The 57,671-nt window shown below is 67.6% G+C and carries 49 protein-coding genes (2 of these 49 cut by a window edge); 14 read left to right on the top strand and 35 right to left on the bottom strand.

All coding sequences use genetic code 11. The annotated features are described in order from the left end of the window. Positions 1-240, top strand: the end of a protein-coding gene (locus QMA07_RS00520) for a glycosyltransferase family 1 protein (RefSeq protein WP_290159131.1). Its footprint begins 726 nt before the window's first position; the window shows 240 of its 966 coding nt (coding positions 727-966); its start codon lies beyond the left edge, outside the window; the stop codon is at positions 238-240. Here the strand turns inward: QMA07_RS00520 and QMA07_RS00515 are convergent, their stop codons facing one another. The 5 genes from QMA07_RS00515 to QMA07_RS00495 all read right to left on the bottom strand — a co-directional run bounded on the left by QMA07_RS00515 (position 241) and on the right by QMA07_RS00495 (position 6,265). Beyond that, positions 241-1,347, bottom strand: coding sequence for a glycosyltransferase (locus tag QMA07_RS00515; protein ID WP_290159129.1), 1,107 nt, complete (start codon positions 1,345-1,347; stop codon positions 241-243). Then, positions 1,344-2,474, bottom strand: a complete 1,131-nt coding sequence (locus tag QMA07_RS00510) for a hypothetical protein (protein WP_290159128.1) — start codon at positions 2,472-2,474, stop codon at positions 1,344-1,346. The genes QMA07_RS00515 and QMA07_RS00510 overlap by 4 nt, the downstream gene beginning before the upstream one ends. A gap of 7 nt (positions 2,475-2,481) precedes the next feature. Then, positions 2,482-4,149 carry an ABC transporter ATP-binding protein gene (locus tag QMA07_RS00505; RefSeq protein ID WP_290159127.1) on the bottom strand — a complete coding sequence of 556 codons (1,668 nt, stop codon included), beginning with the start codon at positions 4,147-4,149 and terminating at the stop codon, positions 2,482-2,484. Beyond that, a complete protein-coding gene (locus QMA07_RS00500) occupies positions 4,142-4,993 on the bottom strand; it encodes an ABC transporter permease (protein ID WP_290159126.1) in 852 nt (283 codons plus the stop codon). The genes QMA07_RS00505 and QMA07_RS00500 overlap by 8 nt, the downstream gene beginning before the upstream one ends. A gap of 105 nt (positions 4,994-5,098) precedes the next feature. After that, on the bottom strand, positions 5,099-6,265 hold the full coding sequence (locus QMA07_RS00495; protein WP_290159125.1) for a nucleotide sugar dehydrogenase: 1,167 nt from the start codon (positions 6,263-6,265) through the stop codon (positions 5,099-5,101). 40 nt (positions 6,266-6,305) lie between these two features. On the opposite strand from QMA07_RS00495, the gene QMA07_RS00490 reads away from it, so the two are divergent. Next, the gene (locus QMA07_RS00490; RefSeq protein WP_290159124.1) at positions 6,306-8,639 is read left to right on the top strand and encodes a glycosyltransferase; all 2,334 of its coding nucleotides are present in this window, start codon (positions 6,306-6,308) and stop codon (positions 8,637-8,639) included. A gap of 16 nt (positions 8,640-8,655) precedes the next feature. Here the strand turns inward: QMA07_RS00490 and QMA07_RS00485 are convergent, their stop codons facing one another. After that, on the bottom strand, positions 8,656-9,699 hold the full coding sequence (locus QMA07_RS00485) for a hypothetical protein (RefSeq protein ID WP_290159465.1): 1,044 nt from the start codon (positions 9,697-9,699) through the stop codon (positions 8,656-8,658). A 308-nt stretch (positions 9,700-10,007) separates the two neighbouring features. Here QMA07_RS00485 and QMA07_RS00480 point away from each other — a divergent pair, with 308 nt between their 5' ends. Genes QMA07_RS00480 through QMA07_RS00470 form a run of 3 tightly spaced genes read left to right on the top strand, consistent with a single transcriptional unit; the run spans position 10,008 to position 15,681 of the window. After that, positions 10,008-10,805, top strand: coding sequence for a hypothetical protein (locus QMA07_RS00480; RefSeq protein ID WP_290159123.1), 798 nt, complete (start codon positions 10,008-10,010; stop codon positions 10,803-10,805). A 29-nt stretch (positions 10,806-10,834) separates the two neighbouring features. Next, entirely contained in the window at positions 10,835-13,258 is a 2,424-nt protein-coding gene (locus QMA07_RS00475; protein ID WP_290159122.1) for a glycosyltransferase, read from the top strand. Positions 13,259-13,290: 32 nt separating this feature from the next. Next, positions 13,291-15,681 (top strand): glycosyltransferase, encoded by a 2,391-nt coding sequence (locus tag QMA07_RS00470; RefSeq protein ID WP_290159121.1) that lies wholly within the window; start codon positions 13,291-13,293, stop codon positions 15,679-15,681. A 61-nt stretch (positions 15,682-15,742) separates the two neighbouring features. Here the strand turns inward: QMA07_RS00470 and QMA07_RS00465 are convergent, their stop codons facing one another. Further along, a complete protein-coding gene (locus QMA07_RS00465) occupies positions 15,743-16,753 on the bottom strand; it encodes a hypothetical protein (protein ID WP_290159120.1) in 1,011 nt (336 codons plus the stop codon). 24 nt (positions 16,754-16,777) lie between these two features. Between QMA07_RS00465 and QMA07_RS00460 the strand changes: the two genes are divergently transcribed. Both QMA07_RS00460 and QMA07_RS00455 read left to right on the top strand, forming a co-directional pair. After that, positions 16,778-17,824 (top strand): polysaccharide pyruvyl transferase family protein, encoded by a 1,047-nt coding sequence (locus QMA07_RS00460; protein WP_290159119.1) that lies wholly within the window; start codon positions 16,778-16,780, stop codon positions 17,822-17,824. Positions 17,825-17,927: 103 nt separating this feature from the next. Beyond that, complete coding sequence (locus QMA07_RS00455; RefSeq protein WP_290159118.1) at positions 17,928-18,446, top strand: acyltransferase; 519 nt, start codon at positions 17,928-17,930, stop codon at positions 18,444-18,446. Positions 18,447-18,512: 66 nt separating this feature from the next. Here the strand turns inward: QMA07_RS00455 and QMA07_RS00450 are convergent, their stop codons facing one another. From QMA07_RS00450 to QMA07_RS00370, 17 genes are all read right to left on the bottom strand, one after another. Continuing rightward, entirely contained in the window at positions 18,513-21,104 is a 2,592-nt protein-coding gene (locus QMA07_RS00450) for a glycosyltransferase (protein ID WP_290159117.1), read from the bottom strand. Between the two features lie 135 nt (positions 21,105-21,239). Then, positions 21,240-22,523 carry an ATP-grasp fold amidoligase family protein gene (locus QMA07_RS00445; RefSeq protein ID WP_290159116.1) on the bottom strand — a complete coding sequence of 428 codons (1,284 nt, stop codon included), beginning with the start codon at positions 22,521-22,523 and terminating at the stop codon, positions 21,240-21,242. 102 nt (positions 22,524-22,625) lie between these two features. Continuing rightward, positions 22,626-23,288, bottom strand: a complete 663-nt coding sequence (locus QMA07_RS00440; RefSeq protein WP_290159115.1) for a VanZ family protein — start codon at positions 23,286-23,288, stop codon at positions 22,626-22,628. A gap of 212 nt (positions 23,289-23,500) precedes the next feature. Beyond that, positions 23,501-24,691, bottom strand: coding sequence for an elongation factor Tu (tuf, locus tag QMA07_RS00435; protein WP_042538710.1), 1,191 nt, complete (start codon positions 24,689-24,691; stop codon positions 23,501-23,503). 148 nt (positions 24,692-24,839) lie between these two features. Next, positions 24,840-26,957: an elongation factor G gene (gene fusA, locus QMA07_RS00430; RefSeq protein ID WP_140037915.1), complete on the bottom strand. Its 2,118-nt coding sequence runs from the start codon at positions 26,955-26,957 to the stop codon at positions 24,840-24,842. 84 nt (positions 26,958-27,041) lie between these two features. Then, positions 27,042-27,512: a 30S ribosomal protein S7 gene (gene rpsG / locus QMA07_RS00425; RefSeq protein ID WP_042538706.1), complete on the bottom strand. Its 471-nt coding sequence runs from the start codon at positions 27,510-27,512 to the stop codon at positions 27,042-27,044. A 5-nt stretch (positions 27,513-27,517) separates the two neighbouring features. Then, positions 27,518-27,886 carry a 30S ribosomal protein S12 gene (gene rpsL / locus QMA07_RS00420; protein ID WP_042538704.1) on the bottom strand — a complete coding sequence of 123 codons (369 nt, stop codon included), beginning with the start codon at positions 27,884-27,886 and terminating at the stop codon, positions 27,518-27,520. A 220-nt stretch (positions 27,887-28,106) separates the two neighbouring features. Further along, entirely contained in the window at positions 28,107-31,838 is a 3,732-nt protein-coding gene (locus tag QMA07_RS00415) for a hypothetical protein (RefSeq protein ID WP_290159114.1), read from the bottom strand. After that, on the bottom strand, positions 31,835-32,056 hold the full coding sequence (locus QMA07_RS00410) for a helix-turn-helix transcriptional regulator (protein WP_290159113.1): 222 nt from the start codon (positions 32,054-32,056) through the stop codon (positions 31,835-31,837). The genes QMA07_RS00415 and QMA07_RS00410 overlap by 4 nt, the downstream gene beginning before the upstream one ends. Next, complete coding sequence (locus tag QMA07_RS00405) at positions 32,056-32,532, bottom strand: DUF2975 domain-containing protein (protein ID WP_290159112.1); 477 nt, start codon at positions 32,530-32,532, stop codon at positions 32,056-32,058. Before QMA07_RS00405 ends, QMA07_RS00410 begins: the two co-directional genes overlap by 1 nt. Positions 32,533-32,682: 150 nt before the next feature. Then, positions 32,683-33,330 (bottom strand): spermidine/putrescine ABC transporter substrate-binding protein, encoded by a 648-nt coding sequence (locus QMA07_RS00400; RefSeq protein WP_290159110.1) that lies wholly within the window; start codon positions 33,328-33,330, stop codon positions 32,683-32,685. A 59-nt stretch (positions 33,331-33,389) separates the two neighbouring features. Next, entirely contained in the window at positions 33,390-33,881 is a 492-nt protein-coding gene (locus QMA07_RS00395; protein ID WP_290159108.1) for a hypothetical protein, read from the bottom strand. A gap of 8 nt (positions 33,882-33,889) precedes the next feature. Continuing rightward, positions 33,890-34,930 (bottom strand): ABC transporter, encoded by a 1,041-nt coding sequence (locus QMA07_RS00390; RefSeq protein WP_290159107.1) that lies wholly within the window; start codon positions 34,928-34,930, stop codon positions 33,890-33,892. A gap of 127 nt (positions 34,931-35,057) precedes the next feature. Further along, positions 35,058-35,210: a hypothetical protein gene (locus QMA07_RS00385; RefSeq protein ID WP_290159106.1), complete on the bottom strand. Its 153-nt coding sequence runs from the start codon at positions 35,208-35,210 to the stop codon at positions 35,058-35,060. 72 nt (positions 35,211-35,282) lie between these two features. Continuing rightward, positions 35,283-36,206, bottom strand: a complete 924-nt coding sequence (locus QMA07_RS00380; protein ID WP_290159105.1) for a sugar ABC transporter permease — start codon at positions 36,204-36,206, stop codon at positions 35,283-35,285. A 1-nt stretch (position 36,207) separates the two neighbouring features. Further along, the gene (locus QMA07_RS00375; RefSeq protein ID WP_290159104.1) at positions 36,208-37,812 is read right to left on the bottom strand and encodes an ABC transporter permease subunit; all 1,605 of its coding nucleotides are present in this window, start codon (positions 37,810-37,812) and stop codon (positions 36,208-36,210) included. A 66-nt stretch (positions 37,813-37,878) separates the two neighbouring features. After that, positions 37,879-39,087: an extracellular solute-binding protein gene (locus tag QMA07_RS00370; RefSeq protein WP_290159103.1), complete on the bottom strand. Its 1,209-nt coding sequence runs from the start codon at positions 39,085-39,087 to the stop codon at positions 37,879-37,881. A 188-nt stretch (positions 39,088-39,275) separates the two neighbouring features. Here QMA07_RS00370 and QMA07_RS00365 point away from each other — a divergent pair, with 188 nt between their 5' ends. Together QMA07_RS00365 and QMA07_RS00360 are read left to right on the top strand one after the other, a co-directional pair. Further along, the gene (locus QMA07_RS00365) at positions 39,276-39,764 is read left to right on the top strand and encodes a YajQ family cyclic di-GMP-binding protein (RefSeq protein ID WP_290159101.1); all 489 of its coding nucleotides are present in this window, start codon (positions 39,276-39,278) and stop codon (positions 39,762-39,764) included. A 439-nt stretch (positions 39,765-40,203) separates the two neighbouring features. Beyond that, positions 40,204-40,839, top strand: coding sequence for a GntR family transcriptional regulator (locus QMA07_RS00360; protein WP_290159100.1), 636 nt, complete (start codon positions 40,204-40,206; stop codon positions 40,837-40,839). A gap of 42 nt (positions 40,840-40,881) precedes the next feature. On the opposite strand, the gene QMA07_RS00355 is transcribed toward QMA07_RS00360, so the two are convergent. The 6 genes from QMA07_RS00355 to QMA07_RS00330 form a co-directional block, all read right to left on the bottom strand. Further along, positions 40,882-41,889, bottom strand: a complete 1,008-nt coding sequence (locus QMA07_RS00355; protein ID WP_290159099.1) for an alpha/beta hydrolase — start codon at positions 41,887-41,889, stop codon at positions 40,882-40,884. 28 nt (positions 41,890-41,917) lie between these two features. Further along, positions 41,918-42,961, bottom strand: coding sequence for a hypothetical protein (locus tag QMA07_RS00350; RefSeq protein WP_290159097.1), 1,044 nt, complete (start codon positions 42,959-42,961; stop codon positions 41,918-41,920). Between the two features lie 62 nt (positions 42,962-43,023). Beyond that, positions 43,024-44,397: an FAD-dependent oxidoreductase gene (locus QMA07_RS00345; protein ID WP_290159095.1), complete on the bottom strand. Its 1,374-nt coding sequence runs from the start codon at positions 44,395-44,397 to the stop codon at positions 43,024-43,026. 58 nt (positions 44,398-44,455) lie between these two features. Continuing rightward, positions 44,456-45,517: a polyprenyl synthetase family protein gene (locus tag QMA07_RS00340; protein ID WP_290159093.1), complete on the bottom strand. Its 1,062-nt coding sequence runs from the start codon at positions 45,515-45,517 to the stop codon at positions 44,456-44,458. A gap of 45 nt (positions 45,518-45,562) precedes the next feature. Continuing rightward, positions 45,563-46,282 (bottom strand): class I SAM-dependent methyltransferase, encoded by a 720-nt coding sequence (locus QMA07_RS00335; protein ID WP_290159092.1) that lies wholly within the window; start codon positions 46,280-46,282, stop codon positions 45,563-45,565. Beyond that, a complete protein-coding gene (locus QMA07_RS00330; RefSeq protein ID WP_290159090.1) occupies positions 46,279-46,842 on the bottom strand; it encodes a hypothetical protein in 564 nt (187 codons plus the stop codon). The genes QMA07_RS00335 and QMA07_RS00330 overlap by 4 nt, the downstream gene beginning before the upstream one ends. Before the next feature lie 436 nt (positions 46,843-47,278). Here QMA07_RS00330 and QMA07_RS00325 point away from each other — a divergent pair, with 436 nt between their 5' ends. Continuing rightward, positions 47,279-48,544, top strand: a complete 1,266-nt coding sequence (locus tag QMA07_RS00325) for an isochorismate synthase (protein ID WP_290159089.1) — start codon at positions 47,279-47,281, stop codon at positions 48,542-48,544. A 117-nt stretch (positions 48,545-48,661) separates the two neighbouring features. On the opposite strand, the gene QMA07_RS00320 is transcribed toward QMA07_RS00325, so the two are convergent. From QMA07_RS00320 to QMA07_RS00310, 3 genes are read right to left on the bottom strand one after another with little or no spacing between them, the layout of a single operon-like run. After that, the gene (locus QMA07_RS00320) at positions 48,662-49,504 is read right to left on the bottom strand and encodes a PPK2 family polyphosphate kinase (protein WP_290159087.1); all 843 of its coding nucleotides are present in this window, start codon (positions 49,502-49,504) and stop codon (positions 48,662-48,664) included. 43 nt (positions 49,505-49,547) lie between these two features. Next, positions 49,548-51,194: a 2-succinyl-5-enolpyruvyl-6-hydroxy-3-cyclohexene-1-carboxylic-acid synthase gene (gene menD / locus QMA07_RS00315; protein ID WP_290159464.1), complete on the bottom strand. Its 1,647-nt coding sequence runs from the start codon at positions 51,192-51,194 to the stop codon at positions 49,548-49,550. A gap of 14 nt (positions 51,195-51,208) precedes the next feature. Next, positions 51,209-51,577: a PLDc N-terminal domain-containing protein gene (locus QMA07_RS00310; protein WP_290159086.1), complete on the bottom strand. Its 369-nt coding sequence runs from the start codon at positions 51,575-51,577 to the stop codon at positions 51,209-51,211. Positions 51,578-51,666: 89 nt separating this feature from the next. Here QMA07_RS00310 and QMA07_RS00305 point away from each other — a divergent pair, with 89 nt between their 5' ends. Together QMA07_RS00305 and QMA07_RS00300 are read left to right on the top strand one after the other, a co-directional pair. Next, positions 51,667-52,080 (top strand): hypothetical protein, encoded by a 414-nt coding sequence (locus QMA07_RS00305; RefSeq protein ID WP_290159084.1) that lies wholly within the window; start codon positions 51,667-51,669, stop codon positions 52,078-52,080. An 86-nt stretch (positions 52,081-52,166) separates the two neighbouring features. Further along, positions 52,167-52,820, top strand: coding sequence for a thioredoxin domain-containing protein (locus tag QMA07_RS00300; RefSeq protein ID WP_290159083.1), 654 nt, complete (start codon positions 52,167-52,169; stop codon positions 52,818-52,820). 58 nt (positions 52,821-52,878) lie between these two features. On the opposite strand, the gene QMA07_RS00295 is transcribed toward QMA07_RS00300, so the two are convergent. After that, positions 52,879-53,946: a PQQ-dependent sugar dehydrogenase gene (locus QMA07_RS00295; RefSeq protein WP_290159082.1), complete on the bottom strand. Its 1,068-nt coding sequence runs from the start codon at positions 53,944-53,946 to the stop codon at positions 52,879-52,881. Positions 53,947-54,072: 126 nt separating this feature from the next. Here QMA07_RS00295 and QMA07_RS00290 point away from each other — a divergent pair, with 126 nt between their 5' ends. Next, the gene (locus QMA07_RS00290; protein WP_290159081.1) at positions 54,073-56,148 is read left to right on the top strand and encodes a DUF2156 domain-containing protein; all 2,076 of its coding nucleotides are present in this window, start codon (positions 54,073-54,075) and stop codon (positions 56,146-56,148) included. A gap of 9 nt (positions 56,149-56,157) precedes the next feature. Here QMA07_RS00290 and arfB read toward each other — a convergent pair whose 3' ends face one another. After that, positions 56,158-56,598 carry an alternative ribosome rescue aminoacyl-tRNA hydrolase ArfB gene (gene arfB / locus QMA07_RS00285; RefSeq protein ID WP_290159079.1) on the bottom strand — a complete coding sequence of 147 codons (441 nt, stop codon included), beginning with the start codon at positions 56,596-56,598 and terminating at the stop codon, positions 56,158-56,160. A gap of 244 nt (positions 56,599-56,842) precedes the next feature. Between arfB and QMA07_RS00280 the strand changes: the two genes are divergently transcribed. Then, a protein-coding gene (locus QMA07_RS00280; RefSeq protein ID WP_290159078.1) for an ABC transporter ATP-binding protein crosses the window boundary here: on the top strand, positions 56,843-57,671 show its beginning. 908 nt of this gene lie beyond the right edge of the window; the window shows 829 of its 1,737 coding nt (coding positions 1-829); it begins with the start codon at positions 56,843-56,845; its stop codon lies off the right edge, out of view.

The following is a 57,671-nucleotide window of genomic DNA, read 5'->3' as shown; positions in this document are numbered from 1 at the left end:
CCCGCCCTGGAGTCGATCCGCTGCGGCACGCCTGTCGTGCACTGGGCGGAGTGCGAATCGGTCGCGGAGATCGTCGGAGATCGCGGTCATGCGGTGCACTCCGCCGACGATGTGCAGGAGTGGGCGCACGCGCTGACCGAGGCGATGTCCGTTCAGCGACGGGTGTCGCCGCCCGAGGGCTACGACTGGAACCGCACCGCGGGGATCATCTCGGAGACGATCACCAGACTGCTCGACTGATCAGGCTCGGCGTCCCCGGATCGACCGGAGGAAGTCCTCGAGCGAATCGGTCTTGCGCTCCCACGATGCGGCAGACGCCGCGTCGGCGCCTGCGCGGTTCGGCGACGTCTGTGCGAGCGCGCGTTCGAGCGCGGCATCCGCGCCGCTGTCGTCGGTGTACACCTCGATGCCGAGATCGGATGCTGCGCGGATGCCGGGCGTCTCGCGCGCCACGACGGCGAGGCCGGCGGCGAGGTACTCGTAGAGCTTCATCGGGCTGCGGCCGGCGTTGAGGGGACTGTCGGAGAGCGGCAGAAGACCGACCCGCGCCGTGTGCAGCAAAGCCGGGACCTCTGTGTAGGCGACGGGCCCGACGATGTCGACGTTCGACGGCAGGGGACGCGGCGGGCGCGCGTCCGGCCCGGCGATGACGAACCCGACGTCCGGCCGTGCTCGTGCCCAGGCCTCGACCCGTTCCCAGTCGAACCGGCTGTCCAGCGCCCCGACATAGACACACCGCGCCGCACGGGGAGTGCCTTCGGCGGCAGACGGTGCGAAGCGCGCGACCTCAGCCCCGTTCTCCAGCACGAGGGAGGGCACGCGCAGCGCTCCGAGTCCTCGCAGGACCTCGTCGGATGTGGCGATCACGCCGTCGACCTCGTCGAGGATGCGTCGCTGCAGAGCGTGCTTCAGTCCGTCGAGATACAGGTCTGTGGGTCGATAGATCACGAGATTCGAGAGCGATCGCACGGAACCGTCCCACAGCAGCGGCTGATCGATGAGCACGGCATCGAATGCGGCGGAGATGCCCTCGCGCTGCAGCATCCGAGCAACGGTCGGCGCTCCCAGCGGCGCCGGCATCGTCGTACGAGGGACGACCTGCAGCACTCCGTCATCGTCGCGTCGAGCGCGACGAGGCACGATCGCCAGGTGCTGTCGATCCACACGTCCGGTCACCCGATGGAGGAGGGAGATCGGGGTGCTCAGATGCACGACGTCCGCTCCGCGCCCAGCGAGCACACGGGAGTAGTGGTGGCTGCCGACCCGGAAGGCGCCGAAGGGGTGGCTGTGCGAGAGGAACAGGATGCGCGCGGGCGGGGTGCTGGCTCGCCCCGCGGCGTCGGTCATGCTCGCACCCTGCGCACGGCATCGCGGATCCCGTGCTGGATTCCTTCGAGAGTCGCCGCCGCGATGCGCACGCGCTCGGAGACCTCGGCCGCGCGTTCCGGCGTCGGGAGAAGCACCGCGCGCATGCGCGTCGGATCATCCGCGGACGAATCGACGGAGACGCCGTGCAGCCCGATGGCCGCGAACGCCTTCGTGATCTTCATCGTGGGTCGGGGAACCAGTTCGACGGGAACCGCCCCGCTCAGGGCAGCGAGCACGAGCACGTGCATGCGGTCGCTGATGACGATCTGCGCCGCGTCGTAGCGATGACGCAGGCGTTCCTCCTGCTCGAGGGGATCAGTGTCGCCCCAGTCCTCGAACTCACCGCCGAGCAGCCGGGCGAGTTCGCGCGCTCGGCTCTCGTCTTCGCGCACCTGCACGACCGTGCGGATCGAGAGGCCAGCGCGCTCGGCTGTCTCACGCACCGCGCTGAGCCACTCCGCATCCGGCAGCGGGCGCGCACCGCGCAGACTCACCAGCAGCTCGGAGCGCTCGCCCCACGGGAGTCCAGGGCGCGTCCCTGCCGAGAATCCGATATCCGGCGCCAGCCGGCCGCATCGCGCAGTCGCGAGCGTCGACTCGTCGCGCCACAGAGTCACCTGCGAGAGCCGGGCCGCCAGGCGATGAATCGCGAGCGAGGGCTGCGAGGGCGCGCGGATACCTCGCGGCGGGCGGACGACGACCCCGCCCTTGAGACGGACGATGAGAGTCTCGGCCAGGAACACGAGCTCTCTGAGCCCGTTGCCGCGGTCGAGCGGAATCTCGCCCGCTTCGAACACCAGCACGGGGTGTCGAGGAGCGAGAACGAGAAGACGGAGCCACCGCGGCACCGACTTCTTGTCGCGCAGCACGATCGCGTCGGCAGGCACGCCCAGTTGCGTGAGCCAGACATCGGGCGCATCTCCGGTGTAGGCGACCAGCTCGTCGCTCGTGCCCATCGCCCACCCGAGGGTCTCACGGCGGATCAGCGCGTCACCGATGTTGCCCGCGGGCCCTGTGAGCGATACGAAGGTTCGGGTGGCGCGGGGCGCTCTGGACGATCGTGAATCCCGGCGGCGCATGAGGTGGATCTCCTCGGTCCGATGCATCGGACGATCAGGGGGTGGTGGTGCCGGTTCCCGGGTCGAAGACGGGAGGCTCCGTGATCGGTGGCGTCGTGGGCTCAGGCGCCGGATCGGTGGGCGGCGTGGTCGGTTCGGGCTCGACGGGGGGCGCCGGCTCGGACGGGGTGACCGGCTGGGGCTCAGTCGGCTGCGAGGGCTGCGGTTCGGGCCGAGAGTCCTCGTAGTCGGGCTCCTCTTCCTCGACCGGCAGCACTCGCGCGACCGAAGCGGACGCGCTGACCCGCACGCCGTCGGCGTTCTCTGCGGTGACCGTGTAGACGACGGCCTCTTCCGCACAGGAGAAGGGCACGGCTCGATCGGAGAGGTTCTCCGGCAGGGCTGCAGCGAGCGGTAGCTCGAGCGCATCGACCTGTGTCTCTGCCGCCGCGATCGCGACGCTCTCCGCGTCGTCGATCTGCCAGCTCAGCAGCACCTGTCCGTCTTCAGCGTCCTCAGAGGCGCATTCGACGGTGGCCGTGTTGACGGCGAAGCTCTGAATGACCGGATCGGCGGCGGCGGCCGCGGACGGCGCGGCTGTCGGACGCGGGGACGACTCGGGTTCGGTGGGAGCTGCGACGCTGCTCAGCGTGCCGATGATCGCCCCCGCGGCCACAGCGAGGAGCACGGCGACGCCGGAGAGCACCATCAGCAGAACGCTGCGCTGTCTCGTGCGCTTCTCATCGCGGCGGTGCCGCTCGCGACGGGCGATCGCTCGTGGCTCGTCTGCGGCGGAGGAGAGCGCGACGGGCACCGAATGCGCTCGCGACGAATCACCGTCCACGACGGTGCTCGGATCGAACCCGACCGCGACCGGTGCGTTCTTCGTCGAGGGCCTCGGTGCGGAGGCCGCGCCGACAGCGCTGGCGCCGGGGTTCCTCGTCCACGCGATGTACTCGGAGATCACATCGTCGGCGGGGCCGTCGGCGATGAGCTCGCCCTTGTGGACCCAGAGCACGCGCTCGCAGGTCTCCTTGAGCGACCCGACCGAGTGGCTGACGATCATCACCAGACCGGCGCTGTCACGCAGCTCGTTGATGCGCTTCTCGCTCTTCGCCCGGAATCGTCGATCTCCGACGGAGAGCGCCTCATCGATCAGCAGGATCGAATGCGCTCTCGCCGAAGCGATGGCGAATCGTAGGCGGGCCGCCATACCGGAGGAGTAGGTCCGCATCGGATGGTAGATGAAGTCATTGAGCTCTGCGAAGTCGGCGATCTCACCGACCTGAGCCGCCGCCTCATCGGGAGCGAACCCCATCGCCAGCAGGCCGAGTCTGATGTTGTTCTCCCCCGAGAGCTCGGGGACGAGTGCGGCATTCACACCGAGCAGAACGGGTCGCTCGCGAGCGAAGATCGCGCCCTCGGAGGGGGGGATCAAACCGCTCATCGCCCGGAACAGGGTCGATTTCCCGGATCCGTTGTGCCCGACGACACCGATCGACTCACCCTCGGTGGCAGTGAAGCTGACTCCGCGCAGCGCGGGGACCACCTGCAGATCACGCCCGCCCCGGATCGAGCTCAGACTCGTCAGGGACTCTCGTGCGGTCATCCTCTTGCCTGCGGCGAAGACGCGATAGTTGACGTGCACGTCGTCGGCGATCATCATCGCCCGCGGCGCATGAGCTGCCACGGGAGACTGTCCGGGGAGCAGGAGGTCAGTCACTGAGTCCGTACCTCGGTTCGCCCTGCCAGAAATAGAGCACGCCGCCGACGAGCATCACCAACGCCCAGACCGGAGCAGCGATCCATGCGAGCAGCGGTGCCGAGTATCCGGACAACAGCACGTCTCGCGCGAGGGAGATGAAGTCGTACGTCGGGATCAGGTGCACGATCGTGAGGATCGTCGGGAATTCGGCGAGTGCGCCGTCGACGTTGAAGAAGATCCCGCTCGCATAGAAGAGCACACGGTTGATGATCGGCACCAGCTGCTGGATGTCGCGCGTGCGCACCGCGATACGGGCGACCACCAGTGCGACACCGAAGTTGAACACGCCCATGACCGCGAGGATCGGAACGATGAGCAGCCACGACCATGAGATCGGCTCACCCAGGATCAGCAGGAGGATGCCGAGCAGGACCACGACGGGGATCATTCGCATCGCCTGTTCGGCGATCACGGACGCCGGGAGCAGAATGCGCGGGAATCCGAAGCTCTGCACGAGCTTCGCGTTGCTGGTGATCGCCTTCGACCCGCTGCCGAAGCACCCGGTGAAGAACTCGAACACGAAGACGCCGACGATGAGATACGGCACGAAGTTCGCGGGTCGTGCGGCACCGGCGAGGATGAAGTTGAAGATGGTCCCGTAGACGATCGCGAGCGCGAGAGGCTTGAGAACGATCCACAGGACGCCGAGTCGGTTCGGCAACAACCCTGCGATCAGACGGCTGCCGGCCAACCGCAACGCAAACGTGCGCAGACGCCACGTCTCGACGAGGTAGACGCCCAATCGAGGACGTGTCCCCACCTCCGTCAGACCGGCGGTCGCGGGCACAGCCATCGCTCCCATTCGGAATCCTCTACCTCTCTCTACCCCGATGCGCGGCGAGTCTGCACCAGGGCGGCATATCGGATCATGCTACCCCACACGGCGATTCCGTCGCCCTGAGGCGACTCAGTCGCGACCGTAGATGTCGCGCGTGTAGATCTTGTGGGCGACGTCGTCGAGCGCATCGGTCGAGCGGTTGGCGATGATCACATCGGCCCGGGCTTTGAACTCGTCGAGATCACGGACGACCTCCGAGTGGAAGAACTCGTCCTCGTCGAGGGACGGTTCGTAGACGACCACCTCGACGCCCTTCGCCTTGATGCGCTTCATGATGCCCTGGATGGACGACGCGCGGAAGTTGTCGGACCCGGACTTCATGACGAGGCGGTAGACACCGACGGTTCGTGGCTCTCGGGCGAGGATGTCGGTGGCGACGAAATCCTTGCGTGTGCTGTTGGCGTCGACGATCGCCGCGATGAGGTTCTGCGGCACCTTGGAGTAGTTCGCCAGCAACTGCTTGGTGTCCTTCGGCAGGCAGTATCCGCCGTAGCCGAAGGAGGGGTTGTTGTAGTGCGACCCGATGCGCGGGTCGAGTCCCACACCCTCGATGATCTGCTTGGTGTCGAGCCCGTGCACGACCGCGTAGGTGTCGAGCTCGTTGAAGTACGCCACGCGCAGCGCCAGGTAGGTGTTGGCGAAGAGCTTGATCGCCTCGGCTTCGGTCGACTCGGTGAGCAGCACGGGCACGTCGGTGGCGATCGCGCCCTCGAGCAGAAGCGCGGCGAAGGCCTCTCCGACAGGGCCGCGGTCACCGACGACGATGCGCGACGGATAGAGGTTGTCGTGCAGCGCGCGCCCTTCGCGCAGGAATTCCGGCGAGAAGACGATCGCCGCCCGCGGATGCTCTGCGTTCATGCGCGCGGTGAATCCCACCGGCACCGTCGACTTGATCACGATCGCCGCGTCAGGGTTCACCGCGAGGACCGTATCGATGACGTTCTCGACCGTCGAGGTGTCGAAGTAGTTGGTGACCTCGTCGTAGTTCGTCGGGGTGGCCACGACGACGAAATCCGCGTTCTTATAGGCCGCCTCGGCATCGACCGTCGCTGTGAGGTCGAGATCATGCGTGGCGAGGTAGTCCTCGAGTTCGACATCGGCGATGGGCGAGACTCGGCGACTGAGCATCTCGACCTTGGCGGGGTCGATGTCGACGGCGAACACCTCGTGGTGCTGGGCGAGGATGACGGCGTTGGACAGGCCGACGTATCCGGTCCCTGCGATGGCGATCTTCATGCCCTCAGGCTATCCCGGCCCGCGGATAGACTCGTCCGCGATGACACTCCGCCCTCTGCTCACCATCGTCATGCCGGTCTCGGGCGACGAAGCGACTGTCGCGACGGCTCTCGAGAGCGCCCTGGCACAGACGCTGGTCGATATCGAGATCATCTGCGTCGACGATGCGTCGACCGACGGCACCGCAGCCGTGCTCGAGCGCTTCCGGCATCGAGACCCGCGGGTGCATGTGGTGAGTCATGACCGCAATCTGTCGGCGTTCCAGGCCCGCCGCACAGGAGTCCTCGCGGCGAACGCCGACCGTGTGATGTTCCTCGACGGCGACGACGAGCTGACGCCGGATGCCGCGGCGACAGCGGTCGCGCAGGCCGAGGCGACGGATGCCGACATCGTCGGCTTCGGCGTCACCGTGGTCGAGCGCGACGGCCGCACCGGCAGTCCCTACGAGGTGCGGCTGCAGCCGCCGCAGCATCCGCTGACCGGCCACGACGTGCTGAGCGGATTGTTTCCCCTGGGAAAGCCGGCGCAGGGCCAGCTCTGGCGGTTCCTCTTCCGCACCCGCGTGTTGCGCGAGGCGTACTCGCTGGTCGCCGACGACCTCGCGCTGCCCCGAGTCAACGACCTCCCGCTGCTGTTCCTCGCGGCGGCGATCGCGACGAGCTATGCCGCTGTTCCCGACAAGCTGTACCGCTACCACTTCGGTCGCGGCGGCAGCGGTCACCGTGTCGACACCGTCGAACGCGCGCAGTTCTACACCGGAGCGATCAATTCAGTCGATGCGATCGGGCCGGCCGTCGATGCGCTCACCGTGTCTCACGCCGACCCGGGCCTCGTGCGCGACACCTATGAGTCCGTGCGCCTCTCGATCATCGGGTATGTGTGCTTTCAACTCGTCGAGCACAGCGATGACGCAGTGCTCGACAGCGCTCTCGCGCACCTGCACACGGTCGCGAGCGGGCAGGACATCGTGCATGCGGCCGCGCGGTTCTATCCGGCGACACTCAAGGCTCTGAAGTTCCATACGACGTGGCAGGGCCTGCCCGAACGGCCCGCGCGCAGCATCCTGCTCGTGACATCGACGCTGCGCACCGGAGGCGTCTCCGCCGTGCTCACGTCGCAGGCGCGATACCTGCACGAAGCCGGTTACCGCGTGACCGTCGTGGCGCGCAACGGCGGGAGCGACGCGAGCGCGCTGCCCGCCGGCATCCCGTTCGTCGAGCTCGCCTCACGTCGGCTTTCCGATCAGCTCGCGCAGTGGGCTGAGCTCTGCCGAGCACACGAGGTCGATGTGATCATCGACCATCAGGTGCTCTACATGGACACCTGGCCGGAGTTCGCCCTCGTGGCGCGAGCAGAGGGCGCGGCGACGATCGGCTGGCTGCACAACTTCGTCGCTCGGCCCGTGTACGACGGCAACGACCGGCTGACACTCATCGAGCGGTGCAGCCCGACGCTCGCCCAGCTCATCACTCTGTCGCCGCTCGACGTCGCCTACTTCCGACTGCGGGGCGTCGAACACGTCGCATACCTGCCGAATCCCCCCTCGCCGCTGATGCTCGAGTCGGCGGCTCACTCGAGTGCGAAGCGCGCCCCGTCGGGTCGGCTCGAGCTGGTGTGGTGGGGACGACTCGAGCAGCGCACCAAGCAGGTGCGTGAGCTCGTCGAGGTGGGCGTGCAGCTGCGCGCCCTCGGCGTGCCTTTCGACCTCACGATCATCGGGCCCGACTGGGATGACGTCACCGCGAAGAAGCTCAACGCGCTCGCACGGCGGCGCGGCGTCGGCGACGCCGTCGCCGCGGTCGGGCCTCTGCGAGGGGCCGCCCTGGTCGCTGCGATCGACTCGGCAGATGCCTTCATCTCGACGAGCATCATCGAGGGGTACCAGCTCACGATCGCGGAGGCGCAGGCTCGCGGGCTGCCCGTCTTCATGTACGAGCTGCCGTGGCTCACACTCGTGCAGGAGAACCAGGGCGTCGTCGCCGTGCCGCAGGGCGACGCGCGGGGTCTCGCCTCTCGGCTCGCGGAGACGCTCGAGGACCCGGAGCGCTATCTGCAGCTGTCTCGGGCGTCGCTGGACGCCGCGTCGCGGGCACGCGAGGACGACTTCGCTCAGCTGTATGTCGACCTGGTCACCGGTGGTCTTCCGCCGAAGTTCGCACCGCAGCCGACTCTCGATGATGCGCGGCAGCTGCTCGGACTTCTGGTGTTCTTCGCCGAGCGGGCGGAGGGTCGCACCGTCGCGTCCACGGATTCGCCGACCTGGGGCAAGCGCATGTGGCAGTCCGCGGCACCACTCGGGCGAGCAGCTCTTCGGCGCCTCCCCGGACTCCAGCCGCTCGCGCACCGCGCGAAGGGGTGGCTCGGCGCGCGCTGAGGCCCGACCGCGGGCGTTACGCCACTGCGTCCATCGCCGCACGGATTCGCGCGGTCAGGTCTGCGATCTCGGCGCGGGCGACGTTCACCGCCGGTGCGAGCGTCGGAAGGTGGGTCTCGAATCGAAGGGCGAAGTCGCCGAACTGGTCGTACCGACCGACGAGGTCGCCGAGACCCACCGCCGCCAGCAGGCGGGAGATCTTGTGCGGGTCGCTTCCCGAGCCGATCGGGTACGCACCCTCGCTCGCGCCCATGATGAGGCCGTGCGCTCGATCGCTGATGACAGCAAGCGACTGCCTGTACACCGCGCGCACGTACTCGTCGAGCGCGTCGTGGCGCATGCTCGGGGGCTCCAGATAGTCGCCTCCCAGCGCTTCAGCGAGACGCACCGCACGGGGAGAATCGCGCGCCACCTGCGTCACCGTCACGATGCGGGTCGACGTCGCAAGAGCGAACGCCCTCACCGCCGAGAGCCACTCATCGCCCGGCCACGGCCGGTCGAACCGGAACGTGACCGCGAGGAGCGGCCGCTCGTCGGGCTTGGCCCAGTCAGCGGTCGCCCGACCGAGCGAGTACGCCCAGTCCGGTGCGAAACCGCCGAAGCCTGCGGCATCCCGTGAGCCCTGGTCGCGCCACGACATGACCGCGGCGTCGCGGAACGCCGGGTCGAACTTCACGGAGCTCACATCCTGAGCGTTGCGGATGCCGATGCCCGTGGCGAGCACGATGCCGCCGTTCGACACCGCGCGCGTGGCTTCCTTGACCAGGCGCGGTCCAGGGAAGACCCCTGGACGCGGGTTGATCTCGCCCGCGTTGAACGCGTAGACGGGGCGCGTCGTCGCGTTCATCGCACGAGCCCATGACACCCGGTCCTCGTAGAAGGTGACATCCGATGTGGTCGAGAACCGCGCGGAGTAGTCGGTCGTGGGCGTCGCGAGGAAGACGTGCACATGCCTTCCGTGACCGCGAAGGGCATCGAGGTACGCAACGCGAAGCTCGGAATCGCCGAGGTTGTCGTCCTGGCCGCTCAACTGCGCGAAGACATTCTGAGTAGTTTCCATGTTCACCGAGGTCAAAGTCTATTGTTAGGAGTGTGTCGTTCGCGTTCAGGTCTCTCGTCGCCCGCACGCGGACCCGTTTGGGCCGTGTGAGTCCCAGCGGGGACGAGCGAGACGTGAGTCTCAAAGTACTCGTATCCGGACGTCCTCCCTCGCATCGTCTCCGTTATGTGGATCAGATTCTGGGAGACAGCTCGGTTTCCAGCCCTCCCTTCGGGATCGATTTCGAGTACCGAGACGCCCCGAGTGGCCGCGACTCAGTGGACGTCGTTCATCTCACCGACTCGGCCGCCGTCTTGGGGAACCGCCGCGTGCCCGAATCCGAGAAGGTCGCCCGAGCGACCGCATTCACACGGGCTCTCAAGCGACGGCGAGTCTCACTCGTGCGAACCGTGACCGCCGACGTCGACCGAGATTCACGAGGATCCCGAGCCGAAGCCATCCTCGACAGAGCGACGTCGACCTACATCACTCACAGCGCGCATCGCACGGTCCCGCAGGGGCGCGAGGCGACACTCATCCCGCATGGTCATCTGCGCTTCCGGTTCCTGGGCTACCCCCGCGGCGTCGCTGAGTCCGGCCGTCTGCTCTTCGTCACTCCGGACAGCTTCCACAGCGCCTACGAGGCGGCGATGAAGGTCTTCGCTTACGCAGATCTTCCTGCGCACACGCTGCGCATCGTGGGCAAGATTCCCTCGCGGCTCGCCTCGTCGTTCGCACGCACGATCAGCGTGAACAGCAAGACCATCACGCTGCTGGACGACACAGTCTCAGACGCCGCTCGGGTCGAGGAGATCAGCAGAGCTGCGCTCGTGATCGTCGAGGCGCCGGAGACGGACGAATCGATGAGCACGATGCTGCTGGCGCTGTCTCTGGACCGCCCTGTGCTGGTCGAGGACACACCGTTCACGAGGGATCTCGCTGCAGAGGTCGGAGACTCGTGGGTACGGCTGCACCCAGGGCGCCTCACAGCCGTCGAGCTGGAGAAGGCCCTCGCATCGTTCACGAAGTCGCCCCCCACCGGCACACCGGATCTGGACGCGCGCGATCCTGACACCGTCTCGCAGCAGTTCACCGCCGTGTACCGGTCTGCCGCCGCGTCGCGGTAGTCGACGCCTCTTGAGAAGTCGGAATCGCCATGTCATCGCCGTCGCCACTCGTCACCATCGTCGTCCTCATCCGCTCGGACACTCGATGGACCTCAGAGACGCTCCAGTCATGCCGCGATCAGACTCTTGCTCCCCTCGAGATCCTCTGTGTGGTCGACCGCGCGTCTGCGCAGGCGACACGGGACCTGATCCCGCGAGACGACCGTGTCCGCGTCATCGAGCATGAGGGCGACGGGACGACGAGAGAGGCGCTGCGCGCAGGGGTCGCCGCCGCGAGCGCGCCATATGTGATGCTCCTCCGACTCGGCGACGAGCTGCACCCGGACGCTGCCGGCAAGGTCCACGGACACGCCACTCGTTTCGACGCGGATATCGTGGAGTTCGGCATCGAGACCGCGGAGTCGCCAGCCGGTAGCGGTCCGTCCTCTGCAACGCTGGTCCCGGAGCATGCCCGCCTCAACGGGGTCGAGATCCTCCGTCGGCTGTTCCCCCCGTCTTCCCCCACCGACACCCGACTGTGGAGGCTCGCGTTTCGCGCCGAGAGGTTGCGAGCAGCGTGCGCCGCGTTGCCTCCCGCTGAACTCTCGGAGTCGTGGGCCGACGATGTGCTCGTCGTGCTCCTCACAGCTGCCGAGGCAGACACCTACGTCTCCTTCGACACTCGGATCTACCGGCATTTCCCCTCACGCGGGAGTGACGGACTCCCTGTCGCCGCCGACGACCGGATGCGCGCGGCGGTCGAGACGATCGCGGTCCTCGATGCGGTCGCTCCCCTCGTGCGGAGCGCGGCACGCCACCACTTCAATCCCGAACCGCTCGTGGATGCCTACGAGTCGACTCGACTTGCTGCGATCGGCCAGGCGGTGGCCCTTTCGGAGCGCTCGACGCAGGAGATGCGCGACGAGGTCCGAGGTGCCCTGCGCAGCAGCGTCAGCTCCGCCGACGTGGTCACGGCGGCCGCCGCGTTCGCCCCGGACGCGCTCGCCTCCGTCACCGAGTTCGCTGACCACCCTCCTCTTCGCGGGCGGAACGCGCGGAGCGTGCTCCTGACGACGAACGTCCTGACGATGGGCGGAGTGTCGAGCGTTCTCATCTCGCAGGCACAGGTCCTGCTCGCCGCAGGCTACCGCGTCACGATTCTCGCGCACCGTCGCGGGAGCGACATGTCACTGGTCCCCGAGGGCGCGACGCTCGTGGAGCTCCTCGGCTCCGGCAAAAGCGAGCGTCTCCGTCAGTGGACGGCGCACTGCCGCGAGTTCGAGATCGATCTCGTCATCGACCACCGCATCATGTACTCACGGGACTGGCCCGCGTACGCGCTCGTCGCCAACGCGCTGGACGCAGCCACCATCGGGTGGATCCATGCGTTCTCCGGACGCCCGACGTACAACGGCACAGATCTGCTCTCGCTGCTGCAGGACAACCTCGGTGCGCTCGCTCAACTGGTCGTGCTCTCGCCGCTCGATGTCGCCTTCTGGAAGCTGCGCGGTGTCGAGCACGTGGCGTATCTCCCGAACCCGCCCTCGTCGCTCATCGTCGACTCGCTGGGCGCTGTCGCACCTCGGTCCGCGCCGCGTTCACGGCGGATCGAGCTCGTCTGGTGGGGACGGCTGGACGAGACCACCAAGAAGGTCACGCATCTCATCGAGATGGCTGTCGCGCTCAAGCGTGCAGGTGCAGACTTCCGATTGCGGATCGTCGGTCCGGATTGGAATGACACCACTGCAGCCAGCCTGACCGCCCTCGCCCGGAAGAGGGGTGTCGAGGGCGTGGTCGAGTTGACGGGGGCGCGGCACGGACAGAGTCTCGTCGACACCATCGACTCCTCGGATGTCTTCATCAACACCAGCATCATCGAGGGATACCTGCTGACGATCCCCGAGGCGCAGTCACGCGGCCTCCCGGTCGTGATGTACGAGCTGCCCTGGCTCCTGCCAGTCCAGGAGAATCCGGGCGTCATCCCGGTGGCGCAAGGGGATGCCCGGGCGCTCGCGAATGCCGTACTCGCGTTGATCGACGATCCGGATCGCTATGAAGAGCTGTCTCGCGCGTCCATCGACGCAACCGAGCGCATCGGAGCGGTGGACTTCGACGATCTCTACCAGAAGCTCGTCCTCGGCGACCTCCCCGACGAGTTCTCGCCCGCTCCTTCGATGGAGTCAGGACAGCAGATCCTCGACCTGCTGATCTTCTTCGCCGAGAACAGGCCCGCACCCGCGCCGACCGGAGGTTCCGGGAGCAAGAGGCGAGGGCGCACGGCGAGCACCGCCGGCAGACGTCACTCTGCGGGACCGCAGACCCTGGCCGCCACGATCGAACGGCGGCTCACCGGTCCAGGACAGCGTGCCATCGATCGTGCTCCGTGGATCCGACCCGCTGCGCGACGCGTCAAATCCGCACTCCTCCGTATCGACACATGGCGGGCGTCCCAGGGCCGAGGGCGGAAGTCATGACCATGCGAGTTTCTCAACAGGGTGAAAGCAGAATGGAATCCACGCCACTCGTATCGATCGTCATTCCCGTCTACAACGACGCCGAGGTGATCGCCGGAGCTGTCGAGAGCTGTCTTCGTCAGACTCTGCAGGCGGTCGAGGTCATCGTCGTCGACGACGGATCCAGCGATGGGACCGCTGAGATCGTCGAGCAGTACGCGATGCGAGACGCGCGCGTCCGGGTCATCCGGCAGGGGCAGAACCTGTCTGCGTACCAGGCGCGGAGAATCGGCATCCTCGAGGCACGGGCCGCGCATCTGCTCTTCCTCGACGGAGACGACGAGTTGGCCGAGGTCGCTGCGGAGCGGTCCCTGGCGAGGGCCGTCGCGACCGGTGCTGACCTCGTGCAGTTCGGCATCGACGTCGTGAGGAACGACGGCGCGACCGGCGGCGGCTTTGAAGCACGCCTGCAGCCCACGCAGGACGGACTCACCGGGACGGACGTTCTTCGGGGCCTCTTCCCGGTCGACCAACCCGCTCAGGGACAGCTCTGGCGCTTCCTCTTCCGGACACAGGTCCTCGCCGACGCGTACGCGCTGATGCCGGACGACCTCGTGATCCCGCGTGTGAACGACCTGCCCATCACCTTCCTCGCCGCGGCGCTGGCCACGAAGTACGCTTCGATGCCGGACCGCCTGTATCGCTATCATTTCGGCCGAGGGGGCAGCGGGCAGAAGGTGGCGGACCTCGGCTGGGCGAAGTTCTATGCAGGAGCGATCGACGCGATCAACACCATCGCGCCCGCCGTCGATCGGATCTCCGCGCGGAGCGACGAATCCGATTTCATCGTCGACACCTACCAGGCCGCTCGGTCATCGATCATCGGCTACACGACCTACTACCTCGCCGAGCACACGGCCGAGCATCTGCTCGATGCCACGTTCCAGCATCTTCTGACCCGTGCGCCCGCGCGCGATATCGTCAAGGGAACCGCGCGGTTCTGGCCAGCAGCCCTCGACACGGCGGCCCGTCACCTCGGTGTCAGGCACCTGGGCGAACGAGCTGTCCGCAACGTGCTGCTCACCACCAACATCGTGCGAACCGGCGGCGTGTCGGGGGTTCTGCTCTCGCAGGCGAGGTTCCTCGTCCAGGCGGGCTATTCGGTGACCATCGCGGCGCGAGAGCCCGGGAGCGATGCAGCGATGGTTCCGCCCGGAGTCGAATTCGTCGAGATCGACGGCCCTGATCTCGCTTCGAAGCTCGATCAGTGGGCGGAGCTGTGCCGCACCCGCGAGGTCGATGTCGTGATCGAACACCATTGGCTCTACACGCGGACGTGGCCGGCGTTCGCCCTCGCGGCGAGTGCCGAGGGAGCGGCGACCATCGGCTGGGCCCACAACTTCGCGGGCCGGTCACTTCTCCTCGGTCTCAACAGCCTGGACTTCCAGGCTCGCCATGTGTCTGCGCTCTCACACCTGATCGTGCTGTCTCCGCTCGATGTCGCGTTCTGGAAACTGCGCGGCATGCCCAGAGTCTCTTACCTGCCGAACCCGCCTTCCCCGCTGCTGCTCGAGTCATCGGCGGTCGCGGAGCCCAAGCATGCCCCGGAGCGGCGTCCGATCGAGCTCATCTGGTGGGGCAGACTCGAGCAGCGCACGAAGCGTGTGGCAGAACTGGTCCTGGTCGCGGCAGAGCTCGACCGTCTCGGCGTCGACTTCCGGATGCGCATCGTCGGCCCGGATTGGAGCGGAATGAGCGCTGAGAAGCTGATGGCCCTCGCGTCCGAGCACGGTGTCGCCGACCGCGTGCACGCGGTCGGCCCCCTCCACGGCGACGAACTGATCGCTGCCATCGATTCCAGCGATCTCTTCGTGAACACCAGTGTCATCGAGGGATACCCGCTCACGATTCCCGAAGCCCAGTCACGGGGCCTGCCCGTCGCGATGTACGAGTTGCCGTGGCTCGCCGTCGCCGAGGACAATGCCGGTATCGTCACGTCCGGTCAGGGCGATGCCGCAGGTCTGGCGATGAGGATCGCCGAGATCGCTGCGACGCCCACGATGTACGACAGTCTCTCACGGGCCTCTATCGAGGCCGGTCGCCGCGAGCTCACGTACGACTTCGCGTCTCTCTACGAGCAGCTGGTGAATGGTGAGCTCCCAGCCTCACATTCACCCTCCCCCACCACGGACGACATCCGTCGGCTCGTCGACCTGGTGGTGCTGTTCACCGAGCAGAACGCCAAGGTCCGCAACGCGGCGGCGAAAAGATCCGCGCCGTCGAGGCGGGGCCGCCCGGCCGCGGGACGCCGGGCGACTCCTGCTCGTTCGCGCACCTGGCGTCTCGTCGCGCGCGTGACGCCGGCTGCCCATGTGGTGCTCGACATGGCCCCGTGGTTGCGTCCCACGGCAGCGCGGGTGAAGCATGCGCTCTTGAGCCGCTGACAGGGGTCGCTCAGGAGCGGAAGCGGTGCGCGGACGGCGTTCCCGTCGCCGGCGATGCGAGTCAGGCGGGAACGTCGCTCGTCGCCACAGACCGGAACACCTCGGCATACCGTGCGGCGGTCGCGCCCGCGTCGCGCCTGCTGAGATCGGGATGTTCCGAGCGCGGCGTGTTACGGACCGCATCCACGACTTCGTCCAGCCGCTCGGCGGTCACTGCCCCCTCATGGTGATGCACCCAGCCGGACCCGACTTCTTCCGCCAACAGGCGGGTGGCCGCCGACTCGGGAACGAGGACGGGCCTGTCGAGGCTCAGCGCGAGCATGAGCATGCTCTCGTCCACCAAAGTTGCGTTGTCGGGAAGAATGACCAGCTCGGAAGCGCTGATCTCGTTCACCATCATCGCGTCGGAGACGAGACCGGTCACCGCCGATACACGCTCAGGGTGACGACCCAGGACCTTCTCGAGCAACGCATCGAGGGCCGCATTGGGCTGCCCCATCACGCGGAGGGAGAGGCCCGGAGTATTGGTGAGCGGAAAGATCTTCAGCGGGCCGGCCGCCACCTTGACGAGGCGATTCGGTGAGATGGCGAGGAGTCGACCAGGGATCTGCTCCTTGCGCGGGTACCCGACGAAACGATCACGATAGTGCGCATGAGGGATGACGGTCGTGCGCCCTGGGGCAGGGGTCGAGGTCGCCTCGTCGAGGACGATGAACATCGCTGTGGCATCGTCGAACGCGCGACGCCACTCGGCGCCCGCACCCTGGTGGGGACCGTACAGCGTCTGGACGAGGGGAAGCTCGCGTCGTCGCAGCTCAGCGACGACCGCCTGAGCGATGTCGGCACGCTCGTCGTTCGTCGTGCCCGCTCCGCCGAGCAACCGGACCGCCTGGTTGACGTGGACGACATCCACGTCCAGGTCTCTGAGCTCGCGCGCGAAATGGGAGAACTTGATGCCGTCGACGCCTTCACCGATGATCTGATCGATGTAACTGACGTTGGCTTGCGGTGAGCGGTGATCCGTCAGCACCACGAGGGGATCGATTCGACTACCGGGATTCGCAAGACGCACTCGACAACTATATGCTGGACCGTGATGAGCGCCAACAGACCCCAGGATCTCTTCTTCCACCTGGCGGGGCAGGACGACAACCTCGGCGACTCGGCCCTCCGGCTCGCTTATCTCAACGCCGCTCGCGGCGAAGGACGGCGCCTGCACATCTACTTCGGTGCAGCCACCCCCGACTACACCTCCGGCTTCGCGCTCGGCAGGCGCGACCGCATCTACACGCACCGGCCGACCTGGCTGGCCGCCGGTGATGCCGCGCGTCGGGGAGTTCACTTCCTCAACGCGGGAGAGATCAATCCGCCGCCAGGACTGTTCCCGAACATCCACCGCACCCGCGAGCTGCGCCGCACCGTCGACGCCGGCGGCGTGTTCATCGCGGCCGGTTTCGGGATCAAGGACCCCTCGTCGATCGAGCAAGTGGAGTTCGACGATGTTCTTCGCAACGCGGCGATCGTCTCCTGGCGCGATACTCCTTCTCGTGACGCCGCAGGATTCGGCGACGTCGCACCCGATTGGGCGTATTCCCTCGGAACGCCGACGAGCCAATGGGCGCCGGCGGACGAGCGTCCTCTGCTCGCGGTGACGCTCCGATTCGATCGTCCGTGGCCGGGTTCGCGATGGATCGCATCCGTCCGCGATCTGGCTTCGCGCACGTCGACGCGGATCGTCACTCTCGCTCAGGTCTCGCGCGACGCACCTCGGGCGGTCCGTCTCGCCGAGGAACTCGGCGGCGAGTACCTGATGCCTCCCAGCATGGACCATGCCACTCTCGACGCGCATGCACGCGGCGCGTTCAAGATGTCCCGATTCGTGGTCAGCGATCGAGCGCACGGCCTCATCATCGCGGCATCCGAGGGAGCATATCCCATCGGCTCGGGCGCCGACCCGCAGAAGATCCATCGCCTCCTGGCCACCGCCGGTCTCGGCGAGCTCGTCGGGCGCTACGACCAGATGGATGAGTTCTCAGCACGGCTCGACGAGCACCTCCCTCTGCTCGCGCCGTCGATCGACACCGCGCGAGATGAGTTGGCAGCGCTGACCAAGCGAATCCACGACGTCATCGACGCCGACTGACACGGCCCTTCTCACCGTTCCCATCGCCGACGGGCCCCGGATGGAGAGCGGCAGGAGGACAGCGACGGGCGCCCTGCAGGTGGCGAGCCAATATACTGCACTAATGGTGTTGACCGTCGGCGACCGATCTAAGATCCATCAGCGCGTCTCTTTCTCCCACAGCGACGATCGCCCGATCACGATCGGCGACGGGGCGAACTTCTACCGAGGCACCGAGATGCTCGGCCCGGTCACGATCGGGAACAACGTCTTCATCAACAGAGACGCGTACATCCGCCCCAACACGTCCATCGGCGACGGCGTGCGGATCGGCCCCTTCGTTCGCCTCATCTCGGACACTCACGAAGTGGGCCCGCCTTCCCGCCGCGCGGGCAAGTCCCGATTCGATCCGATCGTGATCGGCGCAGGAACATGGATCGGGGCATCGGTGACGGTATTGGGCGGCGTCACCATCGGCGAGGGATGCATCATCGCCGCCGGTGCGATGGTGACCAAGGACGTTCCGGACAACACCCTCTACGGCGGGGTCCCCGCTCGGTTCATCCGCGATCTGCCGATCGACGATCGATCAGGAGGGTCCGCTCGCACTGCCTCGACGGAACCGACCGACACAGCGTCGTAGCGCCACCAGCCGACAGGTGCTCCAGTCCTGATCGGAGCATCAGTCGGTTCTCCGATCAGGCAGCGGTCAGCGTTCTCGAACCATCTTGTTGAACTTGTGCGCCGTCGGCCGCAAGCCCGGCATGACCTTCAGGACCACGCGCCCGAGCGGCCGGATCATGCCGACGAGCAGCGGATCCGGTTGTACCGGAGGGGCGGTCTTCGCTCGCGTCGACGCCTGAGCGGACGGCGACGGACTCGTCGACTGCCGTGAGATCCTCGCCGCAGTCGGTGTCGCACTCTGAGTCCGCTCCCCCGCCTGTCTCGTCGCGCTCTTCTCCGCGGCCTTGGCCGCGATCCTCGCTGCTTTCCTCGCAGCCGCCTTGGCTGCGACTGCGGCCGCCTTCTTGGTCGCCGCCGCTTCTGCGGTGGCCTTCCTCGCGGCCGCGACTGCCGCCGTCTTCTTCGCCCTGAGACCGGCGTTGCGCTCGGTGAAGAAGATGAGCAGATCGATCAGGCGTTGTGCATCGTCGAGCGTGGGCTCAGGTGAGAAGGCAGCAGGCAGCTCTCCCTCGACGAGCTGACGGTACGTCTGTCCGAAATCGAAGTCGCGCTTCCTCTTGGCCACGGCCAGGGATTCACGGGAGAGCTCGTCGTAGCGGTCGGGACTCTCGACGATCGCGACGACCTCACGTGCGAACGCCGCCGGGGTGGCCTGAGGAACGCTCACGATCCCCCCGTTGTCGGCGGCGAGAGCCAGCCAGGGCATGTCGTACATGACCACGGGAAGGCCGCGCGCCTGAGCCTCGAGAATCGTCAGGGGATATCCCTCGATGACGCTGGTGTTGACGAAGATATCCGCGGCATCGATGGCGGAGAGCAGATGCTCGCCGTACAACGGTCCCGGGACCGACACCTCCTCCAGCCCGAGCTTGCGGGCCTCTGCCTCGAGCATGTGCGGTTCCGTCTCCGCCCACCCCGGCCCGATGATCTTCATCTCGAAGGCGACGCCGAGCTTCCGGAGTTCTGCCGCCACGAGCAGAAGTTGGCGGACCTGCTTCGTGTGCTGTTCGAGACGCCCCCACCAGAGGAGTCTCACCGGGCGTCCCTGAGGCGCCGTCTTGACGATGTTCTCGATCGGCGCCTCCAGGATCATCGGAGACGGCGGATTCGGGAGATACGCCACATGTCGAATGCCACGAAGCTTCCAGAATGCGACGTCGAGCGGTGAGAGGGTGATGAGCTGAGCGAGCGCGCCGAGATGATCGGTCATCAGCGAGGTGAGGTCGTTGAGGTCGTAGACCGGCCTGGCAGCGAAGTTGTGGACCCATCCGATGGTCGCAGCCCCCAGTGAACGCGCGATGAGCGCGTACGCAGGCCAGTCCCTGCTGTAGAGGATCTGATGGTCGATCACGAGATCGATGGACTCCCGACGACAGATCTCGCCCCATTGAGTGACCTGTGCGAGGAGGCTCCCCTCGCCGATCTCGACGAACTTCGCGCCGTACGGGACTGCGTCCGCCGAGCTGCCCGGCCGTCGCGCTGCGATCGTGACGTCGTATCCTGCGTCCAGGAGAACTCTGGCCTGCGTCAGGAGAACGCCGGACACCCCGCCTGTCGTGAGCGACTTCGTCGTCAGCAGTACGCTGCGGATCGGGCGGCTGCCGAGCTCGATCCGGTCGCTGCTCTGCGCCAGGAGCGCGAGCGCCCCGGGGCAGAACCCCGTCGCCGCCAGAACCACATCCTCTTCGGAGACGCGCTCGCGCAGCAGCCCGAGGCAGTCGGCCCGAACGCCCTCCGCTGTGTTGTTGATCAGGTAGTTGAGCAGGTTGCCGATCACCGACAACCTGGCGGACGCATAGCTGTCCATGAGGGGATCCGGGTCGATCCGCTTGCGCGCCTGCTCGCGCACCGCCGGCGCGATGCTGTCGATCGAGTCGATCGCGCGCAGGTAGAACTCGAACTGCGAAGCCTCCTCGACGCGGTGTCCGCTGATTCCTCGGCCGAAGTTGTAGCGGTACAGCTTCGCCGGCAGTGAGACGTACCGCTGCGCCGCCGCGATCGCAAGATAGGCGATGGGCAGATCATTGGCTCGGTAGAGCTCGAGGTCGGGTGAGAGCTGCGCATAGGCGACACGGAGCAGCCCGACGTGAAAGAGGTAGCGCCAGATCTGCCCGCGCGCGGGCACCCCGACGGGGAAGAGACTCGGAAGGATGGCATCGTTCTCGAGGAGCTCGTGGGATGGCTGCAGCCGCTTCTCGAAGCCCCCACCGCTGCGCCCGTCTGGAGTCACGACCTCGACACCGAAGCCGACGAGATCCGCACTCGTCTTCTGCGCCTCAGCCGTGGCCTTCTCAGCGGCATCCGGAGCGAGTTCGTCGTCACCGTCGAGGAACAGCACATACGGAGCCGTCGCGGCCATGATGCCCGCTCGTCGAGCCTGGAAGGCCGAGCGATTGCGGTCGAAGGAAACGAGGCGGATGCGCGGGTCGACGGCCTGGTAACGCTCGACGATCTCTCGGCTGCGGTCCGTGGAAGCATCGTCTACACAGATGATCTCGATCGCGCTCAGCGTCTGACGCATGCAGCTTTCGACTGCCGCGGCGATCCATTCCTCGTCGTTGTACATGGGGATGATGATCGACACATGAGGAGTCGGCAGGAGAACAGGGGATTGCATACCAGTATTACTCTCGCTTCACAGCTCAGCGTCGGCACCCGATCGAGGCCGTTGGACGGTCGGATCAATCCTAACCACGTTGAGTGTCGGTCGTGTTTCGTGTCCGCCCGGCGGGGGATGCGCCCGCTCAGCGCATCACGCGTCGGTGGACCAGAGCTCCTGGTCCTCGAACACGATGTACGCCTGTTGGGTGATCACATTCGCATAGGCGGTTCGGTTCTTTCCGTTCGCCGGCAAGATGGTGATCTCGCCGAGGACCGGGCCTCTCGGAGTGTTGAAGAGATCGACGCGACAGAACGCTCCCACCTCACTGCCCAGCCGCTCCGCGACGCTGATCATTTCGCTCAGGTTGTCGGGCTCGCGCATCGCGTTGCCCAGAGTCCGGCCCAACTCCAGCGGGTGCGGCAGAGGGCGCCACGTGACCGAGTAGGGCCGTCTGGACGGTCCGGGGTAGTTGCGGTCGAACACTTCGAGGAACCCGGCGATGCCGCGGAACACGTAGAACTTGTAGTCAAGGGGTATGACGTTCGCTTCCGGAGCGAAGCGGTCCGCGACGAACTCCTCGACGATGTACATATCGACCCGGTCCGTCTCGCTCGCGAGCTTCTGCCAGTTCGCCACGATGCGATCCGGTGAGATGGGCTTGCCGGTGAACACGTTGACACCGCGGGATACGGCGAAGACTCCCTTCGCCGACGCCAGACCGTCCGGCTTGGCCACGTAGCGCTGCGGAAGGTCGAGCTGCAGCAGCTCCTCCGGGTCCGAGAAATGTGCGATCTGTCGTGGAATCTCGACGAGGTTCTCCCGTGCGAACGCGTGCATCGCGTCCTTCTTCTCCAGCCGACTCTGCCAGAAGGAATGGTTGCCGCTTTCGAACCACTCATGGCGCCGGTCGGTCATCAGCTGCTCGAATGTCTTCACGCCGGTGTGGCGCGACACGGCTTCGACCAGTCCGGTATCCACGCCGAACAGGTCACGGTTCAACCGAAACTTCGCGCGCGCCATTCCGATCGCTTCGTCGATCTCGCCGGCACTCGCACACGCGAGAATGCTCCGGAGTTCGTCGTCGACATCACCCTCCACGCTGGGAATGTCATCCGATGCCAGAACCCACGGCTTGCCCGCCGGTGTCGCGAACGCCAACCGGGTCGTCGCCAGAGTGCGAGTGGCCGTCGCCTGTCCATCGTTCGCCACCACGGCTCGCACGGTGAACTGCTCCTCATCACCGGTGAGCAGCGAGGCAGGCAGCACGAATCGAAACCCGATCGACGGGCTGCGCCCCTCCTCGGTCGCCAGATCTCTTCTCTCTCTGTCCGCTACGACTGAGCCTAGCCGCCGGGACTCCGCGAATACCTCGACGACCACCGGGACGCTCGGAGCGTCGTCATCGACGGCCCAGCCTTTGAGGAAGTCGCCCACGACTCCGTCCAGATGTACTCGTACAGTCATTCTGAAGCCCTACGTTATTGGAGAAGCGACCGGTTCGCTCAGACTATCTGACGCGCAGAGCACCACCCCGATCTACACAGGAATCCGCACCGTAGGCGCGTCACCCGTCTCCCAGAAGTCCGCGTCCAGCACACGAGTCACCGGATCGGGCTCCTCGGCCCACGCCGGCACCGGCTGCGACGTCTGCGTCGCGCGAGCCACAGCACGAGCGGCGTTCTGCCGCTGCAGTTCGGCGGCGGCTGCACGACGCTCCCACAGCTCGCGCTCGATCATGGTGCGGTCCCTGGCATGGATCATCGCCCTCAGGATCATCGCGAGCAGCAGACCCCCGTACCCGCCGATCGTGTTCGCGAGCACGTCGAACACGGTCGACACGCGCTCATCGAGGGCGATGCCCTGCGTGAACTCGATCGCCCCGGAGAAGGCGGGAAGGAGGAAGATCGCGACCCACCACGCCTTACGTGCGAGCGCCAGCCCCAGCAGGAAGCCGAGCGGCACGAACATGCCGATGTTGGCCACGAACTCCAGTTCGTTGTAGTCGAACCTCTCGGGCACGCCGAGGTTGTGCAGTGCACGGAGCACTCGCGCTGCGACGCTGTCGAACTCGAGCTGCTCAGGCTGCGGCCACATCGTCACCAGGAGCACGAACGCGGAGTACACGATCAGCAGCAGCGTCGAGATCCACAGCCGTGCATGGCTTCGCGGCGGCGGGGGCCCTACCTGGATCTGTGTCATGATCGCGTTCCTCTCTCATGCCCGAGGCCGGGCGACGGCGATACCCGCGGGCAGGCTCGGCCATGCTATCGATCTCGGATCTCATCCCGCCGCGAAGCCGCCGAGAGGCGCCCGCATGCGCGACCTGACCGCGCCGGGTACGACCTGACCGCGCCGGGTACGACACAGGGGCCGGACCCGAAGGTCCGACCCCTGTGCGAGAAAGCAGATGCTTACTTGATGATCTTCGTGACCGTACCGGCGCCGACGGTGCGTCCACCCTCACGGATGGCGAAGCCGAGGCCCTCTTCCATGGCGATCGGCTGGATCAGCTCGACCGTCACGTCAGTGGTGTCGCCGGGCATGACCATCTCGGTGCCCTCAGGCAGCGTGATGACGCCGGTGACGTCGGTGGTGCGGAAGTAGAACTGCGGGCGGTAGTTCGTGTAGAACGGGTTGTGACGCCCACCCTCATCCTTCGACAGGATGTACGCGGTACCGGCGAAGTCGGTGTGCGGCGTGACCGAACCCGGCTTGACGATGACCTGACCGCGCTCGACGTCCTCACGCTTCGTGCCACGGAGCAGGAGACCACAGTTCTCGCCGGCCCATGCCTCGTCGAGCTGCTTGTGGAACATCTCGATACCCGTGACCGTGGTCTTGACGGTCGGACGGAGTCCGACGATCTCGACCTCGGAGTTGATGGCCAGCGTGCCACGCTCGGCGCGGCCGGTGACGACGGTTCCACGACCGGTGATCGTGAAGACGTCCTCGACGGGCATCAGGAACGGCTTGTCCTTGTCGCGCACGGGGTCGGGAACGTTCTCGTCCACGGCCTCCATGAGGTCGAGGATCGACTGGACCCACTTCTCGTCGCCCTCGAGGGCCTTGAGAGCGGAGACGCGGACGACAGGAGCGTCCTCTGCGAAGCCCTGCGAGGCGAGCAGCTCGGAGACCTCGAGCTCGACGAGCTCCAGGATCTCCTCGTCGTCGACCATGTCGGACTTGTTCAGTGCGACGAGCAGGTACGGCACGCCGACCTGCTTGGCGAGCAGCACGTGCTCACGCGTCTGAGCCATCGGGCCGTCGGTGGCGGCGACCACGAGGATCGCGCCGTCCATCTGAGCAGCACCGGTGATCATGTTCTTGACGTAGTCGGCGTGGCCGGGGGCGTCAACGTGCGCGTAGTGGCGCTTCGGGGTCTCGTACTCGATGTGCGAGATGTTGATGGTGATTCCACGCTGGCGCTCTTCCGGCGCCGAGTCGATGGAAGCGAAGTCGCGCTGCACGTTGGTGTCAGACGGGAACTTGTCAGCAAGCACCTTCGAGATCGCTGCGGAGAGCGTGGTCTTGCCGTGGTCAACGTGACCGATGGTTCCGATGTTGACGTGCGGCTTGGTCCGCTCGAACTTGGCCTTAGCCACTGGGTCCTCCTCAGGACGTCATGTAGAGGGTGCCGGGCACTGGTTTGCGACCGGTTCTCTACGGGTGTGAATCTCAGTTTAGTAGAGAGGGAATGTGAAGTTGTAGGTGACCTGGGAGCCGAGCCGTAACCCGGCTCCCAGGAAAGTGTTACTCGCCGCCCTGGTGCTTCTGGACGATCTCGTCGGCCACAGCGCGGGGAACCTCAGCGTAGCTGTTGAACTCCATCGAGTAGACGGCGCGGCCCGAGGTCTTCGAGCGCAGGTCGCCGATGTAGCCGAACATCTCGGACAGCGGGACGTGTGCACGGACGACCTTGACGCCGGCGGCGTCCTCCATCGACTGGATCTGGCCGCGACGCGAGTTCAGGTCGCCGATGACGTCGCCCATGTACTCCTCAGGAGTACGCACCTCGACCGCCATGAGCGGCTCGAGGAGCGCCGGGTTGGCCCGACGCAGGGCTTCCTTCATACCCATGGATCCTGCGATCTTGAACGCCATCTCCGAAGAGTCGACGTCGTGAGCAGCACCATCGACGATCGTCGCCTTGACGCCGACGATCGGGTAGCCGGCGAGCACGCCGACGTTCATCGCGTCCTGGAAGCCGGCATCGATCGAGCCGATGTACTCACGCGGAATGCGACCACCGGTGACCGAGTTGACGAATTCGTACGTCTTCTCGTCGTCGAGGTCGAGCGGCTCGATGTTGAACTGGATCTTCGCGAACTGACCCGAACCACCGGTCTGCTTCTTGTGCGTGTAGTCGTACTTCTCGACGGCCTTGCGGATCGTCTCGCGGTACGCCACCTGCGGCTTGCCGACGTTCGCCTCGACGTTGAACTCGCGCTTCATGCGGTCGACGAGGATGTCGAGGTGCAGCTCGCCCATGCCCTTGATGGTCGTCTGACCGGTCTCGGGGTTGAGCTCCGTGCGGAAGGTCGGGTCCTCCTCAGCGAGCTTCTGGATGGCGACACCCAGCTTCTCCTGGTCGGCCTTGGTCTTCGGCTCGATCGCGACCTCGATGACGGGCTCGGGGAACGTCATCGACTCGAGGACGACCGGAGACGTCGGGTCGGTGAGGGTGTCACCGGTGGTGGTGTCCTTCAGACCGATGACGGCGTAGATGTTGCCCGCCGTGACCGAGGGAACCGGGATCTCCTTGTTGGCGTGCATCTGGAAGATCTTCCCGATGCGCTCCTTCTTGCCCTTGGTCGAGTTGACGACCGCGGCGCCGGAGTCGAGCTGGCCCGAGTAGACGCGCACGTAGGTCAGACGACCGAAGAACGGGTGCACCGCGACCTTGAACGCGAGAGCCGCGAACGGGTCCTTCGCGTCGGGGTGACGCTCGATGATCGTGTCGTAGTCCTTGGGGTCGTGCGCCTCGATCGAGCCCACGTCGAGCGGGTTCGGGAGGTAGTCGACGACGGCATCCAGCATCGGCTGCACGCCGCGGTTCTTGAACGCCGAACCGCAGAGGACCGGGTAGATCTCGGAAGCCACGGTGAGCTTGCGGATCGCGCCCTTGATCTCGGCGACGGTCAGTTCTTCGCCACCGAAGAACTTCTCGAGCAGAGCGTCGTCGGTCTCGGCGACGGTCTCGAGGAGCTGCTGACGGTACTCGTCTGCCTTCTCCTTGAGGTCGGCCGGGATCTCCTGGACCTCGTAGGAGGCGCCCATGGTGACGTCACCCTTGGAGTCACCGGCCCAGACGAGTGCGCGCATCTCGACGAGGTCGATGACGCCGACGAAGTCGTTCTCTGCACCGATGGGCAGCTGGATGACCAGCGGCTTGGCGCCGAGGCGGTTGATGATGGTGTCGACGGTGAAGTAGAAGTCCGCGCCGAGCTTGTCCATCTTGTTGACGAAGCAGATGCGGGGGACGTTGTACTTGTCGGCCTGACGCCACACGGTCTCGGACTGGGGCTCGACGCCCTCCTTGCCGTCGAACACTGCGACAGCACCGTCGAGGACGCGGAGCGAGCGCTCCACCTCGACCGTGAAGTCCACGTGACCGGGGGTGTCGATGATGTTGATCTGGTTCTTGTTCCAGTAGCAGGTCACGGCGGCAGACGTGATCGTGATGCCGCGCTCCTTCTCCTGCTCCATCCAGTCGGTGGTCGAGGCACCGTCGTGGGTCTCGCCGAGCTTGTGGTTGACGCCCGTGTAGAACAGGATGCGCTCGGTGGTGGTGGTCTTGCCGGCATCGATGTGAGCCATGATGCCGATGTTCCGAACCTTGCTCAGGTCGGTGAGCACGTCTTGTGCCACAGGAGTGTCCTTATCTTTTTGGCAGTCGTACTGCGAAGAGTGGGTGCCTGCCCCCGGCGTGTGGCCGGGGGCAGGCGAAGCTGTTTACCAGCGGTAGTGAGCGAACGCGCGGTTCGACTCGGCCATCTTGTGCGTGTCCTCGCGGCGCTTGACCGCTGCACCGAGACCGTTCGACGCGTCGAGGATCTCGTTCTGGAGACGCTCGGTCATCGTCTTCTCACGACGACCCTTGGCGTAGCTGACGAGCCAGCGCAGCGCGAGGGTGTTCGCGCGGTGCGGCTTGACCTCGACCGGAACCTGGTAGGTCGAGCCACCGACGCGGCGGCTCTTGACCTCGAGAGTCGGGCGCACGTTGTCGAGCGCCTTCTTCAGAGTGGCGACGGCATCCTGACCGTTCTTCGCCTCGACGCCCTTGAGGGCGTTGTAGACGATCGACTCGGCGAGCGACTTCTTGCCGTCGACCAGGATCTTGTTGACCAGCTGGCTGACGATCGGAGCGCCGTATACCGGGTCGTTGACGACGGGACGCTTGGGGGCGGGACCCTTACGAGGCATTGGACTCAGCCCTTCTTTGCGCCGTAGAGGCTGCGAGCCTGCTTACGGTTCTTGACGGCCTGGGTGTCCAGGGCGCCACGGACGATCTTGTAGCGAACACCGGGGAGGTCCTTGACACGACCACCACGGACGAGCACCAGGGAGTGCTCCTGGAGGTTGTGACCCTCACCCGGGATGTAGGCGGTCACCTCGGTGCCGTTGCGGAGCTTCACACGAGCGACCTTGCGCATCGCCGAGTTCGGCTTCTTCGGGGTGGTGGTGTAGACGCGGGTGCAGACCCCGGCCTGCTGCGGGTTCGACTTGAGTGCAGGCGCCTTGGTCTTGGTGACCTTGGGCGAGCGACCCTTGCGAACCAACTGCTGAATGGTTGGCACGTTCTCTCCTCATAATGCTGCACGGTGACAGCGTGATGGGTTTCACATCAGTGACCCACCGGCACGCCGGAATCGACGAGCCTTTGTGGTGGTGGGTATGCCGTGGGGGCGGACCGGCATGGTGCCGACGCCCAGCGCGCACGTCGAGACGTGCACACACCTGATCAAGTGTAATGCCGCGTAACGTGGTGGTCAAATGAGGGCCGGTGTTCACCCCCGATCAGCGCAGGTCGCGGACGCGCGCTGCCACGCCGCTCCCCTCCCCCGTCCGACGTTCGGCGGTGACCGCGATGATCAGCAGTACCGCGCCCATCACCGCGAGCGTGATCCACCACGGCATCGACTCCACACCCCGACCGATCTGCACCGAGAACACGAACACGTTCTCGATCGGCAGCACGACGAGGCCGAGCAGGAACGGGGCGGCGAGTCGCTCGCGGGAACCCACGAGGATCGCGATCAGCGCGAGCACCATCACGAGAATCGCCCGCCAGGTGAGCGGGTCGGTGAAGGTCGAGACGATCGACGCGATCATCATCGTGACGATGCCCGGCGCGAGCAGCGCCCACGACCCCGTCCAGCGACCCGGCCAGCTGTCGATCGTGGGTCGCGCGACAGCCCGCTCCGACGGCTGTCGACGCAGGGCGATCGCGCCGGCGAGCAGGAGGAACGCCCCCAGCGGCAGCGAGAACCACTCGACACGCAGATCCCGCGGGCTCCACGCCACGACAGCGGTCACGAAGGCGATCGCGAACAGGAACCACACCGGCGGCGCCGTCGTCTCTCGCCGTGTCACCCGGTGTGCGGTGACGACGGTCGCCACGAGGTAGCCGAGCATCAGCATCCACATCGGCCAGACCGAGAACCAGTCGCGCTCGATCGCGGACCAGGTGCCGACCGCGAGGGCGAGCGCGGCGGGCGCTCCGAGCCACCTCGTGGTGCGCAGCACCGAGCGATCGGCGGCTGCGCGTCTGATCCCGCGGCCGGCGAGCATCAGCGCCGCGGCGCCCACGGCGCTGACGCCGAAACAGCAGAGGAAGAGTGCGAGACCGTGCACCGAGGGCAGGTCCCCGCCCAGTCCGATGCGGATGCCCTGGAGCGGCCCGACGGTCGCCGCGAGTGCCGCTGCCACGAGGATGGGTATGCGCAGTGCACGCACGCGATTCAGGCGGGATCCCGCTCGCACCCGGACCAGCAGGATCTCGGATATCAGCAGAGCCCATGCCGCGGCGAGGAGACCCCCGACCCGCCACGCGAGAGCGGGCTGACCGTCGTCGAGCCCTGCAACGGCGACGGTCGCCAGCAGCGGGGCGACGGCAAGGAGGAGCCCGGCGGAGAACAGCGCCGTCGAGCGGTGTCCGCGGAGCGTGAGGAGCAGCCCGACGAGTGCGGCGCCGAGAGTCGGCGGCAACAGGTACGCCTCGAGCACCTCGACGCCCGCGATGCCCCAGGTGCACCACAGCGCACCCGTGAAGGCGGCACTGGCCACCACCCACGAGTGACGGCGAGCGGCGAAGAGAGCGGCGGACACCGCTCCGACGCCGATGATCAACAGCACGAGCAGTGCCGTGCCGAGCCCGGCGGCGTCGCGCGCGAGTGCGAGCGCCGTCGCGATCGCCCCGGTGAGCAGCGCCGAGGCCTCGATCGCGACGCGAGCGGCGTTCATCGTGCGGGCGGAATGCCCGCTGGCGGCGAGCACGTCCGTCACGAGCGACGAGGAGGCGAGGGCGAGTGCGACCACGACTGCCACGATCGGCAGGACGATCGGGGATCCGCTCGAGGCCAGGAACTGCGCACCGAGGCACACGATGACCACAGACAGCGTGGGCACCAGCATCCCGGCCGCCACCGTGCGGACCAGCGGCGTGAGCCCCGGCCGACGGGTGAGGAGCAACGTGATCGCCAGCACGGACATCAGCCCCGTCGACAGCGCCGTCCAGCCGCTGCGCTCGATGACCACCTGAAGCACCCCGATGCCGAACGGCACAGCCGAGACGACCAGGATCGCCTGCCAGGAGCGGGCGCCGATCGCGGTCAGATACGTGGCTGCGATCGCGACCACCAGGCCAGCGGATGCGGTGAGGCACAGCTGTGCGATGCCGTCGACCCCGCTCTCTGCGAGAGCCGTCGCGACCAGGACCAGGCCGTAGGCGAAGCCGGCACCGACGTAGAGGAATCGCCAGCGCGCAGGACGCACCGCGGCGAGGGCGGCGACAGCGAGAAGCGTCGCCGCCCCCGCTGTCGGGACGATCGACGGCTCGCGCCAGGCCACCATCACGGCCGAGGCGAGAGCCAGATGGGCGGCGACGAGCAGGATCGGGCCGACGCTCTTGCCCGCCATCCGGCGCGGCATCCGGCGAGGCATCCACCACAGCATGGCCGAGATCGCCAGGACCATGCCGATCAGCACGGCGACGGATGCCGGCAGCACGAACAGCCCGCTGCACCCGAGAACGAGCATCGCGACGGCGGCGAACGCGATCGCGAGTCGAGACGCGGGCACGGCGAAGAACCGCGCACCTTCGCGTTCACGGGCGAGCACGGCGTAGACGGCCAGACCCCCGCCGACCGCGGCGAGGCCGATCGGGCCTCCCCAGCCCGCGATGCCTCCCTCGGTCAGCGGGGGAATCTGTCGGAGGAAGGCGATCACGGTGGTCCCGCCGGTGATCCCCGCGAGCATCAGCAGCACGGCTGACGGCACGGCGAGCACGGTCAACGCGCCGGCGACCGTGTATCCACGCGGCACCCGGGACGGCAGCGGCACCAGCACCCCCACCAGGACCAGCGCGACGGATGCCACGGCCGGAGCGATCGCGAAGTGCCACGACGTGTCCAGGTCCCGGATGCCGGAGATGCCGTAGACGGCGAGCATCAACGCCGCGGACCCTGTCGCGCCGACGACGTACGACCACAGGGGCCTGAGCATCCGCCGTGCGGCGATCACGGCGTGCGCGGCGATGAGCAGCAGCAGTCCGCTCGCCGTCGACAGCGTCATGCTCATGTCGCCGTCGATCCTCACCAGCAGCAGGAGGGCGCTCACGACGGCGACCAGCTGCACCGCGACGAGAGTGGTGCGCTCGACCACGGGCAGCCTGAGCCACTCGACGATCGCGCCCGCGAACGCGACACCGATCGCACCGACGGCACCGGAGAGCGCCGTGCCGCCCGCAGCACCGAGCATCGCCGGGGCGACCGACAGCGCCACCACGGCGACCCACTGCCAGACCCGGATGTCGAAGCGCCTGCCGGCGCCGAGCACCGCGAGAGAGGCGACGGCAGTCGCGACCGCCGCGGTGCCCCACGGATCGATCTGCGGAGCCGCGAGCTGCGCGACCGCGTGCACGTCGAGCCCCGCGAACACGAGCCCGAGGCCACCGACCGCTTCGGCGGAGAAGCGCAGGCCTCGGCGGGACAACAGCCAGGCTCCACCGAGGAACAGCAGAGTGATGAGCCCGACGATCACGCTGCGCACAGCGCGGTCAGCGAGGTCGGGGTTGAAATAGGTGAAGACGATGGCTGCGACGGCGAAGAGCCCTGCCCCGGCGGTGGCCAGCACCGACTGCAGCGTCGCACTGCTCTGCGCCGGTGCCTCGGCACTCCGCGCTCCCCCGCCCGGCGGTTGTGGCGACGACGGCGGCGCCCCCGCCGCCTCCGCCGGAGACGGTGCGTCGGACAGGGGGATGGACACACGGGTGGCGACAGCCGCGTGAACGGTCGGGACGCGACGGAGAGTCTCGTCGCGCGCGCGGATGGCGACGGCGGCCGCGAGCGACGCCTTCCAGATCTCGATGCCCACAGGGCCGCGAAGGTCGGAACCGCATCGCGCGCAGCATCCGCCGTCCAGTGGCCACTGACACACCGGGCAGGTCCCGCCGTCGAGCAGATACCGCGCGACCGCTTCACCCCAGGTGATCGACGAGGCCTCAGCGCTCGGGGTCGATGCGACGGTCATCGCTGCTCCTCGGAGTCGGGGACCCAGCGCAGGATGTCTCCGGGTTGGCATTCGAGCACGCGGCAGATCGCCTCGAGCGTCGTGAAACGCACCGCCTTGGCTCGACCGTTCTTGAGCACGGCCACGTTGGCCGGGGTGATGCCGATCGCGTCGGCGAAGTCCTGCACGCTCATCTTCTTGATCGCGAGCTGCACGTCGAGGTCGATGACGATCGGCATCAGACGACCTCCGACATGTCCTGCTCGAGTTCGAGAGCCTTGCGCAGCAGACCTCGCAGCACGACCACGAGCAGCGCGAGCGCGGCGCTGACCACGATGCCCAGCACCGCGAGCAGCGAGAGAGACAGAGACACGGAACGACTGGCGACGATCACCAGGTACGACGCGAGGATGACCACCCCGGCCGCGATGAGAGCGCCGAGGATGATGTCGACGTATCGGAACGCCTCGACACGGAAGATCCGATCGTCCTGCACGAGCGAGAGCAGGAACCAGATGCACACGAGCGTCACCTGGATCAGCGCGAGGAAGAGCACGGCGCCGATGATGCCCGGAACCTCGAGCCAGGCGACGTCGGGATTGCGGACGGCCGTGATGCGGGCCACCTCGGGGATGACCAGGGTCTGGCTCGCCAGCAGGAGTGCGAGCAGAACGATGATCAGCGCCTTGAGAACGCGAGTGACACGAGGATGCATGGTTGCCCTATCGATCGCCAATGGGTATCTATCGAAAAACGATACCCAGCGGAGATGGCTCATCGCCAGCGACGCTCGCAGCTCTCAGCGGATCCGCAGGCAGAGTGCCGGGTGCGCGTGCGAGACCGGAGCCGGTCGGCCCACGAACCGCTACGACTGATCTGCGTCGAAAGGGGAGTCGAGCGAGTCGGTGAGCTCGGCCAGCAGCGCCTCGATCTGCGGCTCGACATGCTGCGAGATCGCGGCCTGGATGTAGATGCGATGGCGCAGCAGGATGCCGCAGATCTCGCGGCCGACCATGTTGGCGTACTCGTCGGCGAGCGCGACCTCCTGCCGCAGGGCGACCTTGGCCTCATCGCTCAGCGGGGGCAGGGGCGGCAGGTCGGCGACGGCCTCGTCGGCCATGCCGGCGATCGTGAAGAGGAACGGCGCGCCCGGAACCGGCTCGGGGTCGAGCGGCAGCCCGTCGAACTCGGGATCCAGACCGTCGGCCGGGCGATAGCTGCGGGCCCGATTCCGCGCGGCCTGTTGATCGAGTTCACGCTGCAGCATCGGCAGGTTCCTGGCGGTGTACTCGGCCACGGCGTGATCGACGATCGTCTTGATCCGCGTCGAGAGTCCGTGCTGCACACCGTGTGGTGTGTTCGAGCCGATACCCGCCGCAGACAGGATCGGCGACCCCAGGCAGCGTCGACAGGGCGCGACCCGACCACGATGGGTCGCCGGCTCCCAGCGCGGCACCCAGCGCAACCAGGCGTCGACGGCCTGGTCGACCTGCGTCTCCAACGAGCGCTCCACACCTAGAGCGTACGGCTCGGGCGCCGCTCACGCGGAGATTTCCGCGTCACGGCGGGGCGTCACTCGTCTTCGTCGCGTTCCCACGGCCACTGCGGATGCTGCGCACGCGTGCGCCGGAGTGCGATGCCGCCCCAGGCCGCGATCACCGCGGCGGCGAGGAGCACCGCGCTCGCTCCCCCGCGCACGAGATCGCCCGCCACGACTGTCGCGACGATCATGTCGCCTCGCACGGCGGCGACCGCGATCCACACGACGACCAGGTGCGCGAGTGCCGTGGCCAACGCGACCGCCGGCGCAGACACGAACGACGGCTGCGCCCGCCGCAGCGACGACCGGAGCGACAGCGCGAATGTCACCACGGCGGCCAGCATCCCGATCGCACCGGGCAGCGGCCCGAGACCTCGGACGGCGATGATGTCGCTGTCGGTCACGATGCTCACCGCACCGAGGCCGAACACCGCGAGGGCGAAGAAGCCGATCGTGGCGAGCACCAGCGCCAGAATGACCGAAACCCCCGCGGACTCGGGTCCGCGGGGGTTCGGCGACGACATGTTCGTGACTACCTCGCCAGCGTGGGGCCGGCTTCGAGCGTGCGCTCGTACTCGCGCTGCGCCTCGGCGTTGAGCTCGGTCTTGCGCGCACCGCTGCGGGCGACCCAGGCGCCGAACCAGATCGTGAGCTCACGGGCGAAGACGAATGCCGCGATGGCGAGCGGGTGGAAGAGCTGCGCGCCGATGAGTTCGCTGCCCTCGCGAGCGGTCAGCAGCCAGAACGGCGCTTCGAAGAGCGCACCGAGGATGTGCCCGCCGTAGGCGACGAGACCGACGATGATCCCGAAGACCACCCAGAGTCCCCAGCGTCCCCTGTTGATGAAGGCACCGAGCAGCCAGAAGCCGAGGAAGAACCCGACGACCGGAACCCAGTATGCCCAGGTCATCAGAGGAGCGAGGGCGGCTTCGCCGATGTTCTCGCCCGTGATGTCGCCCGCGACGGCTCGGAGGCCGAGCGTCGCACCCAGGTAGAGGATCGCGAAGGCGATGGTGGCGAGCAGACCGATCGCGCCCGCGGTCCCGCGGTTGCCGCGTTCGCGGGGCGGCTCGGGAGCCTGCACGAAGATCGGCTGCTGCTGGATCGGAACGACGGCGGGCTCGGCAGGCGCCGGCTCCGAAGGGACGATCCGGGTCTCGGCGTGATCGGTCGACGAGTACGCGGCTCCGGCCAGCGCGGACTGCTCGTGCGCGGCCGGCGTCGTGTGCGCGGCGGTCGCGTCAGCATCCGTGTGCGAGTACTTGGTCGTGTCGGCATCCGTGTTCCACGACTTCGTCGTGTCGTCTGCGTCGTCGAGGTACTTCGGGTCGTTGAGCTCCGGCGTCGCGAAGGTGCCGGGGTGGTCTTTCTCTGCAGCCTCGAACGCGGCGACATCGGGGTCGACTGCGGGCTGGGTCTGTGTCGTGGCCGACGTCTCGTTCGTACGGTCCGCGGGCGCGCGATGCACGCCTGCACTCGCTGCGGCGGCGTCGTCGAGTCCAGCGTTCGCGCTGTCGACGACGTCGTTGACGTCTTTCGGCCGCTCGGGCTGGGGAACCTCGGGGTCACTCATGGGTGCGCCTCTCATCGGATGTGTGCTCTGCGAGATTACCGCCGCCCGACCGCGCCCCGACGGAGGCGTGCCGACGTGTCGCCCAGCCCGTGATCACGCGCCTCGCTCTCCCGACGCGACGGCGCCGCTATCGAAGAGTGGCGCGGAGGACGTCGCCGACGAACGACGCGACGACCGGCACGATCGGCATCGAGAACCAGATCAGCGCACCCACCACCCCGATGCACAGCACTGCGGCGATCCAGCTGATCGCCACGTTCCGCCCCGCGACACGTGTCATGCCATCACGCTACGACCGCTGATGCCGCGCCCGGCATCGCAACGCCGGGATCGGTGCGACCATGACCCTCGATCAGCCCTTGGTCGCGCCGGCCGTCAGCCCGCCGACGATGTACCGCTGCAGGAACAGGAACAGGATCATCACCGGGATGGCCGCCATCACGGCTCCGGCCGAGAACGCCGACCAGTCCGCGTAGCGCGGGTTCGCGACGAGCTTCGTCAGGCCGACGACCAGGGTCTGCTGGTCGACGTCGACGAGCATGACGCTCGCGATCACGTACTCGTTGACCGTGCCGATGAACGACAGCAGCGCCACCACCGCGAGGATCGGCGCGACCAGAGGCAGGATCATCGTGAAGAAGATGCGGGCGTGACCGGCTCCGTCGATGCGGGCGGCCTCGTCGAGCTCCATGGGCAGGGTGTTGAAGAAGCCGTACATCAGGTAGGTGTTCACTCCGAGCGCGCCGCCCAGGTAGACGAGGATCAGGCCCGTGTGGGTGTTCAGGCCGATGGCGGGGAACCAGTCCCCCAGCGTCGACATCAGCAGGAAGATCGCCACCACCGCGAGCAGCTGCGGGAACATCTGCACGACCACGATCGTGACGAGGCCGATGCGACGGCCGGCGAAGCGCATGCGTGAGAAGGCATATGCGGCGAGGGCTCCGATGAAGACGGTCACCGCCCCGGTGACCACTGCGATGATCAGCGTGTTCAGGAACCACAGTCCATAGGGGTTCTGCGGATCGCTGAGGATGCGCACGTAGCTGTCGAACCCGAACGCCGAGAACAGCTGGTTCGAGCCGGTCAGCGTGCCGTTCGGGTTGAGCGAGGCCGAGACGACGTACAGCAGCGGGAAGAGCGCGAAGGCGCTCACGACGATGGCGACCACATGGCGCCATCCGGTGTCTGCGAACCACGCGCCGAAGCCACGACGACGGGGCGCGAGGTTCTGCGCGACGGCGACGGGGCGGGCAGTGCCGGTGTCCGTGATGCTCATGTCAGTTCAGCTCCTCGAGGGCCTTGGTCTTGCGGAAGCTGATGATCGAGATCGTCGCGACCACGATGAAGATCAGGATCGTGAACGCGGAGGCGAGACCGTAGTCGCGGGACTGGCCCGTGAACGCCACCTTGTAGACCATCGATATCAGGATGTCGGTGTGTCCGACCGGGATGCTGACGTCCTCGAAGCGCGGCCCGCCCTTGGTCAGCATGTAGATCAGGTTGAAGTTGTTGAAGTTGAAGGCGAACGACGAGATCAGCAGCGGCGCGACCGTCACGAGCAGCAGCGGCAGCTTGATGCGGCGGAACACCTGCCACGGGTTCGCGCCGTCCATGACGGCCGCCTCGTTGACGTCCTCGGGGATGCCCTGCAGAGCCCCCATGCACACGAGGAACATGTAGGGGAAGCCGAGCCAGAGATTGACCAGCAGCACCGACACCTTGGCGAGGTTCGGGTCGGTGAGCCACGGGATGTCCGCTCCCCCGAAGATCACCTGGTTGATGAACCCGAAGCTCTCGTTCATCATGCCCGCCCAGACGAGAGCCGACAGGAACGCGGGGAACGCGTACGGGAGGATCAGGATGATCCGGTAGCCGTTGCGGAACCGCATCCGCGTGTTGTTGAAGACCAGCGCGAGCAGCAGCCCGAGGAAGAACGTGGTCGCGACCGAGAGCACCGCGAACACGAACGTCCAGATGGTCACCGAGATGAGCGGACCACGGATGTTCTCGTCGGTCACCGCGCGCACGAAGTTGTCGAACCCGACGGTGGTCTGCCATCCGGGCAGCAGCTCTGCGCCGTCCTCGGCGATGAACGACCCCTGCCCGGTGTCGGAGTAGACGGCACCGGTCGTCGTGTCGGTGATGGTGTCGGCACCCGCGTCGTACTCGAGCGTCGAGACGTACAGGTAGCCCTTCTGACCGTCCGGGGCACGCAGGCTGCCGTCGTTCGGGTCGTCGCTGAACGGCACCGAGAGCTTCTCGAGCTCTTCCGACAGGGTGAAGACCTTCGCGAGCGGCAGCGTCGTCCATCCCTCGACGGCGACGGCCTGGCCACCCTCGAAGTCGGCGTCGACCTCTTGCAGCGGCTGCTCAGCGGTGCCGAGCAGCGCGTCACCCGATTCGGGGTCGGTCACGAGCAATCCGTAGGTTCCGAGCTGCTCGACGACCGTGACCGGATACGTCGCCGAGTCCTCGACCCGCTCCTGGGCCGAGGCGAGGAGCGACGAGATCGCCTGGTCCTTCGTGCCGTTGTGCCCGGTGCCGTAGTTCGTGAAGCCGATGTAGCCCGTGTAAAGCAGCGTGAACACCTGGAAGATGATGAGGAAGATGATGCCCGGGGTCAGGTACTTCGCGGGGATGCGCTTGCGCGAGAAGTAGATGTAGTTGACGAGGACCGTGACGGCCACGACCAGGCCGAGCACCAACCACTCCTGCTGGCTGAACAGCACGAATGCCGCGTACAGCGCGATGGCGTCGACGATCGCCAGCAGCAGGATCTTCAGCAGCATCCATCCGATCGGCCCGGATGCCGCCTCGGCGATCCCGGCGGCCTGGCGCTGGCGCTTGGTCAGTGGAGCCGTGGGCTCTTCGGTCAGTGTCATCTCGTCCCCGTCGTCGAGCTGCCGGGGCGGACGAGGTCCGCCCCGGCAGGGATTGTGCTGGGTGTCTTACTTGATCGCTGCGGTGACGTCGTCGACGAGCTTCTGCCACGTCGACGCCGGGTCGGAGCCGTTGATGATCGCGGCCTCGGCCACGCCCCAGAACTCCCAGACCGAACCCATCGCGGGGATCGCGGGCATCGGGACGGCATCCGCACCGACGGCCTGGAAGCCGGCGATGATCGCGTCGGACGCGGCGGTGTCAGCGGCGGCCGTGAGTGCGGGCAGGATGTTGCCGGCCTCGAACAGCGCGAGCTGCACCTCTTCGGTGCCGATGTAGTTCACGAGGAAGTCGTTCGCGGCGACCTTGTTCTTCGACTCGGAGCTCACGAAGAACCCCTTGACGCCCGCGAACGGCGAAGCGGTCTCTCCCGTGGGGCTGGGGATCGGGTCGATCGCCACGTTGATGCCGGCATCGGTCGCTGCACCGACGTTCCACGGGCCGGTCAGCCAGAAGGCCGCGGTGCCGTCGAGGAACTGCTGCTTGGCGATCTCACCGTCGATGTCGGTGTTCAGCGTGCCCGCTGCGCCCTGAGCGGCGAGCCAGTCGGCGAATGCCGTGCCGCCCTCGCTGCCGAGCTGGAGGTCGGCGGCGTCGTAGCTGCCCGAGTCATCGGTGCCGAAGACCGGGGCGCCGAATGCCGTCTGGAACGGGTACAGGTGGTAAGGGTTGCCCTCGGTGCCCTGCTCGACCACGAAGGTGCCCTTCGAGACCATGTCGTCGAAGCTCGTCGGGGCGGCGGGGACCATGTCGGCGTTGCGCAGCACGGCGATGTTCTCGACCGCGTAGGGAAGCATGTAGACGGTGCCGTCGTACGTCGCGGCCTGGAGTGCGACGGGCAGGTAGTCGGCCGACGAGTCGCCGAGCTCGAGCGGGGCGACGACGCCGTTGGTCGACAGCTCGCCGAGCCAGTCGTGCGCACCCATGACGACGTCGGGGCCCTTGCCGGTCGGCACCTGCTGGATGAAGTCGTCCTTCATGTCGTCGACGGACTTGCCCACGAGTTCGACCTTGACCCCGGTCTTGTCCTCGTAGGAATCGGCGGCGCTCTGCAGCGCCGCGACCCGCTCCGCGTCGACCCATACGGTCAGCGTTCCGCTGTTCTCGCCCTCGGCCGAGTCGCCGCCATCGGTCGCGGTCGAGCAACCGGCAAGCGTAAGAGTCGAAACGATCGCGATGACGCCGGCGGCGACGATGCCCCTCTTGTTCACCTTCATTGGTGTGTGCCTCTCTGAAGTGCTGGTGACCTGCAGGACTGCAAGCGCTTACAGTATGCAACGAGAACGCTGAGAATGGCAATGCAAGAAGCCTTCGATATCAAGCTGTGACCGCGGAATCCGGGGTGAGGCGTGATGGAAGCGCTTCCAAACAAGCGTGAAAACGGCCGTGCCGATACACTTTGCTTATGGCTGACAGTTCCTTTGACATCGTCTCGAAAGTGGATCACCAGGAGGCCGAGAACGCCCTCAACCAGGCGCGCAAGGAGATCGAGCAGCGCTACGACTTCAAGGGCACCGGCTCCTCCATCGCCTGGAGCGGCGAGCAGATCCTGATCATCGCCGGCACCGAGGAGCGCGCGAAGGCCGTTCTCGACGTCTTCCAGTCGAAGCTCATCAAGCGAGGCATCTCGCTCAAGAGCCTGGAATCGGGTGACCCCTTCGCGAGCGGCAAGGAGTTCCGCATCGTCTCGACCCTCAAGGACGGCATCTCCTCGGAGAACGCGAAGAAGATCAACAAGATCATCCGCGATGAGGGACCCAAGGGCGTGAAGAGCCAGATCCACGGCGACGAACTGCGCGTGCAGTCCAAGAGCCGTGACGACCTGCAGTCCGTGATCTCCCTGCTGAAGGGCTCGGACCTCGACCTCGACCTGCAGTTCATCAACTACCGCTGATCTCTCCGTTCGAAGGGGGGACGGATGCCGAGGCATCCGTCCCCCCTTTCTGTGCCCTCAGATCCCATTCCGATATATGGGCGGGAGTGCCCGAGACTGGATGCAGTCGCGTCCCGAACGCGACAGACGATGCGGCGATGCATGACGCGCTGCCGAACCACGGCTCCGCGCTTCGCGGATCGCGGTTCCCGCCTTGTGGGGACTGGGCGCAGTGCAGCTCCGTGCGCGCCATCGTCTGTGGCCGGCGGGTGTCCCAACACCCGTCGGCCACAGAAATCACCCGTACCGAACTCTGCGACGACGCCCCGAGGGCGAGCGCCGATGTGCTCGCCCGAAAACTCGTCTGTGGATTATTGGCATCGCGAACGACTTCGTGATGTAGTGGCCGTCCGGGCACATCATGGGGAGCCCGGATCTGGAAAGCAACTGGGGGCAATCCATGAACAACAACACCTCGATGACGAGTGTCAGAGAAAGCAAGCAGCTCTTGGCGGAGGAGGTTTTTCAGCACATCGGCGCGCAGATCGTCGACGGCGTGCTGGAGCCGGGGTATCGAATCCGCGATGTCGATGTCGCTGAAGAACTGCATGTGTCACGGACGCCGGTGCGAGAGGCGTTACAGCGCCTCGAGCGTCTCGGGCTCGTGACGATGTACCCGAGCAGATACACCGAGGTCACCGCGGTCACTCCCGAGACCGTCGAGCAGACGCTCGAGTTCGCGGGGTATCAGGCAGGCATCGCGGCGCGCATGGGCATCGCGCGCATGAGCCAGGAGGAACGCGAGAGCCTGGCGGAACTCGTCGAAGAGATGTACACGGCGCTCGACGACGACGTGCACATCTCCAACACCCGATGGGCGGTGTTCTCGTTTCTCAGCGCACGAAGTCGAAACCTGCAGCATCAGGTGCTGATCAACGACGCGAGCATGGCGCTGTTCCGCAACCTCCGCGGCTGGAGCGTTCCCGAGAACGACCGGGAGCGCATGCTTCTGGTCTATCGGAACTTCCACGACGCGGTGCTGCGCGGCGATGCCGACGAGGCCGAGCGCCAGGCGCGTCTGATGCACTACGTCTGAGCGCTGCGGCTGAGCACTCGCCGCTGTCGGCGCTCGACGATGTCAGCGCGCGGCCGTCCAGCCTCTGACCCACCGGTCGAGGCGCCGATACGCTTCCTCTCTCGCCTCGTGGCGAGAGAGGAAGACATCGTGAAGGGCCCCGTCGATGCGCTCGACGGTGACGGACGGGCCGAGCTTGAGCGACGCCCGCGCGATGTCGTCCACCACCAGAACCGAATCTGCGCTGGTGAGGTCTTCGGACCATCGCGTGGGTGTCGCCGAGCGGGCAGACAGCAGCACGCACACGGCTGCGTCGATCGACAGCCCCGCCGAGACCTGGGCGTGTCCGGTGAGGATCGCGTGGAACCATCCTGCGTGCACCGCCATGGTCTGTGCCGGCCGCCACAGCAGGTTCACCTCGACAGGATCCTCGGGATCGGCGACCTCCTGCTGCGCGCGCGTGTAGAACCCGAGATCGACCTGCGGGGCCACCTCCCGAGGAGCCCACCGCGCCTGCAGTTCGGCCATCGGCGCGATCAGCGGGCGTGCCGATGCGACCTGGAACTCGAGCCATGGACTGTTCAGGATCACCGCATCCGCCGTCTCGGGGTGCCGCGATGCCCACAGGCTCAGGGTGAGCCCACCGGTCGAGTGGCCGAGAAGCACCAGACGGCGCGCGGATGGGGTGGCCTCGGGGCCACGGCCCATCGCGTGCAGCGCCGCGGCGATGTCGTCGTCATACGCGACGAGGTCGGTGATGTAGCCAGGGGTCTGCCCGTCGCGCAGGCTGCGTCCGTACTTGCGCAGGTCGAGTGCGAAGAAGCGCGCACCTCGCGCGGTCCAGAAGCGAGCGAGTCGCTTCTGGAAGAAGTAGTCCGACCAGCCGTGCACGTAGAGCACGTCGACGTCCTCGAGCGGAAGACGGCGACCGCTCATGCGATGCCACCAGGGCAGCTCCCTCGGCAGCGCCCTCACGAGCGTGGCGAACAGCGGGCCCTCGTCATCCTCGCCGAGTTCGAGCGTGAGCTGCTCGAATTCGTCGCCGAGAACGTCCGGTATCCACTCAGCCATGCCGCCAGGCTAGCCGACGGTGTGCAGGCTACTCGGGAGCGGTGTGTCCGACCGTGAGGTTGCGCGCGACCGTCTCTGCCAGCGGAACCGGGTCGGCAGCACCGGATCCGTTGTCGTACGTCACCATCCGGATCCAGTCGAGGCCGACGCGCAGGTCGAGGATGTTCTCGCCGCGCTCACCCGTGCTGGCCTTGGCGGCGTCGGCTCCCTCGACCTCGACGGGGTCGCCCTCGAGCTTCTCGAATGCCCAGGCTCCTGCGGGAAGCGTCGTGAGCATCAGGTAACTCGACCCTTCGTACTCGCTTCCGGACGACTTGAAGTAGCAGATGCGTGAGCCGTTGACGACCTGATACACCTCAGCAGGGATCCCCCAGCCGCCGAAGTCCGTGAAGAGAGTCGCGTCCGACACTCCGAATGCGGCGTTCACCTGCTCCGGCGTGGCGAAGCGGTCACACGGAGCACCGACGATGTCGCTGTCGACGTACTCGACCTCGCGCACGCTCGCAGCCGCCGACGAGGCGATCCTCCGCAGACCTTCCTCGATCCGGGCGGCGTCGTCCGTGCCGAGATCGGGATCGACGACGGTTGCCGACAGCAGAACGTCTCCGTCGGGCAGCTCGAACCCGCAGCGCCCGTACTCGCAGCCAGCCGTTTCACCCCAGAAGCCCTCACGCTCTGTCGCACCCGAGATCACAGCCTGCGCGTCCGGAACGATCGTGACCTCCCAGCTGCGCTCGGTGTCGCCGGTGGAGCAGGCGATGCCCCCGGCCCGCTGGAACATGTGCTGCGCTGGCCCGGGAAGCCAGCTCATCGCCGACACCACGGAGAGCACCGGCTCGACCGGCGTCGACGGCTCGCCCAGCAGCTCTGCCATCGTTGCGGCGACGTCGTCGCAGCTCACGTCGAACGCGGTCTCGGGCTCGACGGCTGCCTCGGGGGTCGGCGTCGCTGTCGGCGTTGCCGAGGCGGACGCCGACGGCGAGCCGGTGGGCTTCGGTGTCGGCTGGGCCGTGCACCCCGAGACGAGCAGCACAGCTGCGGTGCCGAGGACGATCAGAGAGCGCAGTCGCATGCACTCAGCCTAGGGATGTCGACTCCCCGACATGAGAGGTGCCGACAACGATCCGGCGTCAGTCACTCTCCGCGAGAGACGCGCACCATGTCGTCACGCGGCACGACCTTGACACGGGCACGCTCCTGCGGCGCACCGAGCGCGACCTCGTGCTCGTCGAGTCGATGCCAGCCCTCGAGGTCCGTCCACTTGACGCCACGCTCCTGCAGCAGCGCGGGGATCGCCTCTTCCGACGGGTCCTCCGGGTGCCACCACGAACCCTGGTCGTTGATGATGTGCCGCACGGTCTCCATGGCATCCGACTTGGTGTGGCCGATGAGTCCGACCGGTCCGCGCTTGATCCAACCGGTCGCGTAGATGCCCGTCATCTGCTGGTTCGAGTCCTTGGCGAGCACCTGGCCCTCGCGGTTGGGGATCACACCGTGCTTCTTGTCGAACGGCACACCCGGAAGCGGCGAGCCGAAGTAGCCGATCGCGCGGTAGAGCGCCTGCAGCGGCACCTCGCGAATCTCACCCGTGCCCACGGCGCCGCCCTGTCCGTCGGGCTTCGTGCGCTCATAGACGAGGGCAGCGACGCGGCCGGACTCGTCCTTGAGGACCTCGACCGGGCGCGCCCAGAAGTGCAGGTGCAGACGACGAGATGCCGTGCCTCCGGCGTTGTTCACCGAGTCGCGCTTGCGCCACGACTGCAGGATGCGATCGATGACCATGACCTGCTTGTTGCTGGCGACCGCGTCCTTCGACGCGTCGTCGTAGTCGAAGTCCTCGTCGTACACGACCATGTCGACGTCGCGCAGCTCGCCGAGTTCGCGCAGCTCGAGCGGCGTGAACTTGACCTGCGCGGGGCCACGGCGACCGAACACGTGCACGTCGGTGACCGCGCTCGCCTTCAGCCCCTCATAGACGTTCTCGGGGACCTCGGTGACCAGCAGGTCCTCAGCGTGCTTGGCCAGCATGCGGGCGACGTCGAGAGCGACGTTGCCGTTGCCCAGCACGCCGACGGATGCGGCATCCAGCGGCCACTCGCGCGGCACGTCGGGGTGTCCGTCGAACCAGCTCACGTAATCGGCGGCACCGTAGGAGGCGACCGCGTCGATGCCGGGGATGTCGAGGGTGGTGTCGCGGATCGCGCCGGTGGCGAAGATCACCGCGTTGTAGTGGTTCTTCAGATCGTCGAGCGTGATGTCCTCACCGAAGCGGACGTTGCCGAACAGACGGATGTCGCCGCGGTCGAGCACATCGCGGAGCGCGTTGATGATGCCCTTGATGCGGGGGTGATCCGGGGCGACGCCGTAGCGGACGAGGCCATAGGGCGCCGGAAGCTGCTCGAAGAGATCGATGGAGACGTCGAACTTGCGCTCGGCCTTCAGCAGGATGTCGGCGGCGTAGATGCCGGCGGGGCCCGCTCCGACGATGGCCAGTCTGAGCTTGGTCATAAGGGGTCCTTTCGTATGCCGTCACATCCGGAGCGCGTGGCACTGGGGCCACGACGCATCAACTGGAGCGTTCGACGAGGGTCTCTGCGAAGCGGGTGAGCGCTTCACGCACGGTGCCGCGCGGGAGCGGGGCGAGCGCATCGATCGCATCCTGGGTCCAGGAGTGCGCGAGCGCGAGGGTCTTCTGAGTGCCGACGTGATCGCGCAGCTCGGTGAGCGGCCCGTCGAGGATTGCGGGGTCCGCCCCCTCGGCGATGCGGGACACACCCTCGTCGATGCGTCCGGCGAGATCGATCGACGCATCGTCGGTCTCGGCCTTCAGCAGCAGATAGGGCATCGTCGGCACCCCGGCGCGCAGATCTGTGCCCGGCACCTTGCCCGTGTCCTCGGGCTTCGCCGAGAGATCGATCACATCGTCGAGCAGCTGGAACGCGACGCCGATCTTCTCGCCATAGACGCGCAGCGGCTCTTCATACTGCGCGGGCGCGTTCGAGAAGATCACACCGCCCTGCGTCGCCGCGGCGATCAGAGAGCCGGTCTTGTCGGCCAGCACCTGGAGGTAGAACTCGATGGGGTCGTCGCCGGGCTGAGCGCCGATGGTCTCGTGCATCTGCCCCAGGACGAGTCGCTCGAACGTGTCGGCCTGCAGACGGATCGCCCGCTCGCCCAGTCGGGACATCAGCTGGCTCGCACGGGAGAACAGGATGTCGCCGGTGAGGATGGCGATGTTGTTGCCCCACACGGTCTGCGCCGCAGGCACACCGCGACGGCGGTCGGCCCCGTCCATGACGTCGTCGTGATACAGCGAGCCGAGGTGGGTGATCTCGAGGGCCTTCGCGACGTCGATCACCTGGTCGGTGTTGCCGTCGCCCAGCTGTGCCGCCAGAAGGGTCAGCACGGGGCGGATGCGCTTGCCCCCCGCCTCATAGAGGTAGCGGCTGGCCGCGTCGGCGAGCGGGTCGGCGACGCGCACATCGTCGGCGAGACCGGTCTCGACACGCTCGAGACCGTCTTCGATCGCCTGAGCGACACGTCGCCCTGCCGTGCCGATGAAGACACGGTCGCTGAAACCGAGACGGCTCGCCAGTCGCGAACCCGGGGCTACGCGGCTCGAAGTCACGATCTCAGCCTACCGTCGTCAGCTGTGGGGGTTCGCGCGTCGTACTCACGCGGCCTTGAACGCCCGGTGCAGTGCGACGATCCCGAAGGAGAGGTTGCGGTACTCGACCTCGGTCCAGCCGGCCTCGCGGATCCACGCGGCGAGCTTCTTCTGATCGGGCCAGTCGCGGATCGACTCGTTCAGGTAGTCGTAGGCGTCGCCGTTCGTTCCCGCGACGCGGGCCACTCGGGGCAGCACCTGCGAGTTGTAGAACCGGTATCCGGCGCGGAACAGCGCACCGGGCGGGGTCGAGAACTCGTTGATCACGAGGCGGCCGCCCGGCTTCGTCACGCGCAGCAGCTCGCGCAGCGCCTTCTTGGGGTCGTTGACGTTGCGGAGGGCGTACGACATGGTGACGGCGTCGAACTCGCCGTCGTCGAACGGCAGATCGGTGGCATCCGCCTGCACGAACGAGAGATTGCGGATGCTGCCGTGCCGACGCTTGCCCTCGGCGAGCATGCCGGGCGAGAAGTCGGCGGCGACGACCTGCGCTCCGCTGCGGGCGAGGGATGCCGACGACGAGGCGGTGCCCGCACCGAGGTCGAGGATCTTCTCCCCCGGTTTCGGCGCCACGGCCCTGGTCGTGGCTGCGCGCCAGAGGGCGTCGTTGCCGACCGTCATCGCCGTGTTCGTGCGGTCGTATCCCGCGGCGACCTGGTCGAACATGCCGCTGACGCGGGCGGGGTCCTTGCCGAGATCGGCGCGGTTTGCTTCGTTCGAGGTCACAGGCCCAGTCTAGGCGCGAGGTGCAGCGCGTCGAGGCGATCGAGCCAGAGATCCGGGGTCGCATCGTCGAACGGAGCGGTCTGATCGCGCACGCGCCGCTCGAGGTCGAGCGCGAGCGCCTCGAGCGCGGTGACGATCTCGGCGGGGTATCCGTAGCGCACACGGTGCTCGGCCCACTCGTCTCGGTCGTCGACCCAGATACCCCGCGGCCCGTCGACCCGCACGACGTCGAGGTCCATGTCGATGCCGATCGCCAGCAGCGGGTCATCCGACCAGCGCACATCCCATCCGATGTCGATGTAGACCCGCATGCCCTTCGGGTGATCGCGGTTCACCGTCAGGGCGAAGTCGGACTGTCGCGGCACCAGCGTCACGTTGGGGGTCTCTGCGATGTAGGCCGCTCCCGGCCGAGCACTCGGCCAGCCGACCGGCTGCCCGAGCCAGTCGCCCCACTCATCGGCGCCGAGGTACACGCACTCGTGTCGCCAATGCGGAGAGCCGTCCCACTTGCGCCACTGGAAGATCATCTCGGTGCCGGGTTCGGGGCGGGCGTCGCTCATGCCCTCAGCGTAAGCGGGGTCTCTCACATCACGGTGATGCGGATGAGCGAGACCGCCCTGTCGTGGCGAGACCCACCTTTCGCCGCGAGACCCACCTTTTGCCCTGAGACCCACCGTTCGCCGCGAGACCCACCCTTTGCCGCGAGACCCCTGTCGAGAACGTGGGTCTCGCGACGGGAAGGCGGTCTCACGGCCGAGCCCCACCAATCCCGCGCCACCGCAGACCGAAACCGCCACCACCGCACGAAACCCCTGTCGGGAACGCGGGTCTCGCGACGGGAAGGCGGTCTCACGTCCGAGCACGGGTCTCGCACCGGACAGACGACCGCACCGGACAGACGACCGCACCGGACAGGCCGCTTCACCGGACAGGCGACCTCACCGGAAAGGCGGCACAGCGAAGGCCGGTCGACGAGCGACGAACTAGGCTGGAGAGGTGAGCAGCAGGCTGGTCGTGGAGACCCGTGAGATCGATCCGGTCGAGGATCTCCTGGCTTATGCCGACCCGTCGCGGCCCCTCGCATGGCTGCGTCGTGGTGACGGCATCGTCGCCGTGGGAGACGGCGTGGTCGAGACGATCCGCATACCCGCGGGCACGGCGCCCCTGCGCTCGGCCGCCATCGCCGCAGCCTGGCGAGACCTGGCTCAGGATGCCGAGATCGATGACGAGCTCGCGCTCCCCGGCTCCGGCCTCGTCGCCTTCGGCGCACTGACCTTCGATGAGGACTCCCACGCTGACAGCGTCCTCGTCGTGCCCGCGCTCGTGATCGGCCGACACCACGGGCGCACGTGGCTCACCCGCATCAGCTCGTCGTCGACGCCGCACTCCGCTCTCGCACCGCAGTCCGCTGCGTCGACGATCGCCTACGGCCCACACTGGGCCGGCACGGTGGGTCCGGGTGCGCAGAGCCCGCAGGGCTACCAGGATTCCGTGCGTCAGGCGCTCGCCCGCATCGCCGACGGCGAGCTCAGCAAGGTCGTTCTCGCTCGCGACCTCACCGGCAGCATCCCCGCCGGATCCGACCTGCGCCGTCTCGTGCGCGCGTTGTCGACCGGATACCCCGACACCTGGGCCTTCGCGGTCGACGGCCTGATCGGCGCGAGCCCCGAGACGCTCGTCACCGTGCAGCAGCACACCGTCACCGCCCGCGTGCTCGCCGGAACCATCGGACGTGGAGCCGATGCCGACGCCGACACCGCGGCATCCGCTCATCTGGCATCGAGCACCAAGGATCTCGACGAGCACGGCTACGCGGTGCAGAGCGTGCTCGCCTCGCTGCGCCCGCACACGCGCGCGCTGGCTGCGAGCGAGCAGCCGTTCCTGCTCAAGCTGCCGAACCTGTTCCACCTGGCGACCGATGTCGAAGGCGAGTTGGCCGACGGCGGTTCGTCGCTCGACCTGGTCGGCGCCCTGCATCCGACGGCAGCCGTGGCAGGAACGCCCACCTCCGCGGCGATCGCGACGATCCGCGAACTCGAGCCGTTCGACCGCGGACGCTATGCCGGTCCGGTCGGATGGGTCGACGCGGCAGGCAACGGCGAGTGGGCCATCGCGCTGCGCTGCGCGCAGTTCGCTGCCGCTGAGACCGACATCGCGGTCACCGCCTACGCGGGCGCGGGGATCGTCGCGGGCTCGGACCCCGAGTCGGAGCTGCTCGAGACCCGCGTCAAGTTCCGTCCGCTGGTCGACGCCCTCGCCTGACTCTCCGCGACGACGCGTTCACGATTCAGCATGAATCGCGGATGACGGTCTCCGTCAGGTCCGCTCAGGCCGACGAGGCGCTGACCATGCTGAATTGTGAACGCGGCGTCGGCCTGCTCAGCTGGCCGCGAGGCGCTTCTTCTCGGCCTCGACGTCGAAGGTGGCCGCCGGCCACTGCGGATCGATCTGCTGCAGTGCATCGAGCAGCAGCTCCTGCACGGCGAGGCGGGCGAACCACTTGTGGTCTGCCGGGATCACATGCCACGGCGCCGCAGCGGTCGACGTGCGGTCGAACACCGTCTGATACGCCGACATGTAGTCGTCCCAGAGCAGTCGCTCGTCGACATCGCCCGGGTTGTACTTCCAGTGCTTGTCGGCCCGCTCGAGCCGCTCCATCAGCCGCGACTTCTGCTCGTCGGGCGAGATGTGCAGCATGACCTTGATGATGCGGGTGCCTGATGCCGCAGCCTCCGCCTCGAACTCGTTGATCGCGTCATACCGACGTTCGATCTCGTCTGCCGGGGCCAGCGACCGCACCCGACCGATCAGCACGTCCTCGTAGTGCGAGCGGTCGAAGACGCCGATGAATCCGGGGTCCGGCAGCCGCTTGGCCACTCGCCAGAGGAAGTCGTGCGCGAGCTCCTCGTCGGTCGGCGCCTTGAACGCCGTGAGCGCGACACCCTGCGGGTCGACGCCGCCGACGACGTGCCGAACGATGCCTCCCTTGCCCGCGGAGTCCATCGCCTGCAGGATCAGCAGCACCGAGTCCTTCGCGACCCCGACGCGACTCTCTGCGAACAGCCGCTCCTGCAGCTGGTTGAGCTCGTCGAGTCCGGCCTCGAGATCCCGCCTGCCGTCGGCCTTCGCGCCACCGTACCCGGCGGTGCTCCGCGGATCGACATCGGAGAGACGGAATCCGTCGCCGACCTGGAGGGTCTTCGCCCACTCGTGCGCTGTCATGCGTTCATCCTGCCACTGCGGACGCTCTCTGCGCCGAACGGGATCAGCGCGCGAGCGGCACCTCGATCAACTGCCGGCCACCGGCCGGAGTCGTGAGGGCCTGATCGAGCGCGGTGCGGGTCGTGACGCGCTGGTACTCCCACCCGTAGGCGAGAGCCAGCTGCTCGAGACGCACCGCTTGGGGGGTGTAGAACGCCCTGTCGAGGTCGGCGCGAGCCGCGGTGCCCGCGACCTCCAGGCCGTCGAAGATCGTGCCGCCGCCGTCGTTGCCCACGATGACCTGGATGCGCGGCTCGCGCTCGTCCGGCGGCAGCATCAGCGCTCCGACATCGTGCAGGAAGGCGAGGTCGCCGAGCAGCACGCGGGTGACCCCGGGGGCGCCCCCGGCCTGACTCGCGAGAGCGATGCCGGTGGCGGTGGCGATCGTGCCGTCGATCCCGGCGAGTCCGCGGTTGGCGTGCACGGGGACCTTCTTGCCGCCCAGCACCGAGTCGGCCACCCTGACGAGACGGGAAGACCCGAACACGAGTCGGTCGTGCGGCCAGGTCGCACGCCAGACGGCATCGGCGAGGAGCTCGCGGTCGAGCGGACGGCGCACCGCTGCCAGCTCGGCCTTCACGGCATCGCGTCGAGCGGACGGATCATCGGAGGTGAGACCGCCCTGGTCAGGAGCCCGCTCGCTGAGGTCGACGGCGTGAGCTGCGGATGCCGTGAGCCAGGCGCCGAGCCACTCGCGGTCGGCGGGGCCGGTGGCGACCGCGACGGATGCTGCAGGCCTCGTGCGTCCGTTGAGGTCGAGAGCCTCACCGCCTCGGCGGACGGCGATCACCTCGACGTCGGCTCGCGACAGCAGGCGGGCCACCTCGCGGCTGAGAGTCGGATGCCCCAGCACGACGGCCCGCTCGATCCGTCCACCCAGCGCGTCGTCGGTCAGAAGCGCACGATAGCCGTGCACGACCTGGCGTCCGAAACGGGCGCCGCTGACGATCTCGGCGATCAGCGGCCAGGATCCGGCGTGCGCGACCTCTTCGGCATCCGGGCCGGCATCGGCGCCCGCGATGACGACGGTGCGCAGCCCGCGCTCGAGCACGAGCGCATCCGCAGCGACCGCTCTCGGAGCCTCACCGGCGGCGATGTCGACGGCAGGGAGGTCACCCGAGAGCGGCTCTCGTGACGGCAGATTCAGGTGCACGGGGCCCGAGACCCCGGGGAGGCCGTGCGCGGCATCCGCTCCCATCGCGACTGCCACGGCTGGTGCCGCGAGCCCCGACCAGTCGCCGTCGCCAGGAACAGGTGCGTCGATCTGCTCACGCACCCAGGAGGCGAACATGCCGGGTTGGATCGTCGCCTGGTTCGCTCCGACTCCGCGGAGCTCCGGCGGCCTGTCGGCGGTCAGCAGCAGCAGCGGCACTCCGGAGTGGAAGGCCTCCATCGTCGCCGGGAGGAGGTTCGCGACGGCGGTTCCCGACGTGCAGAGCACGGCGGTGGGAACACCGGTCTCACGCGAGAGACCCAATGCCGTGAACCCGGCGACGCGCTCGTCGATGCGCACGTGCAGGCGAAGGTGTCCCTGGTTCGCAGCGTGCACTGCGGCGAGCGCAAGCGCCTGAGAGCGGGAGCCCGGTGAGAGCACGAGATCGCGCACACCGTGACCGATGAGGTCGGCGATCAGGGATGCCGCGGCATCCATCGCCGGCGATGCTGTCACGGACGCGTGTCCGGCGCCGTGCCGTCGGGTGCGGTGCCGTCGTCGGTCTCGTCTTCGAGCTTCGCGAGTTCCTCTTCGAGACGGCGGATGCGGGCATCCTGCTCGCTCTTGCTGATGCTGCGGAGGAACTGGGGATCGTCGTCGGGCGCGAGGATCCGGATCGCCCCGCCGTTGTCGTTGGCGCGGCGACGGCCGAGCGTGAACCAGAGGATCCCGCCGATGACCGGAATGAAGACGACGATGGCGATCCAGGCGGCCTTGGGCACACCCCGGTGCCGCGTCGGCGGCTGCACTGCGCAGTCGACGATGCTGAACACCCAGAAGATGGCGGCCAGGAAGCCGCCCACGATCAACAGTCTCGCCACCCCTCCAGTGTAGGCGGGTCTGCGAGACGTGGATCCGCGGGGGCGCCTGCGGGCGGGCGCCGATGCCCGATCGTTAGACTGCGCGCACCATGCCTGCCCCGTCGATGCGACTGCGCCACCAGGGCGTCGAGCGGATGCTGGTCCTCCGGATCGGTCTCGCGCTCGGCCTCGCCCTGCTGCTGGTGATCGGCGCGTGGTCGACGTCGCACGGCACGGCGTATGCGCACACGACGCTGTGCCTCGCACCGGGTGCGAGCGTCGCGTCGGTCTCGGGCCACCACGCCGACACGAGTGTGACCGACACCACTCCGTCGGACACCGGGACCGTCGTGATCGCCGCGCTCTGCTGCTTCCTGCTCGTGCTGCTGTCGCTCCGGTCGGGCAGGGGCGCCACACTGATCCGGCGCGCCGTCGCGCATCGCGCATCCGCGCCCAGCCGTGCCGGTCCTCGCCGGCACGTGCCCGCTCTCACCCTCACGCAGCTCTCGCTCTCCCGCACCTGAATCAGGCACGCCGCTCGTCGGCGACCCCGGCCGCGCACTTGCCGCGGCCCGATCACCCTGCCTGATCCGAACCGTTGGAGAACCCCATGAAGACCCCTGTCAAGGCGACCCTGATCGCCATCGCCGTCGCGATCGTCCTCGCGATCGTCGGCATCGTCTACGCCATGTCGCAGCGAGCGGCCGATCCGTCGCCGCCCGAGGGTGAGAGGCTGCAGACCGTTCGCACCGACTCGCACGTGCTCGACGACGGCGGGCCCGATGCCGTCACGGTCGTCGAGTTCCTCGACTTCGAGTGCGAGGCGTGCGCCGCGTTCTATCCGATCGTCGAAGACCTTCGCGAGAAGTACGACGGCGAGATCACCTATGTCGTCCGCTATTTCCCGCTTCCGGGGCACATCAACTCGACGCAGGCCGCTCTCGCCGCCGAGGCTGCGGCGGAGCAGGACCGCTTCGAGGACATGTACCACCGACTGTTCGAGACGCAGGCCCAGTGGGGCGAGCAGGCGGAGGAGACGCCGGAGGTGTTCCGGGCGCTCGCCGTCGAACTCGGACTCGACATGGCCGCCTACGACGCTGCAGTCGCCGCGCCGGCCACTCTCGAGCGTGTGCAGGCCGACAAGAGCGACGGCGAGCATCTCGGAGTGCGCAGCACGCCCACCTTCTTCGTCGACGGCGAACCCGTCGTGCTGGAGGCGTGGGACGACCTCGAGGCGGCGATCGAGACAGCCGTGAACGGCTGAGTCGGGCAGGGCCACGTGCGACGGGCGTCGACGCCTTCGCCTGATCCGCGCCGCGGACTCAGTCGAGGTCGAGTCGGAGGATGCGGTCGTCGCCCGGCGAGGGGCTGCCGCGTCCGTCGGTGTTGTTGGTGAGCACCCAGAGCTCGTCGTCCGGACCGACCACGACGTCGCGCAGACGTCCGAGCTCACCCGTGAACCGATCGGTGCCTGAGGTCAGATCGTCGAGCGGCACGGTGCGCAGGCGCTCACCCCGGAGGTTCGCGATCACGATGTCCGAGCCCGTCACCGCGATGCCGCTCGGGCTCGCGGCATCCGGTCGCCACTGCTGCACGGGGTCGATGTAGTCGCTGTCATCGGCGATTCCCTCGACCTCGGGCCAGCCGTAGTTGCCGCCGGGCTCGATGACGTTGAGTTCGTCCCAGGTGTCCTGCCCGAACTCGCTCGCGTACATCGCGCCCTCGGCATCCCACGCGATGCCCTGCGGATTGCGGTGGCCGTAGCTGTAGACGGGCGAGGCGTCGAAGGGGTTGTCGTCCGGCACCTCGCCATCGGGAGTGAGTCGCAGGATCTTGCCCGACAGCGCGTCGAGGTCCTGAGCGCTGTCGCGATCGCCCGCGTCACCCGTCGTGACGTACAGCATCCCGTCCGGGCCGAAGGCGATGCGTCCGCCGTTGTGAGTGCCGGCGGCCGGGATGCCGTCGATCACCGCGGTGGGTTCGCCGAGCGACAGCCCGCCGGCATCCCCGACGATCGTGCGCCTCTCGACGCGGTTCTCCCCCTGCGCGGTGAAGTAGGTGAAGAGCTCGCCGTCGTGCACCGCGAGCCCGAGCAGCCCGCCCTCGCCACCGGGCTCGACTCCGTCGATGACAGCGACCTCGCGCTTCTCACCGTCGGCGGCGATCTCGAGCACGCGGGCGCTGTCGCGCTCGCTGACCAGAGCGACATCGCCGTGGAACGCGATCGACCAGGGCGCGTCGAGGTCTTCGACGTACGACTCCGTTCCCGACACGGGCGTCGGAGGCGACTGCGACGTGCAGGCCGCGAGCAGGGCGACGGATGCGGTGGCGACAGCGATCGACACGCGCCGACGCGCGGTCGAGGAGCGGAGGGATCGATGCGCGATCATGACTCCATCCAACGCGATGCCCCGCCGCACCGCCACCGCCGCACGCCACCACCGCGCCGCCCGGCCCCGCCCCGCCGCACCGCCGCAACCCTTCGAAGGGAGCGCCGCCCTCGCTACGCTGAGCGCATGGCCGAGGCGCGAACCCCCACATCGCATCCCGTCGTCGCCGTGCTGCGACGCATGCCGGCCACCCTCACGATGGTCGCGGTGATCCTCGCCGTCGGCGTGCTGTGGCAGGGCCTGTGGCGCCCCTTCGAGCAGACCGACCTGTTCGACGCCGTCGCCTACGGTCTGCGCAACCTCGCGCAGGGCATGTGGTGGACGCCGCTCACCGGCACCTTCTTCGTCAACGCGCCCTGGGTGTACGTGTTCACGATCTCGGGGTTCTGGGGCATGGCGTATCTCGAGTACCGCCGTGGAACCAGGGTCGCTCTCGCCTACTACTGGGTCGGGCAGCTCTTCGCGATCCTGGCCACCGCGCTCGTGCTCTTCTTCGCCTCGCAGCTGCCGTGGGCCTGGGCTCAGGAGCAGGCCCAGGCGCTCGATGTCGGCGCGTCGGGCGGCACCATGGCGTGCATGGCCGCCGCGGTCGGGCTCTTCCGCCCGCCGTGGCGGGTGCGAGGCTGGCTCGTGCTGCTCGGTTTCGTGTTCATCGCGATGCTGTTCTGGGGTGCGCTCGCGGATCTCGAGCATCTGCTCGCCGTGCTGCTGGTCCTGGTCGTCGACCGCTCCCTGCGCGTGCAGCGGACCACCGTGCGCGAACAGCGCCTGATCGCCGTGATCTCCCTGCTGGTGCTGGGGGCGGTCGAGATCATCACGACTTTCATCGCCACCGATGGACCGTTCGGTCCGACCGAGCCCGCATCCGGGGGATTCATCGACCTCGCGATCGACATCGTCGTCATCGTCGTGCTCGTGAACGGACTGCTGCGCGGCCGCCGCTGGTCGTGGGTGCTCGTGATCCTGCTCGGCCTCTTCAACGTCCTGATCGCCGCACTCATGTTCATCCTCATCACCGTCTTCTCGCAGGCCGACATCGACCTGCGCTGGGATGGCGAGACCGAGCTCGCCCTCGCCAACGGCTTCCTCTGGCTGATCCTCCTCGTCTACCTGATCGCCGTGCGTCGGGCGTTCCGGGCGAAGCGCAAGTCGCCGCTCGGCATCCAACCCGCCCCGACCGTCGAGGACGTCAAGACCGAGCTGCGCACGCACGGCGGCGGCACCCTCTCGTGGATGACGACGTGGGAGGGCAACAGCTACGCGCGCAGCACCGCGGGCATCGTCGCGTATCAGCGACGAGCCGGCGTCGCGCTCGCGCTCGCCGACCCGATCGGGCCGTCGGCGTCGCGTGCGGATGCCGTCACCGACTTCATCCGCACCGCCGAGCTCGCAGGCCTCGTGCCCTGCTTCTTCAGCGCCGACGACGCGACGCGGGATGCCGTGCCCGCGGGCTGGCGCAGTCTGGTCGTCGCCGACGACACCATCGTCGACCTGCCGGGGCTGGAGTTCACGGGCAAGAGGTGGAACTCGGTGCGCAGCTCCCTCAATCGGGCGGGGCGCGATGACATGACCTTCCGCCTGACGCGCCTGAGCGACGAGTCCTGGGGCGTGCGAGAGCAGCTGCGGGCGATCTCGGAGGCCTGGGTCGGCGACAAGGACCTCCCCGAGATGCGGTTCACGCTCGGCACGCTCGACGAGGCCGAAGACCCCGAGGTGCGACTCGCTCTGGCGCTCGCACCGAACGGCGACGTCGACGGATTCCTGTCGTGGCTGCCGGTCTACGGCGAGGGCGGCACCGTGCGGGGATGGACCCTCGACCTCATGCGCCGTCGCGACGGCGGCTTCGGGCCCGTCATGGAGTACCTGATCGGGTCGTCGGCGAGGCAGTTCTCGGAAGAGGGCGCTGAGATCATGTCACTCTCGGGAGCTCCGCTCGCCCACGACTATCCACCGGATGCCGGCATGATCGCCGTGCTCAGCGACCGCCTCGCCGACGCGCTCGAACCCGTCTACGGCTTCGCGTCGCTGCACCGCTTCAAGCAGAAGTTCCACCCGCGCTACGAGACGATGTACCTGTTGTTCCGCGACGAGAGCGACCTCGCGGCCATCGGCACGGCCCTCACTCGAGCCTTCCTGCCGGATGCGACGCTGCGGCAGTTCGCCGGCGCCGGTCTCGAACTCGTGCGGGGCGGCAAGGACTGACGACGCTCGTCAGCCGTCTCGTGGCGGCTTACGCAGCCTCTTGACGTCGGTGCGCTGCTTCTTGGCCGTCAGCCGCCGCTCCTTCGACCCGCGGCTCGGCCTGGTCGGGCGGCGGGTCGGCGCGGGCGGACGCAGCGCCTCTGCGACGAGCGCCGCCAGCCGCTCTCGCGCCGCATCGCGGTTGCGCAGCTGCGCGCGGTGCTCGGAGGCGGCGATCGTCAGCACCCCGTGCACCAGCCGGCCGCTCAGCCGCTCGAGCAGACGCTCGCGCTGGTGCGGCGAGAGAGCGGTGCTGCTCGCAGCATCCCAGACCAGCTCCACTCGGGAATCCGCCGTGTTCACGCCCTGCCCACCCGGACCCGACGAGCGCGAGAAGCGCCACGACAGCTCGGCCTCGGGGATCGTGAGACCGGCCGAGATCCGCAGACCGGGGCGATGAGGGGTGGGCATGCATCCATCATCCCCCGGTGCGGTGCTCTGATCGAAGCCCGGATCGTCGACAGGAACCGCCGCTGGGGCCATGACGCGGAGCAGGGTGCCGAGCCCCGGAAACCGGCTGGTCCACGACACACGTCGTCTGCCGGTCAACACTCCAGGGCACCCCCGCGTTCTAGCATCGATGAGTCAGGTCTTGCTTACTTGACTCCACGCGGCACGGACGCGACATACCCTCCCCGTCTCTCTGAAGGAAGTCATGACGTACGCTTCTGCGCGCCTCGAAGACTCGGCGAAGTGGGGCGCTCGTGCTGCCGCTCGGACGGCGTACGCCATGACGTTCACTCCCCGGAGGCTCTTCGCGATCGCGCTCACCTCGCAGGGCCGAGGGCTCACCCTGACTGCGGCGACGACGCTGCTCGTCGCCCATTCCCTCGCTGAGGCCACGATCCCCGTGATCATCGGCGCCACGATCGACCGCGCCGTGCTGCCGTCCGATCCCCTGGCGCTCGCGATCTGGCTCGGCGTGCTGGCCGGCACGTTCCTGCTGCTGACCGCGAGCTATCAGGCGGCCTCCCGTCTGATGGTCGGCGTGTACGGATACGGCGAGCAGGCGCTCCGGCACCTCACCCTGTCGCGGATGCTGCGCCCCCGCCTCTCTCGACGAGCCGTGACCCCGGGTGAGGCGCTGACCTTCGTCACCTCCGACACCTATCGGGTCGCGGGGGTCGCGTGGTCGGTCGCTCAGCAGTGCGCGACGATCGCTGCGATCATCGGCGCGGCGCTCGCGATGCTGGTGATCTCGCCGATCGCGACGCTCGTCGTCTTCGCGTCGACCGCCGCGATGATGTGGGTGATGCGGATGGTCTCCCGCCCGCTCGAACGTCGTGGCTCGGTGGAGCAGCATGCGGCGACCGAGGCCGGTGCCGTCGCCGCCGACTTCATGGCGGGGTTCCGCGTGCTCGTCGGCATCGGAGCCCGCGAGGAGGCGGTGCGGCGCTATGTCGCGGCGAGCGACGCGAGCCGCATCGCCGCGACCGCCGCCGGACGATCGCTCGCGTCATACGAGGCCGTGAGCTCGCTGCTCG

It is taken from the genome of Microbacterium sp. APC 3901, from assembly GCF_030407765.1.
Taxonomy (GTDB): Bacteria; Actinomycetota; Actinomycetes; order Actinomycetales; family Microbacteriaceae; genus Microbacterium.
The sequence above is the reverse complement of the archived record's forward strand: the minus strand, read 5'-3'. Positions and strand labels throughout refer to the sequence as shown.

Coding starts and splice junctions, on each gene's coding strand:
- QMA07_RS00455 (WP_290159118.1), top strand. CDS start 17,928: ATGGTGTTGACCGTCGGCGACCGATCTAAGATCCATCAGCGCGTCTCT.
- QMA07_RS00300 (WP_290159083.1), top strand. CDS start 52,167: ATGAAGACCCCTGTCAAGGCGACCCTGATCGCCATCGCCGTCGCGATC.
- QMA07_RS00380 (WP_290159105.1), bottom strand. CDS start 36,206: ATGAGCATCACGGACACCGGCACTGCCCGCCCCGTCGCCGTCGCGCAG.
- QMA07_RS00390 (WP_290159107.1), bottom strand. CDS start 34,930: ATGAGTGACCCCGAGGTTCCCCAGCCCGAGCGGCCGAAAGACGTCAAC.
- QMA07_RS00490 (WP_290159124.1), top strand. CDS start 6,306: ATGACACTCCGCCCTCTGCTCACCATCGTCATGCCGGTCTCGGGCGAC.
- QMA07_RS00295 (WP_290159082.1), bottom strand. CDS start 53,946: ATGATCGCGCATCGATCCCTCCGCTCCTCGACCGCGCGTCGGCGCGTG.
- QMA07_RS00410 (WP_290159113.1), bottom strand. CDS start 32,056: ATGCCGATCGTCATCGACCTCGACGTGCAGCTCGCGATCAAGAAGATG.
- QMA07_RS00475 (WP_290159122.1), top strand. CDS start 10,835: ATGTCATCGCCGTCGCCACTCGTCACCATCGTCGTCCTCATCCGCTCG.
- QMA07_RS00305 (WP_290159084.1), top strand. CDS start 51,667: ATGCCTGCCCCGTCGATGCGACTGCGCCACCAGGGCGTCGAGCGGATG.
- QMA07_RS00460 (WP_290159119.1), top strand. CDS start 16,778: ATGAGCGCCAACAGACCCCAGGATCTCTTCTTCCACCTGGCGGGGCAG.
- arfB (WP_290159079.1), bottom strand. CDS start 56,598: ATGCCCACCCCTCATCGCCCCGGTCTGCGGATCTCGGCCGGTCTCACG.
- QMA07_RS00485 (WP_290159465.1), bottom strand. CDS start 9,699: ATGGAAACTACTCAGAATGTCTTCGCGCAGTTGAGCGGCCAGGACGAC.
- QMA07_RS00510 (WP_290159128.1), bottom strand. CDS start 2,474: ATGCATCGGACCGAGGAGATCCACCTCATGCGCCGCCGGGATTCACGA.
- QMA07_RS00405 (WP_290159112.1), bottom strand. CDS start 32,532: ATGCATCCTCGTGTCACTCGCGTTCTCAAGGCGCTGATCATCGTTCTG.
- QMA07_RS00330 (WP_290159090.1), bottom strand. CDS start 46,842: ATGAGCGACGCCCGCCCCGAACCCGGCACCGAGATGATCTTCCAGTGG.
- QMA07_RS00355 (WP_290159099.1), bottom strand. CDS start 41,889: ATGGCTGAGTGGATACCGGACGTTCTCGGCGACGAATTCGAGCAGCTC.
- QMA07_RS00500 (WP_290159126.1), bottom strand. CDS start 4,993: ATGGGAGCGATGGCTGTGCCCGCGACCGCCGGTCTGACGGAGGTGGGG.
- QMA07_RS00395 (WP_290159108.1), bottom strand. CDS start 33,881: ATGTCGTCGCCGAACCCCCGCGGACCCGAGTCCGCGGGGGTTTCGGTC.
- QMA07_RS00345 (WP_290159095.1), bottom strand. CDS start 44,397: ATGACCAAGCTCAGACTGGCCATCGTCGGAGCGGGCCCCGCCGGCATC.
- QMA07_RS00450 (WP_290159117.1), bottom strand. CDS start 21,104: ATGCAATCCCCTGTTCTCCTGCCGACTCCTCATGTGTCGATCATCATC.
- QMA07_RS00365 (WP_290159101.1), top strand. CDS start 39,276: ATGGCTGACAGTTCCTTTGACATCGTCTCGAAAGTGGATCACCAGGAG.
- QMA07_RS00415 (WP_290159114.1), bottom strand. CDS start 31,838: ATGACCGTCGCATCGACCCCGAGCGCTGAGGCCTCGTCGATCACCTGG.
- QMA07_RS00360 (WP_290159100.1), top strand. CDS start 40,204: ATGAACAACAACACCTCGATGACGAGTGTCAGAGAAAGCAAGCAGCTC.
- QMA07_RS00440 (WP_290159115.1), bottom strand. CDS start 23,288: ATGACACAGATCCAGGTAGGGCCCCCGCCGCCGCGAAGCCATGCACGG.
- menD (WP_290159464.1), bottom strand. CDS start 51,194: ATGGATGCCGCGGCATCCCTGATCGCCGACCTCATCGGTCACGGTGTG.
- QMA07_RS00320 (WP_290159087.1), bottom strand. CDS start 49,504: ATGACAGCGCACGAGTGGGCGAAGACCCTCCAGGTCGGCGACGGATTC.
- rpsG (WP_042538706.1), bottom strand. CDS start 27,512: ATGCCTCGTAAGGGTCCCGCCCCCAAGCGTCCCGTCGTCAACGACCCG.
- QMA07_RS00385 (WP_290159106.1), bottom strand. CDS start 35,210: ATGACACGTGTCGCGGGGCGGAACGTGGCGATCAGCTGGATCGCCGCA.
- QMA07_RS00370 (WP_290159103.1), bottom strand. CDS start 39,087: ATGAAGGTGAACAAGAGGGGCATCGTCGCCGCCGGCGTCATCGCGATC.
- QMA07_RS00495 (WP_290159125.1), bottom strand. CDS start 6,265: ATGAAGATCGCCATCGCAGGGACCGGATACGTCGGCCTGTCCAACGCC.
- QMA07_RS00515 (WP_290159129.1), bottom strand. CDS start 1,347: ATGACCGACGCCGCGGGGCGAGCCAGCACCCCGCCCGCGCGCATCCTG.
- QMA07_RS00290 (WP_290159081.1), top strand. CDS start 54,073: ATGGCCGAGGCGCGAACCCCCACATCGCATCCCGTCGTCGCCGTGCTG.
- QMA07_RS00470 (WP_290159121.1), top strand. CDS start 13,291: ATGGAATCCACGCCACTCGTATCGATCGTCATTCCCGTCTACAACGAC.
- QMA07_RS00375 (WP_290159104.1), bottom strand. CDS start 37,812: ATGACACTGACCGAAGAGCCCACGGCTCCACTGACCAAGCGCCAGCGC.
- QMA07_RS00350 (WP_290159097.1), bottom strand. CDS start 42,961: ATGCGACTGCGCTCTCTGATCGTCCTCGGCACCGCAGCTGTGCTGCTC.